This is a genomic window from Mesorhizobium sp. B2-4-14, assembly GCF_006442155.1.
Classification (GTDB): Bacteria; Pseudomonadota; Alphaproteobacteria; order Rhizobiales; family Rhizobiaceae; genus Mesorhizobium.
On the sequence record NZ_VFVA01000003.1, the window covers coordinates 57,410 to 115,080 of the forward strand.

Here is a 57,671-nt window from a genome sequence, read left to right on the forward strand (position 1 = left end):
GAAGATGCCGCGCCTGGGCAGCAGCCGCGCCTGGATCTGCTCGATCAGCAGCGGATCGTCGCGATCGACCATGTCGGACGCCCAGTTGCGGATCTCGAGCACGGCCAGCGCCATGCGGTTGCATTCGCGCCATTCGGCGGTCGGGAACAGCGCCGGGTCGAACTGGCCGTAGACGAAGGGGTAGGACGACTTGATCCAGTTCTCGTGCTTGGCCGGCGGCGGCATGTCGCTGGCCGCGATTTGCCGGCGTGCCTTCCAGTCGATCTCGTTGGCCTGGTCGGGCGCCTTCTGGTGCGGCTTGGCGGGGGTCGCCAGCACGTCGGGATTGACGAAATGGCCGCGCCGCTCGCGCGCCACCAGGAAACCCTGGTCGACGAGCTGCTGGAAGGCCAGCACCACGGTTCCGCGCGCCACGCCGAGTTTCTCGGCCAGGATCCGGCAGGAAGGAAGCGGCATCGAAGCGGCGATCTGACGGTCGAGAATGGCGGCCACGATGGCTTGGCGGATCTGCGCCTGCAGGGTCTGGCCGGATTCAGCCGAAATCCGGAACAAGCCGGACCATATCGCCGTGTCGTTTCTCTGTGGCATGGGAGATGTTCCTCGATGGCCAGCTTTTTTCACTTGGCTGGACCAGTCGAATGTAACGGTGGCACAAGGGGTTGCGCCAATCAATTTTTCTGATCTTTGGGATTTATGCCAGTGATCCTTCGGCCGAAGGAGGTGCTGTCACGTGGCTGGTGACACATTATGTCCTCACCGCGTGACAGAAAGTGTCGTCGCCGCGTATTGACCGGATTGAATTCGGCTCAATAGTTTTGCCGCGACGACACGCGCCGGAAACATCCGGTCTGATATGGTGCGTCGAAAAACGCCAGGAGCCTCCGCCAGTGGATCAGTCAGCCTTCCAGAAACAGCTCGCCGCCTTGCGCGATCATCGCGCCGCGGCGCCTTCCTCGATGCGCCAGGCCTTCGCCTCCGATCCCCAGCGATTCGCGACATTTTCCGCCACCGACGGCGACCTGCTGCTCGACTGGTCGAAATGCGCCGTCGACGCCACCACCATGGATCTGCTGGAAAAACTCGCCGGCGCCGCCGATCTCGAAGGCCGCCGCGCAGCCATGTTCGCCGGCAAGAAGATCAACATCACCGAGGACCGCGCCGTGCTGCATACGGCGCTACGCAACCTCAGCGGCAAGGGCGTTACGGTGGATGGCCAGGACGTCAAGGCGGATGTTATTTCCGTGCTCGATGCGATGGGAGCCTTCGCCGATGCCGTCCGCTCCGGCAAGGCGACCGGCGCCACCGGCAAGAAGATCACCGACATCGTCAACATCGGCATCGGCGGCTCCGACCTCGGCCCGGCCATGGCGACGCTGGCGCTCGCCCCCTATCATGACGGTCCGCGCGCGCATTATGTCTCCAACATCGACGGCGCCCACATTCATGACACGCTGAAGGGTCTGTCAGCCGAAACCACGCTGTTCATCATCGCCTCCAAGACCTTCACCACCGTCGAGACGATGACCAATGCGCAGACGGCGCGCGACTGGGTGCAGAAGGCACTTGGCAAGGAAGCGGTCGGCAAGCATTTCGCCGCCGTTTCGACGGCGCTCGACCTGGTGGCCAAGTTCGGTATCGAATCGGATCGCGTCTTCGGCTTCTGGGATTGGGTCGGCGGCCGCTATTCGGTCTGGGGCGCCATCGGCCTGCCGGTCATGATCGCCATCGGTCCGACAAATTTTCGCGCCTTCCTCGACGGCGCGCACGAGATGGACGAGCACTTCCGCACCGCGCCGCTGGCCAGCAACCTGCCGGCGCTTCTGGGGCTGGTCGGCTGGTGGCATCGCGTGATCTGCGGCTATCCGGCCCGCGCGGTCATCCCCTACGACCAGCGCCTGTCCAGGCTGCCAGCCTATCTGCAGCAACTCGATATGGAATCGAACGGCAAGGGCGTCACCCTTGACGGCACTCCAGTGCCGACGCCGACCGGGCCGCTGGTCTGGGGCGAGCCCGGCACCAATGGCCAGCACGCTTTCTTCCAACTCCTGCATCAGGGCACCGACTTCATCCCGGTCGAGTTCCTCGCCGCGGCCGTCGGTCACGAGCCTGACCTCAAGCATCAGCATGACCTGCTGCTCGCCAATTGCTTGGCGCAGTCGGAGGCTCTGATGAAGGGCCGCACCCTGGAGGAGGCGCGCGCGCAGATGCTGGCCAAGGGCATGAAACCGGCCGATGTCGACAGAATAGCGCCGCATCGCGTCTTCTCCGGCAACCGGCCTTCGGTGACCATTCTCTATCGCAAGCTCGACCCGCGCACTTTCGGCCGGCTGATCGCGCTCTACGAGCACCGGGTCTTCGTCGAGGGCACGCTCTTCAACATCAACTCCTTCGACCAGTGGGGCGTCGAACTCGGCAAGGAACTGGCCACCGGCCTGCTGCCTGTCGTGGAAGGCAAGGAAAGCGCCGCGAATCGGGACGCCTCGACCAGGGGCCTTGTGGAACGCATCCACCAATTGCGTGGTTCGGAGTGACTGACTTGGCAGACATCAAGGGGATATTGTTCGACAAGGACGGGACACTTGTCGACTTCAATGCGACCTGGCTCGGCGTCGCCGATTTCATGGCCATGGATGCATCCGACGGCGATCGCTGGAAGGCCGACAGGCTGCTCGCGGCGGCCGGCTTCGATTTCACCAACCGGCGCTTCAAGCCCGACTCGATCTTTGCCTCCGGCACCAATCTCGACGTCGTCGAACTCTGGTTTCCGCGCCTGTCCAACGAGGACCAGATGCTGGCCGTTGCCCGTTTCAACGAGATCACATCGGTACAGGGTTCGGCGATGGCCGTGGCGCTGCCGGGCATCGTCGAGACGCTCGGCGTTCTGCACGGGAGGTCCTACAGGCTTGGGGTCGCCACCAATGATTCGACCAGCGGCGCGGAAAAGACTCTGGTCACGCTCGGTGTCGCCCAGCTTTTCGACGCCGCCTATGGCTATGACGCTGTGGCCAGTCCCAAGCCCGCGCCCGACACCATCCAGGCTTTTTGCGACCTCACCGGCCTGAAGCCGGCGGAAATCGCCATGGTCGGCGACAACAGGCACGATCTCGAAATGGCACGCGCCGGTGCCTGTGGTCTGGCGGTCGGCGTGCTCTCCGGCACCGGCACACGCGAGTCGCTCGCCGAGATTGCCGACATCATCCTGGATTCGGTTGCCGATCTGCCGGACTTCCTTTCGGCGCGGGTCAGGGAGACTGTTTGATCGGTAGGCGGGGCAAAGCGCAATCAATCTGGGATTTGTCACCAATGGCCGAACGGGTATAAGTATCGCGGCCAGTTTGGTCAATAGATCGAGGCGGATTATTTCGACGGTCTGGTCTGGAAGAACACCTTCGACCGTCAACCGGATATCGTGCCAGCCCTCGACATAGCGCACTGCGACGCCCTCGACACACAGACGATGGACGCCATGCTGGTCCGCGATTTCAGGGATATTCAAGTGTGGAAGCTCGGGCGCGTACAATGTTTCAACCAGGTCTATCCGAGGGTTAGGGCCAAGTTCGCTAAGGCGCTCGGCTAGAAAGCTGCTTCTGTTTTCGCTTTTCCCCCATTTTTGATCCGAAAGAAGGCGGCGAAGCCAATGGAGATGGTTAGGCAAGCCATCAGCCCGAACGAATGAAAATCGCGGCCAGCGCCGCTTGGTGAGGCGTTCCCAGCGGCCCGCAGTGATATCCAGGCGCCAGTCGTCGATGTTCTCGATCACAGCAGGCCACCTTGGCCCGATGAGGAGGCCGCCGCGAACCAGGATCGCACCACCATTTTCAACAAGCTGTGAAGAGTGCTTGTGTATCCATGGCGGAGCCTCGCCCGTGGTTTCGAGGCGGCTGATGCCATAGCTTGTTGTGTCCAACACGAGCACTTGCGCCTTGTCAGCCCGAATATACGGATAGGACAGGTTGCCGATTACAATTATTCGGGCGTCGATGAGATTTGCCGTGTGAAAATCGGTGCGCGGAAAGATCTTATCCGAATAGCCGAAAATCTCGATGCGTCCGTCGGCATCACTCACGATCACATCATTGTAAATGTAGAAATCTGGGTCGTAAGAATCTTCATATTCGCCGCCGATCCTGACAAGGCGGCCGTCTGGCAGCCGTGTTTCGGTGCGTCCGTACCGGCTGAAGCTCCAGCATGGCCCTACATCTTCTGAGCGTGGGCCGAGGAACGCTTTGTTCAGACCGTAACCGGTTAGACGGTGCTCAACGGCCCGTACCCAGACAGGGTTGGTCATAAGCTCCGGATTGCCGGAACCTCGACTGGGCGAGCGAAACTTCGAAAACAGATTGCGGTCGATCGGGGGTGTTTTTATCAAGCTCAAACGGGGCTAGCAAGGCTTCAACATCGAGCCGATACCCCATGATTGGACTATAGCTTGTATAGAATCGTCTGCAAGGGGGTGGAACTTATTCACTCGGGCGATTGTATTCGAGTTGGGGTTTCAGCGACATTCCGCCTCGAACGAAAACACCCCACTCGGCTTGGCGGCAGTGGCCCTCGCGTCACCGAAATCCGGCACTTGATATTCGGCGAGCAATCGCAGCCGGTGCCGCGGCAGGTCGATGCGGCGGGGGTCGCCGACCAGCACATTGATGCCGGCTTCCAGACAGCGGTCGAGAAAAGGCGTCACCCGCAGGGCGACCTCACGGCCGTAAAACACGTCGCCTGCGAGCACGAGGTCGACGGTCGGTGGCGGACCCCTGGTGATATCGTTGTCGACGATGGTGATCTCGACACCGTTCGCCGCGGCATTGAGGCCGATCGCGGCAACGCCGTTGCGGTCGATCTCGGTGGCGATCACCGCGCTGGCACCGGCCTTCGCGGCGGCGATGCCGACAAGGCCCGAGCCGGCACCGAGGTCGAGCACACGGTGTCCGGCCACGCTCTGCGGATGATTGAGTATATGGCGCGCCAGCACCGTGCCGCCGGCCCAGGCATAGGCCCAATAGGGCGCCTGTGATTCCGGCGCGTCCTCATCCAGATCGTCGTGCGGCCCTACGAGCCGCCTAAGCCCGCTGCCTGGATGGGGCGTGTAAAGCCGGATTTCGGGAAGAGCGCGGACAGGGGCGAGGCGCAAATTGGCCTTGATGAACTCTGCCGGATCGAGGGTTGAGGCCGGCGTTGTCTCTTCGGAGGGTTCGTTCCCCACTAGCCGCGCAGCGCCCGTCGCAGGATCTTGCCGACCGGCGTCTTCGGCAATTCGGTCCTGAACTCGATATATTTGGGCCGCTTGTAGCCGGTCAGGTTCTCGCGGCAATAAGCGGTGATGGCTTCGACGGTCAGGGCAGGATCCTTCTTGACGATGAACAGCTTCGGCACTTCGCCGGAATGCTCGTCCGGCACGCCGATCGCCGCCACCTCGAGCACGCCTGGATGCAGCGCAACGACCTCCTCGAGTTCCGTCGGATAGACGTTGAAGCCGGAGACGAGGATCATATCCTTCTTGCGGTCGACGATCTTGGTATAGCCGCGCTCATCCATGAAGCCCATGTCGCCCGACTTGAAGAAACCGTCCTTGGTCATCACTCTGGCGGTCTCGTCCGGCCGGTTCCAGTAGCCGGCCATCACTTGCGGTCCCCGTATGCAGATTTCGCCGACCTCGACCAGCGGCACGTTGTTGCCGTCATCGTCGCGGATGGCGATCTCGGTCGAGGGCAGCGGCAGGCCGATGGTGCCGGTGAAGTCGCCGGAACTGAACTTGTTGGCCGTGGCCACGGGGGAGGTCTCCGAGAGACCATAGCCTTCGCTGACCGGACAGCCGGTCAGCGCCTTCCAGCGTTCGGCGACGCCCTTCTGGACCGCCATGCCGCCGCCCAGCGTCAGGATCAGCGGCTTGAAGTCGAGCTTGCGGAAATCCTCATTGTTGAGCAGCGCGTTGAACAGCGTGTTGAGGCCGGGAAAGATATGCACCGGATATTTCCGGAGTTCCTTGACGAAACCCGGTATGTCGCGCGGGTTGGGAATGAGGATGTTCTGGGCGCCTTGCTGCATGCCCATCAGCGCGTTCACCGTCAGCGCGAAGATATGGTAGAGCGGCAGGGCGCAGACGAAGTTGAGATGCGCGGGCTTCGGCTTGATCGTGTAGGCGTCCTCCACCCACAGCGAATTCTGCGCGACATTAGCCAGCACATTGCTGTGCAGCAGGATCGCGCCTTTCGAGATTCCCGTGGTGCCGCCGGTATATTGCAGGAAGGCAATATCATTGGCGGCCACCGTGGCCGGTTTGAAATTCATGCCGCTGCCAGCCTTGAGGGCGGCGTTGAACTTGACATGGCCAGGCAGCGACCAGGCCGGCACCATTTTCTTGACGCGGCGTACGACCAGATTGACGATCGTGCCTTTCAGCCCGCCGAGCATGTCGCCCATGGCGGCGACGACGACGTGCTTGACCGCCGTCCGCGCGACCACGGCCTGCAAGGTGCCGGCGAAGTTTTCGAGGATGACCATGGCCTGCGCCCCGGAATCCTTGAGCTGATGTTCCAGTTCACGCGGCGTGTAGAGCGGATTGATGTTCACCACCGTGTAACCGGCGCGGGCCACGGCCATCATCGCCACCGGATACTGCAGCACGTTCGGCATCATCAGCGCGACGCGCGCGCCCTTCTGCAGTCCCGTCGACTGCAGATAGGCGCCGAAAGCCGCCGAAAGCCGCTCGAGTTCCGCATAGGTGATGGACTTGCCCATGCAGGTGAAAGCCGGCTGGCCGGCAAACTGCTTGCAGGCGGCGACAAGGAAGTCGCCGATGGAGCTGTAGGGAAGGGGGCCGATCTCGGCCGGCATGTTCTTCGGATAGCTTTTCAGCCACGGTTTGTCCGGCAGGCCGGCGGCGAGCTCGGTGAGTGCCTTTGGCAGCCGCTGGCCGGCTGCCGGCGCCGGGATCGATGCCTCTGCCGGCGGTGCAGCCTTCGACGATCCGGACTTGTTCGCCGCGGTCTTTGCGAGAGAAGCCTTTGTCGAAGAGGTCTTCGCCGGAGCGGGTTTCACCGCCGGTTTGGTGGCGCGCTTGGCCGTCGCCGCCGTTTTCGCCGCTGGTGCCTTCCTGGCAGGCTTTGCTACCGTCTCGGCGGGCGCGGCTTTGGCGGCGGCTTTACCTTGCCCCTCGGCGCCGGTTGGTTTCGCGGCTGCCTTGGCCGACGCTTTCACCGGCGCCTTCGATGCTTTTGCCACCCGTTCCTCCTCGACAGTTCTTGTTCGCCCGTCTCTTGCCAGCTGCGCCGCGCTGGCCTCCGAATTGACAGAGACATCCTCCGCTGCCGCCAGCATATCCATCTATGTATTGCCTCTATCGGCGGCGGTGCAAGTCTTGCCCTTGCGGCAGGGCGCCCGAAAGATTTGCCGCCGAAAATCTTTCCCGCGGGCGACACTCGGACCCGCTACCTTTCCACATCCGGGTCGGGCGAAGGCGCACACGGCGCCGATATCACGGGAGACCGCCGATCAATAAAAAAATGCGGTCGTTAATAATATCGTGAATGGAAAGAACTGCTAATTTTTTCTGCCGTTTAGCGAAATCGCGGATTTTTTTCCTGCTTCCCGCCGGGTAAGCAAGCGGGGTGTTCCAAAGCCGGAAAAACGGTGCTTATATGCGCGCTTCGCGAGCCTGATAGAGGGGCTTGGAAGAACATCTAGGGAGTGCTCAATGAAGAAGAAATTGACTTTTGCAGCCGCGTTGCTGGCTGCAAGCGTCCTGGGGGGCGTGGCCAACGCGAAAACCTTGGTCTATTGCGCTGAAGCTTCGCCGGAAGGTTTTGACCCGGCGCCGTACACCGCTGGACAGACGTTCGATGCGTCCTCGCGTACCGTTTTCAACCGTCTCGTCGAATTCGATCATGGCAAGACCACGATCTCGCCCGGCCTGGCCGAGAGCTGGACGATCTCCGACGACGGCAAGGAATACACCTTCAAGCTGCGCAAGGGCGTCAAGTTCGCCCCCACCGACTATTTCACGCCGACGCGCGACCTGAACGCCGACGATGTGGTGTTCTCCTTCCAGCGTCAGGTCGACAAGAACGGTCCCTGGTTCCAGTACATTCCGGGCATCGCCTACCAGTACTACAATGACCAGTTCGGCGATAACATCTCCAAGGTGGAGAAGGTCGACGACCTGACGGTGAAGTTCAGCCTGAAGGAGCCGGCGATCACCTTCATCCCAACGCTGGGCATGGATTTCGCCTCCATCGTCTCGAAGGAATATGCCGACAAGCTGCAGGCGGACAAGACGCCTGAATTGTTCAACCAGAAGCCCGTCGGCACCGGTCCGTTCATCTTCGTCGACTATCAGACCGATGCGGCCATCCGCTACAAGGCCAATCCGGATTACTGGGGCGGCAAGCAGAAGATCGACGATCTGGTCTTCGCCATCACCACCGATCCGGCGGTGCGCGCGCAGAAGCTCAAGGCCGGCGAATGCAACATCATGTCCTACCCGGCACCGGCGGACATCAAAGGTCTGCAGGCTGATCCGAACCTGACGGTCGCGGAGCAGGAAGGCCTCAACGTTGGCGCGTTGATGTACAACACCCAGCAGAAGCCGTTCGATGATGTGCGCGTCCGCAAGGCGCTCAACATGGCCATCAACAAGAAGGCCATTATCGACGCCGTGTTCCAGGGCGCCGGCCAGGTGGCTATCAACCCGATTCCGCCGACCATGTGGTCCTACAACAAGGAAGTGAAGGACGATCCGTACGATCCGGATGCGGCCAAGAAGCTGCTCGCGGAAGCCGGCGTCAAGGACCTCAAGATGAACGTCTGGGCGATGCCCGTGTCGCGCCCATATATGCCGAACGCGCGCCGCACCGCCGAGCTGATCCAGGCCGACTTCGCCAAGGTCGGCGTCACCGTCAACATCGTCAGCTATGACTGGGGCGAATACCTCAAGCGCGCTTCCGCCGTCGATCACGACGGCGCCGTCATCGTTGGCTGGACCGGCGACAATGGCGATCCGGACAACTTCCTCGGCGTGCTCCTGAGCTGCGCTTCCGTCGGTTCGAACAACCGCGCGGAATGGTGCAACAAGGACTTCGACGCGCTCATCAACAAGGCCAAGACGGTTTCCGACCAGGCCGAGCGCACCAAGCTCTACGAAAAGGCACAAGTCATCTTCAAGGAGCAGGCACCTTGGGCGACGCTCGCCCACTCGAAGGTGTTCATGCCGATGCAGAAGACCGTCACCGGCTTTGCGATGGATCCGCTCGGCATCCATCGCTTTGACGGCGTCGATATCGCCGAATAAGGTTCGCGAAACGGGGCGGCGCCACAGGGTGCCGCCCCACCTCGCCCGCCATGCTGCGTTATATCCTCGGCAAGCTCGCCCTCATCATCCCGACCTTCATCGGGATAACCATCCTCGCCTTCGGCTTCGTGCGCATCCTGCCCGGTGATCCGGTGCTGGTGCTTGCGGGCGAACGTGGCCTGTCGCCCGAACGTCACACGGCGCTGATGCACCAGTTCGGTTTCGACCAGCCGATCTGGCAACAATATCTGACCTATCTGACCAACATCCTCGGCGGTGATTTCGGCACTTCGTTCTCCACCAAGACGCCGGTGCTCAAGGATTTCCTGGTGCGGTTTCCGGCAACGGTCGAACTCGCCATCTTCGCGATGATCTTTGCCGTCGTCTTCGGTGTCGCCTTCGGCATCTTCGCCGCGATCCGCCGTGGCTCCTGGTTCGACCAGCTGACCATGGGCACGGCCCTTGCGGGCTACTCCATGCCGATCTTCTGGTGGGGGTTGCTGCTGATCATCGTCTTCTCCGGCATGCTGCACTGGACGCCGGTCTCCGGCCGCATCGACCTTCTCTACTTCTTCAAGCCGGTGACCGGCTTCATGACCATCGATTCTCTGATTTCCGGACAGAAGGGCGCCTTCCGCTCGGCGCTGTCGCACCTCGTCCTGCCGACCATCGTGCTCGGCACCATACCGCTCGCCGTCATCGCCCGGCAGACGCGCTCGGCGATGCTCGAAGTGCTGGGTGAAGACTATGTGCGCACGGCGCGCGCCAAGGGCCTGGCGCCACGCCGCGTCATCGGCCTGCATGCCTTCCGCAACGCGCTGATCCCGGTCGTCACCACCATCGGCCTCCAAGTCGGCACGCTGCTCACCGGTGCCATCCTGACCGAGAGCATCTTCTCCTGGCCCGGCATCGGCAAATGGATGATCGACGCCATTTCCAAGCGCGACTATTTCACCGTGCAGGGCGGGTTGCTTTTGATCGCGCTGATCGTCATGTCGGTGAATCTCATCGTCGACGTGCTCTACGCCGTCATCAACCCGCGCATACGGGCGAATTGACATGACCAATGAAGGCCCAGCCACCATCGAAGCCGCGACCGTCGTCAAACCGCAGGACGCGCGACTGCAGATGTTCGCCGAGTTCTGGCATTACTTCTCCATCAACAAGGGCGCGGTGATAGGTCTCGTCGTCTTCGCGCTGCTGATCCTGATCGCCATCTTCGCGCCGCTGCTCGCCCCGCATTCGCCGGACGACCAGTTCCGCGATTTCTTCCTGACGCCGCCGGCCTGGCAGGCGGGCGGCAACGCCCAGTTCCTGCTTGGCACCGATGCCGTTGGCCGCGACATCCTCTCGCGCCTGGTCTACGGTTCGCGCTTCTCGCTTGCCATCGGCTTCGTCGTCGTCACCACCGCGCTGATCTCCGGCGTCATCCTCGGTCTGCTTGCCGGCTATTGCCGGGGCTGGGTCGACACGCTGATCATGCGCGTCATGGACATCATCCTGGCCTTCCCGTCACTGCTTCTGGCACTGGTGCTGGTCGCGGTGCTTGGCCCCGGCCTCGTCAATGCCATGATCGCCATCGCCTTCGTGCTGCAGCCGCATTTCGCGCGCCTGACCCGCGCCGCCGTGATGGCGGAGAAGAACCGTGAGTATGTGATCTCGGCCAAGGTCGCCGGCGCCAGCCATCTCAGGCTGATGCTGGTCACCATCCTGCCCAACTGCATTGCGCCGCTGATCGTGCAGGCGACTTTGTCCTTCTCCAATGCCATCCTCGAGGCGGCCGCGCTTGGCTTCCTCGGCATGGGCGCGCAGCCGCCGACTCCGGAATGGGGCACCATGCTTGCCGAAGCGCGCGAGTTCATCCTGCGCGCCTGGTGGGTGGTGACCTTCCCGGGCCTCGCCATCCTCATCACCGTCTTCGCCATCAACCTGATCGGCGACGGCCTGCGCGACGCGCTCGACCCCAAGCTGAAGAGGTCGTGAGCATGCCTTTGCTCGAGATCAAGAACCTCACCGTTTCCTTCGACACCGCTGCCGGCCCGTTCATGGCCGTGCAAGGCATCGACCTTTCGATCGAGCCGCGCGAGGTGCTGGCGATCGTCGGCGAATCCGGTTCGGGCAAGTCGGTGTCGATGCTGGCCGTGATGGGGCTTCTTCCCAACACCGCGACGGTCAAGGCGGACCGCATGGCCTTCGACGGTGTCGACCTCTTGAAGCTCAGCCCGTCCGAGCGGCGCAAGATCATTGGCAAGGACATCTCGATGATCTTCCAGGAGCCGATCGCCAGCCTCAACCCGTGCTTCACCGCCGGTTTCCAGATCGAGGAGGTGCTGCGCTTCCATATGGGCATGGACCGCGCCCAGCGCCGCGCACGCGCCATCGAACTGATGAAGCTGGTCGGCATCGCCGATCCGGAATTGCGGTTGAGTTCCTTCCCGCATCAGATGTCGGGCGGCCAATGCCAGCGCATCATGATCGCGATCGCCATTGCCTGCAATCCGAAGCTTTTGATTGCGGACGAGCCGACCACCGCGCTCGATGTCACCATCCAGAAGCAGATACTGGACCTGCTGGTCTCGCTGCAGGCCAAATACGGCATGGGCCTGATCATGATCACCCACAATATGGGCGTGGTGGCCGAGACAGCCGACCGCGTCATCGTCCAGTACAAGGGCCGCAAGATGGAAGAGGCCGACGTGCTGTCGCTGTTTGAATCGCCGAAGAGCAATTACACGCGCGCGCTGCTGTCGGCGCTGCCGGAGAACGCCGTCGGCGACCGGCTGCCGACCGTCTCCGAGGTGATGTTCGAGCCGGCCCCGTCGGGAGCCAGAGCATGACCAGGGTCGTCGAAGGCAACAACATCGTGCGCGACTACCATGTCGGCGGCGGCCTGTTCACCGGACCACGCACCGTGCATGCGGTCAAGGGCGTCTCCTTCAACGTGGACAAGGGCAAGACGCTGGCCATCGTCGGCGAAAGCGGCAGCGGCAAGTCGACGCTTGCCCGTATCATCACCTTGATCGATCCGGCGACAGCGGGCGAGTTGTTCATCGACGGCAAGAAGGTCGACATCGCCAGGGGCGGTCTGACCAGGGAGATGCGCCGCAAGGTGCAGATCGTCTTCCAGAATCCTTACGGCTCTCTCAATCCGCGCCAGAAGATCGGCGACGTGCTGGGCGAACCGCTGCTGATCAACACCGACAAGTCGGCGGCGGACCGGCGCGACCTCGCCATGAAGATGCTGAAGAAGGTCGGTCTCGGTCACGAGCACTACAACCGCTATCCGCACATGTTCTCGGGCGGCCAGCGCCAGCGCATCGCCATTGCCCGCGCGCTGATGCTCAATCCGAGCCTGCTGGTGCTGGATGAGCCGGTTTCGGCGCTCGATCTTTCAGTGCAGGCGCAGGTGCTCAATCTGCTCGCCGACCTGCAGGACGAATTCCAACTGACCTATGTCTTCATCAGCCACGACCTGTCCGTCGTGCGCTACATCGCCGACGATGTCATGGTGATGTATCTGGGCGAGGCGGTCGAATACGGCTCGCGCGACGAAGTCTTCGCCGACCCCAAGCACAGCTACACCAAGACCCTGTTCGCCGCGACCCCGCGCGCCGACGTCGCCTCGATCAAGGCGAGGTTGGCGAAGAAGAAGGCTGCTTGACGTCTCTTCGTCATCCCAGGGCCGAGCGACGCGCAGACCCTGGGATCCATTCCGTTACCTCAGCCGAAACGTGCAGCGGAGAAGAGTTCTGCACCTTGAGCGGCGCTCGCATGTTACGGCATGGATCCTCGCGTCTGCGCCGCGTCGCTTCGCTCCTTGCTTCGCCCGTGGATGACGACCTCGAGGAGAGCCCGATTTCCCGGGATTACGACAGCTTGGCGATAATGGCGCGCAGCGCCTCGCCGAAACGGTGGATCTCCTCGACCGTGTTGTAATGGACCAGCGAGGCGCGGATCGCGCCGCTGTCCATCGACAGGTTGAGGCGCTTCATCAGCCGTGGCGCGTACATGTGGCCGTCGCGGATGCCGATCTGCATGTCGGCCATTTCCTCGACGATTTTCTGCGGTGACAGCTTGCCGATGTTGAAGCAGAAGGTCGGCACGCGTTCGTTGATGCGGGCCTCGTCGGCAACGCCATAGATGGTTGCGCCGCAGCCCTTGAGCACGGCGAGCATTTCGCGCGCCAACGCCAATTCGTAGTCGCGGATGGCGCCCATGCCGGCAACGATGTTTTCGCGCCGCGAGCGGTTGTTCGAGGGCGCAAGGTTGCGTCCGATCAGTTCCAGATACTGCACGGCCGCGTCCATGCCGGAGACGTTCTCGTAGATGAAGGTGCCGGCCTCGACCTTGTAGGGCGGTTCGTCCGGAATGAAGTCCTCCCGGAAGGTCGGCAACCGCTTCAGCGTCTCGAAGCGACCCCACAGGAAGCCCATATGCGGCGAGAAATTCTTGTAGCCCGAGCAGACGAGATAATCGCAGTCCCAGGCCTGAACGTCGATCAGCCCATGCGGCCCGTAATGCACGCTGTCGAGGAACACCTCGGCGCCGGCGGCGTGGGCGATCTTGGCCGCCGAGGCGACATCGACAATCGAGCCGATCGAATGCGCCGTCACCGTGCAGGCGACAAGGCGGGTGCGATCGGAAACCAGCGGCTTGAGGTCGTCGACATGCAGATTCCCATCCTCGCGCATGCGCCACCACTTGAACTTTGCGCCGGCGGATTCCAGCGCCAGCCAGGTGGCGATGTTGGCGTCATGGTCCATATCGGTGACGACGATCTCGTCGCGCTCCTGCAGCATCTGGCCGATGCCGAGGCTGACGAGGCGGATGAACGAGGTGGCGTTCATGCCGAAGCAGATTTCCGCCGGGCTGTAGGCGTTGATCAGCAGCGCAACGCTTGTCCGAGCATCGGCGACCGACTGGTCGACCGTGACGCTGCGGCCATAGCGGCCGCCGCGCTGCACATTGTGCGAGACGAGATGGTTGGTCACCGCGTCGAGCACGCTTTGCGGGATCTGCGCGCCGGCGGCGTTGTCCAGGAAGATGAAATCGCCGGCTCTTTGCAATGCCGGGAACATCGCTCGGATGGTATCGACGGGAAAGCCGCCGCTGGCGGATTGGGAATTGCTCAAGGTCGTCTCCTGCGAAATGTTTTGCAGAGGGGATTGGGGTGATCAGCGCGTCTTTTCGGTCCTGAAACGGTGTTCGAGCAGGCTGACGAGGCGCACCATCGGCCAGAGGAAAATAAGATAGACGAGCGCCGCGCCGATCAGCGGCGAGGGGTTGGCGTAGAGCGATTGCGCGTTGGTCGCTTCCTTCAAGAGCTCCGGCAGTGCCACGGTCGAGGCGAGCGAAGTGTCCTTGAACATCGAGACGCAGTTGCTGGTCATCGGCGGGATGACTACGCGCACCGCCTGCGGCAGCACCACCTTGCGCAAGGTCAAAAGGAACGGCAGGCCGAGCGCCTGCGACGCCTCGAACTGGCCGCGCGGAATGCTCTCTATGCCGGACCGGAACACTTCCGCCGAATAGGCCGACATGATGATGGCGAACGCCGTCACGGCGGATGCCCAGGACGAAAGCCGGATGCCGAGGAAAGGCAGCGCGTAGTAGATCAGGATCAGCACGACCAGCACCGGCAAGGCGCGGAAGATATCGGTATAGCCGACCGCCAGCCACTGCAGCGGCTTTGGCGCATAGAGCCGCAGCAGGCTGATCACCAGGCCGATCGGGATGCCGATGCCGATGCTGAGCAGGCCGAGCAGCAGCGTGTTCAGGAAGCCGCGCAGCAGCGCCGGCAGGCTGGACGCAATGACATCGGCGTTGAAGAAGGTGTCGATCAGCGACATGGGAGCGTTTCCGAACTGTTTTGCGTCCCGTGACGCCAGCGCAATTCCAGGAAAGGGATGAGACGGTTTTCCGCCTGGAATTGCATCAAAGGGAGATGGCCCGGAACATCAAATCGGTTACTGCACCGAACGCGATCCCGGGGGAGGATCGAATGCAGGAGCCGTGCCGCCTGCGGCCGGCACGGTCCCTTTTTGTCAATCGCCAATCAGGCCTTCGGCAGCGGCATTTCCTTGACCGTCGAAGAGTCCGCCGGCGCGTCGCTGCCGAACCACTTCTTGTGGATCGCCGCCAGCGTGCCGTCCTTCTTCATCGCGCTCAGCGCATCGTTCAGCTTGCCGAGCAGCGGGTGGTCCTTGGTCATCATCAGGCCGTACTGCTCGCCGGTCTTGATGCGCTGCTTGACCGTCAGATCCTTCATCTTGGTGAAGGAGTACTGCATGCCCGGAATGTCGCTGACGGCCGCATCGACGCGGCCGGCGCTGAGGTCGAGCAGAAGGTTCTGCTGCGTGTCATAGCCCTTCACGTCGCTGAAGCCGTCGGCCTCCTGATGTGCCTTGACCCAGGTCTCGCCGGTCGAGCCGGACAGCACGCCGACGATCTTGCCCTTGAGGTCGGCCTCGGCATTGATCGCGCTGTCGGTCTTGGTCGCGATGCCCATGTCTGAATCATAATAGGGCTGCGTGAAGGACTGCGACTTCAACCGCTCCGGCGTGATGGTGATCGACGAAATGGCGACGTCGATGCGCTTCGAGGTGGTGGCGGCGAACAGCGCCTGGAAGCCGAGGTCGGCGATGTCGGTGGTCATGCCGACGCGCTTGGCTGCTTCGTTGACGATGTCGACTTCAAAGCCCTCGAAGGTGCCGCTCTCGTTCTTGTACTCGAAAGGCGGGTTGGTGGGGTAGGCGCCGACATTGAGCACATCTGCGGCATAGGCCGTGGCCGGTCCGGCGGCGATGCCGATGGCGGCGGCGAGCAGGATGAAATTGCGACGGGTGAGCTTCATTGGTGTCCCCTCTGGTTGTTGATCGGGCGGGGCTGGCCCCGCACGGTTTCTTGCCGTCCCACCTCCCAGCGGGGCGTCAATTCATGGCGACGACCATGCGGTCGAGCGCGGTTTCTATCTGATCGCGATCGCGACAGACGCACATGCGCAGGAATGCCGCCGAGGAGCTTCCGAACAACTGGCCGGGCGCCAGCCCGACCCGCGCTGTTTCGAGGATCCTGGCGCAGGCCTGCCGGGCATCGTTTTCGCCCACAAGGGCAAAGAAGGCATACATGCCGCCGCGCGGTTTCGCGGGCAGGATGATGCCCGGAATCCGTGCCAGCCGGTCATAAGCAAGATCGAGGCCGGTCCTGATCCGCTGCCGGATCTCCTCGACCAGCGGCTCGCCCTGGCGGATGGCGGCAACCGCGCCGGCCTGGATCGGCGCGGCGGTGCCGCTGTTGATGTACTGGGTCATGGCGCCAAGCTGGTCGGCGACACCCGATGGATGGGTCAGCCAGCCAATGCGCCAGCCGGTCATTGCCCAGGCTTTCGAAAAGCTGTTGACCGACAGCACGCGGTCGCCGTCCTCGGCGATCTGCAGGATGGAGGGCGCGACGTCGCCGTCGAAATAGAGCCGGCCATAGACCTCGTCTGATATGATCCAGATGCCGGTGCGCCGGCTGAAGTCGAGCAGCGCCTGCATTTCCGCGCGCGATGCGGTCCAGCCGGTCGGGTTGGAGGGCGTCGACAGGAAAATCGCGCGGGTGCGCGCATCGCAGGTGGCGAACAGCCGGTCGAGATCGAGGTGCCAGTCGCCCTTGAAATCGAGCGAAAATGGACGCGGCTCGCCGCCGATCAGGTGGATGGCGTTATGGATGTTGGGCCATTGCGGCGCGACATAGATGACGTTGGTGCCGGTATCGACCAGCAGTTCCAGCGCAAGATACAGCGCCTGCATGCCGCCCGGTGTGACCGTGGTGCGTGGGATCGGGATCGGCCGGCCATGGATGCGCGTCTGGTACTCGGACAGCGCTTCATTCAACGGGCCATGGCCGCGCATGTTGGGAACGTAGAAGGTCAGGCCTTCGTCGAAAGCCGCCTTGGCGGCGTCGCGGATGAAGGACGGCGTCACCATGTCGCCTTCGCCGTACCAGAGCGCGATCACATCACCCAGTTCCCGCGCGCGCACGGCGAGGTTGGCGATGTTTTCAGTATGAAGGTCGCGGATCTGGGCGCGCACGCCATCGAAAGCATAGCGCGCGCTGGACGATGACTGGGGCAGCACGAACGACAAGGACTGAACCCCTCCACCCTAAACGCCATGATGGACTGGCCGGCAACCTCCTCGGCACGGCAGCCACCATCGACTTCGAATGCTTATCCAAAGTGGGGCGCTTTTCAAGGCGAAAGTTTTAAGCTTAAAAAGTTTGACCGGCCTGTTGCCTCGCCGAGACCCCTGTTTGCCTAGCTGCGCCCGTTTTGCGCCAGTTCGGCGCGCGCGGCAGCACAGTTGGCCGCGGCGCCAGCACCAAGAAACATCGTGTCGCTGGCCAGCACGAAGAAACTCGCGCCGATGGCTGCCCATCGGCTGATATTCTGTGGGCTGGCGCAAAATATGCCTGCGGTCCTGCCGTGTGCAATCGTCGCGCCGATGATTGTGCCGATCGCCTCGTTGAGCTTGTCCGTGCCTTTCGATCCCATCGCATCGATCGACACCGAAAGATCGCCGGGACCGACGAAGATCATGTCGACGCCGTCGACGGCCGCGATCGCTTCGATGTTGGTGAGCCCCTCCGATGTCTCGACCTGGACCGCGACGACGATCCGTTCATTGGCGCCGGCAAGATATTCGGGAATGCGATAGCCATAGCCGGCGGCCCGGCCGGGTCCGACGCCGCGTTCGCCCAGCGGCGGATAACGCGAGGCTTTCACCGCCATCGCGGCCTGGGCTGATGTCGAGACACGCGGGATCAGCACGCCCTGTGCGCCGCTGTCGAGCGCTGCCTGGATGGCTTCCGGCGCATGGCCGGGAACGCGCACCATCGCCGGCACGCGATGCACGTCGGCCGCGCGAACCATGGTCTCGATCATGTCGCGCGAAATCTGGGCGTGCTCCCAGTCGATGCAGACGAAGTCGAGGCCGGCGAGCGCCATCACCTCGACCACGACGGGATGCGGAATGGCGGCGAAGGAGCCGACCAGCCTCGTCTTGCCGATGCATTTCTGGCGGAATTCGCTCATGCCGATCCCCTTTTTGTGCTGCCCAATCCATATCCGCAAACGATGGCAAGGCGAAGCTATTTCAGGCTTGAAATATTTTCGCGCGGGCCTAGCGTGTGGTCTCCCGCCGCGAGTTTCCCGAGATGACCAAAGCCCATCCCTTGCACGGCCAAAACAAACTGAAGCTCGGCGTCTTCTCGACCAACGCCGATGGCGGCCTTGCCATCACCGATGTGCCGGAGCGTTGGACGGCAAGCTGGCAGGACAATCTGACCGCGGCCCAGATCGCCGACCGCGCCGGGCTCGAGTTCCTGCTGCCGATCGCGCGCTGGCGCGGTTTTGGCGGCCGCAACAAGGTGCGCGAATGGTCATTCGAAACCTTCACCTGGGCGGCGGCTCTTGCCGCGGCCACCGAGCAGATCGGCCTGTTCATGACCGTGCACGTGCCGCTGGTGCATCCGCTTTATGCCGCCAAGGCGCTGGCGACGGTCGACCATATCAGTGGGGGCCGAGCCGGCCTCAATATCGTCTGCGGCTGGAACCCGAAGGAATTCGGCATGTTCGGCACGCCGCTCGTGGAAAAGGGTTACGAGCAGGCAGCGGAATGGATTGAGATCCTGAAGCGGCTTTATGCATCGAGCGAGCCGCTCGACTATGAAGGCGTCTACTATCGCCTGAAGGAAGCGGTCAGCCGACCGGCCAGCCTGCAGGTTCCGCGCCCGGTGACCATGAATGCCGCTTTCGGCGGCCCGGGCCGCGATTTCGCCGCCGCCCATTGCGACTATTTGTTCACGACCTTTTCCGAGATGGGCGATGCCGGCAAGCATGTCGCCGACATTCGTGAACGGGCCGGCAAGGTCGGCCGTGATGTCGGCGTCTACACCGTGGCGCATGTCGTCTGCCGCCCGACCATGGAGGAGGCGCAGGCCTACTATAACAGCTATGCGGTGACGATGGCCGACCATGACGCGGTCGATGCTCACATGGCTGGCAAGAAGGAATTCTCGCGGTCACATGATGCGCATGCCTATGACCGCTACCGACAGCGCTTCGCCGGCGGCGCCGGCACCTATCCGCTGGTCGGAACCCCGGATTCAATCGCTTCCGAGATGGCCGCCATTGCCGGGCATGGGTACCAGGGCATCGCGCTGTCCTTCGTCAACTACACGCAGGAGCTGCCCTATTTCTGCGATCACGTGCTGCCGCTGCTGAGGCGGGCCGGACTTCGCGAATAGCAGCGATGCTTCCCCAACTTCGTCATCCCTGCGCGGAGCAGGAGCGAAGCTCCGTCGCGGAGACCCTGGGATCCATGCCGCGATCTTGGCCATGGAGTGCAGCGGAGGAGAATTCTGGGCCGCTGCAACGCTTTGATTTCACGGAATGGATCCCGGGGTCTGTGCTGCGTCGCTGCGCTCCTTGCTTCGCCCCAGGATGACGAAGCGATAGGCGGTTACTCCGGGATAACGGCGGTTGCCTGGATTTCTATCTTGGCGCGATCCTCGACCAGAGCCATCACCTGCATGGCGGCCATTGCCGGAAAATGCCGGCCGATCACCGCGCGATAGGCTTCGCCTAGCCCTTTGAGGTTGGCCAGATACTCGGCCTTGTCGGTGAAATACCAAGTCATCGAGGTGATGTGTTGTGGGCCAGCGCCAGCCTCGGCCAGTACCGCCACGACGTTTTCCAGCGTCTGCCGCACCTGGCCGACGAAGTCGTCCGTCTCGAACTGGCATTGCCTGTTCCAACCGACCTGTCCACCGACGAAGACGAGACGCCCGCGCGCGGCCACGCCATTGGCGTAGCCGACCGGTTTTGCCCAGCCTTCCGGCTGCAGGATCTCGTGCATTTCAACTCTCCGTCTATCCAATATCGGTCCGCAATATCAGCGTTCGCAAACAATCCAGTCCGTCGACGCGACCTGTCTCAGGCCGCGCCCATCACTTGCCGCGCGATCACTACTTTCTGTACGTCGGATGCACCCTCGTAGATGCGCAGCGCGCGGATCTCGCGATACAGGCTCTCGACGATATGGCCCTTGCGCACGCCGTCGCCGCCATGCAACTGCACCGCCTTGTCGATCACCTCCTGCGCCTTGTCGGTGGCGAACAGCTTGGCCATCGCCGCCTCGCGCGTTACCCGCGCGGCGCCCATGTCCTTGGTCCAGGCAGCGCGGTAGACCAGAAGCGCCGCGGCATCGACGTCGAGCGCCATGTCGGCGACATGACCTTGCACCATCTGCAGCTCGGCCATCGGCGCACCGAACAGCTTGCGCTCGGCTACCCGTTTGATGCTCTCGTCCAGCGCGCGGCGGGCGAAGCCGAGTGCTGCCGCGCCGACCGTCGAGCGGAACACGTCCAGCACCGACATGGCGATGCGGAACCCATCGCCAGGCTTGCCGATCAGCGACGAAGCAGGCAACTGTACCTGGTCGAAGGAAAGCCGCGCCAGCGGATGCGGCGCGATCACTTCCAGCCGCTCGGCAATGCCAAGCCCCTTGGCGTCGCCCGGCACGAGGAAGGCGGAAAGCCCCTTGGCGCCCGGCGCCTCGCCGGTGCGGGCGAAGACGACGTAGAGATCGGCTATGCCGCCATTGGAGATCCAGGTCTTCTCGCCGGTGAGAACATAATCATCGCCATCGCGGGTCGCCGTCATCTCGGTATTGGCGACATCGGATCCCGAGCGCGGCTCCGACAGGGCGAAGGCGGATATCGCCTTGCCGGCGCGTGTCTTTGCCAGCCATCGCTGCTGTTCCGGGGTGCCGAACAGGCTGAGCGCCCCAGTGCCGAGCCCCTGCATGGCGAAGGCGAAATCGGCGAGCCCGTCATGGCGCGCCAGCGTCTCGCGCGCGATGCACAAGGTGCGGACGTCGAGTGGTGCCGGATTGTCGGTATCGAGTGCCGTCGGCTTCAACCAGCCGTCCTTGCCGAGGCTTGCCACCAATTCGCGGCAGGCCGCATCGATGTCGTGGTGATCGACGGGGAGGTTTTTTGCGCACCAGGTTTCGAGGCGTTCGGCGAGTTCGCGATGGCGGTCTTCGAAGAACGGCCAGTTGAGGAAGGAACGGTCAGGCATAGGGGCCTCCGCGATGTTGCGGGCTTTGCGCCCTATGGCGCCCCCCTCTGTCCTGCCGGACATCTCCCCCACTAGGGGGGAGATTGGCAGCTTCGGCTGCGGCGCCTTCTTTGCAACGCTGGAGATTGGCGAAAGCAGAGATGACGTCCAATCTCCCCCCTAGTGGGGGAGATGTCCGGCAGGACAGAGGGGGGCGCTGTCCCGCCAACGTCTCCTTTGAAACGAGCATCCTCAATTCCCCTCGAACACTGGCTTTCGCTTGTCGACGAAAGCCCGATACGCCCGCTCGAAATCGTGCGTCTGCATGCAGATCGCCTGCGCCTGCGCTTCCGCCTCGATCGCCTGGTCGAGACCCATCGACCATTCCTGGTTCAATTGCGTTTTGGTGATGCCGTGGGCGAAGGTCGGGCCGGAGACGATGCGTGCCGCCATGTCGAGCGCGTCGGCTTCCAGCGCCGCGGCATCGACGAGCCTGTTGTAGAACCCCCAGCGCTCGCCTTCGGCGGCCGTCATGGTGCGGCCGGTGTAGAGCAGTTCGGCGGCACGGCCTTGGCCGATGATGCGCGGCAGGATCGCGCAGGCGCCCATGTCGCAACCGGCAAGGCCGACACGGGTGAACAGGAACGCGGTCTTGGCTTCCGGCGTGGCGATGCGGATGTCGGAGCTCATGGCGATGATGGCGCCGGCGCCGACCGCCACGCCGTCGACCGCCGCGATGATCGGCTTGCCGCAATTCAGCATCGCCTTGACGAAATCGCCGGTCATGCGGGTGAAGGCGAGCAGTTCCTTCATGTCCATCCTGACCAGCGGGCCGATGATGTCGTGGACGTCGCCGCCCGAGCAGAAATTGCCGCCATTGGGCAGGAACACCACGGCGTCGACATCGTCGGCATAGACGAGATCGCGAAACGTGTCGCGCAGTTCGGCATAGCTGTCAAAGGTCAGCGGGTTCTTGCGCTCGGGACGGTCAAGCCTGACCTTCGCGATCCTGCCTTCGACCTGCCATAGGAAATGCTGCGGCTTGAGACCGGCCATCTTTGTCATTCGCGTCCCTCCCAGTTGCTGCGGAACGAGGTCAGCATGCCGGTCAGCCGGCGTGCATCCTCTTCACTGACCTTGCCCAGCAATTCACCGATCCAACCCTCATGCGCCGCGGCGATGGTGGCAAAGGATTTCGAGCCCTCCTCGGTCAGCCGCACCATAGAGGTGCGCCGGTCGCCATTGCGGCGCGCACGCGCCACCAGCCCTTCCGAAACCAGCCGATCGACAATGCCGGTGACATTGCCGTTGGACACCAGCAGGAAACGCGAAAGATCGCTCATCAGCATGCCTTCGGGCGCGCGATAGAGTGCCGCCATCACGTCGAAGCGGGGCAGCGTCGTATCGAACTCCTTCTTCAGCCGCTCGCGCAGTTCGGCCTCGATCGTGCGCGAGGCGCGCAGCAGCCTGATCCACAGCCGCAGCCGGTCCTTGCCGGGTCCCGATGGCGCGGGCAGGGGGCCGGCTACCATGTTTCGCCTCCTGAGATGGAAATGGTCTGTCCGGTGATCGATGCCGCCGCATCGTCGCACAACCACAACACCGAGGCGGCAATCTCCTGCGGCTGGATGAAGCGGCCTTGCGGGTTGGTCGAGACGAGGCTCGATCGTGCCTCGCCGGCCGAGCGGCCGGTCTTTTCGACAATGCGCTGGATGGACTCCTCCAACATCTCCGTTTCGACAAAGCCTGGGCAAACCGCGTTCACGGTGACGCCGGACTTCGCCGCCTCGGCGGCGAGCGCCCGCATCAAACCGACGACGCCATGCTTGGCGGCGACATAAGGCGCGACATAGGCGTAGCCTTTCAGCCCTGCCGTCGAAGCGATGAAGACGATCCGGCCCGCCTTGCGCGCGGCCATGCCGGCCAGCGCCGGTTTCACCGTCAGGAAGGCGCCGGTCAGGTTGACGTCGAGCGTCCGCTGCCAGTCGGCAAGCGTGGTCTTGTGCGCCGGCGTGCTGCCGGCCATGCCGGCATTGGCAACGACGATGTCGAAGGGCCCGCGCGCGGCTTCCGCTGTCTGGTAAAGCGATGCCATCGCCGCCGCATCGGTGACGTCGGCGGCGATGCCGAAAATGCGATCGCTTTCGCTGGCCACCCTGGCAAGTTCGGCTTCGCGCCGGCCGCAGATGGTCACGTCGATGCCCGCACCCGCAAGCGCCAGCGCGATGGCCCGGCCAACGCCGGAGCCGCCACCGGTGACCAGCGCATGCTTGCCGGCGATCATGCGCCCGTCCTCGAAACATCGCGCTGCCACTCACCCTTACCCTCTCCCCGTGAAGAACGGGGAGAGGGGGTCGCCAGCGCCGGAACTTGACCCTTCTCCCCGTTTTCCACGGGGAGAAGGTGCCGGCAGGCGGATGAGGGGCGGCGCCAACTTGGAAAACGTGAAGCACTCATACTTTGAGCCCCGCGGCGGCATCGCGCTCGGCCAGCCGGTAGAGCTGGTCGCGCCCGGGCAGATAGGGATCCGGCCATTTCACGCCACGGTCGCCGAGCGTCACCGCCGCATGCAGCGTCCAATAGGGATCGGCAAGATGCGGCCGGGCCAGCGCCACCAGGTCGGCGCGGCCGGCCATCAGGATCGAGTTGACATGGTCCGGTTCATAGATGTTACCGACCGCCATCGTCGCCATGCCGACCTCGTTGCGGATGCGGTCGGAAAACGGCGTCTGGAACATGCGGCCGTACACCGGCTTCGCCAACACCGAGGTCTGGCCGGCCGAGACGTCGCAGATGTCGACGCCGGCCTCATGCAGCAGCCGCGCGATCTCGACCGCGTCGGCGGGCGTCACGCCTTCGATGCCGACCCAGTCATTGGCCGAAATGCGCATCGAGATCGGCTTTTCCGCTGGCCAGGCGGCGCGCACCGCGTGGAAGATTTCGAGGGGATAGCGCATGCGATTCTCCAGCGAACCGCCATATTCATCCGTGCGCCGGTTGGTGACCGGAGTGATGAAGGATGATAGGAGATAGCCATGCGCGGCATGGATCTCCAGCATGTCGAAGCCGCAACGATGCGCCATCTCGGCGGAGCCCACGAACTGCTCGCGCACCCTGTCCATGTCGGAACGGTCCATCGCCTTCGGCACCTGATTCCCAGGCGACCACGCCACTGCCGAGGCCGCCATCACAGGCCAGTTGCCGGAGGTCAGCGGCACGTCAGTGCCTTCCCAGCCGACACGGGTCGAACCCTTGGCGCCGGAATGGCCGATCTGCGCGCAGATCTTCGCCTCCGTCTCGGTATGGACGAAATCGACCAGCCGCTTCCAGGCTACCTCGTGCTCGGGCGTGTAGAAGCCGGGACAGCCGGGCGTGATGCGCCCTTCCGGACTGACGCAGGTCATCTCAATATAGACGAGGCCAGCGCCGCCCTTGGCCCGCTCGGCATAGTGGGTGAAGTGCCAGTCTGTCGGGCAGCCGTCGACGGCCCTGTACTGCGCCATCGGCGAGACGACGACGCGGTTGTTAAGCCGCATGTCGCGCAGCTTGAATGGCGCGAACATCGGCGCGCGGCGCAGCCTGTTGCCGCCGGCGCCTGCCTGGCGCTGGAACCATTCTTCGGCGCCGCCCAGCCATTCGGCATCGCGCAGCCGCAAATTCTCGTGGCTGATGCGTTGCGAACGGGTCAGCAGCGAATAGTTGAACTGCACCGGATCGAGGCCGAGATAGCGCTCGACCTCCTCGAACCATTCGAGCGAATTGCGCGCCGCCGATTGCAGCTTCAGCACCTCGGTGCGGCGGGCATCCTCATATTTGCGGAACGCGGCATCGAGGTCCGGCTCGGTTTCGACATACTCGGCCAGCGCCACCGCGCTTTCCAGCGCCAGCTTGGTGCCGGAGCCTATCGAGAAATGGGCCGAGGCGGCCGCGTCGCCCATCAGCGCCAGGTTCTTGTAGGACCAGCGCTCGCACAACACACGCGGGAAATTGATCCAGGCCGAACCCCTGATGTGGTTGGCGTTGGTCATCAGCGCATGGCCGCCGAGATGCTTTTCGAAGATGCGCTCGCAGACGGCGATGGACTCCTGCTGCGTCATCGCGCCGAAGCCGAAGGCAGCCCAGGTCTGTTCGCTGCACTCGACGATGAAAGTCGCCGTGTCGCTGTCGAACTGGTAGGCATGCGCCCACACCCAGCCATGCTCGGTCTTCTCGAAGATGAAGGTGAAGGCGTCGTCGAATTTCTGGTTGGTGCCCAGCCAGACGAACTTGCATTTGCGGGTGTCGATGTCGGGCTTGAAGACATCGACGAAAGTGTTGCGTGCCTTGGAATTCAGCCCGTCGGCGGCGACGACCAGATCATGCGTCTCCATATAGGGACGGGGATCGCCGATATCGGTCTCGAACATCAGCTTGACGCCGAGTTCCCGCGCGCGGCGTTGCAGCAGGATGAGCAGCCGCTTGCGGCCGATGCCGCAGAAACCGTGGCCTGACGAGACCGTGCGCACGCCGTCATGGATGACGGCAATGTCGTCCCAATAGGCAAAATGCTTCTTGATCCACACGGCGCTGACCGGATCGTTCTTGGCCAGGTTGTCGAGCGTTTCGGCCGATAGCACCACGCCCCAGCCGAACGTATCGTCCGGCCGGTTGCGCTCGAACACGGTCACATCGTGCCCGGCGTCCCTGAGCTTCATCGAAATGGCAAAGTAGAGGCCGGCTGGTCCGCCGCCGAGAACCGCAACCTTCATCCGTGCGATCTCCTCTTCGCTTTTTTGCTAGCCTGAATATCGCGCTTGAAGCTAGATATTTCAAGCTTAAAATTTCATATCGAAACGACCGGACCTTTGTGCGCCTCGATGCCTTTCATGTCGGAGCCGTGACCGACGGGATGTTCAGCCAATCCAGATCGATTTCCGGCAGCGGAATGGCTGCGATGAGGTCGCGCGTGTAGGCCTGCTGGGGATTGTCGAACAAGGCATCGGTGGCGCTGGCTTCGACGATCCTGCCTTCGCGCATGACGATCACTTGCCGGCACAGCCGCCGGATGACGGAAAGATCGTGGCTGATGAAGGCGATCGTCAGGCCCATCTCCACTGCCAATTTCTCCAGCAAAGTGAGGATCTGCGCCTGCGTCGATACGTCGAGACCGGAGACGATCTCGTCTGCCAGCACGAATTTCGGCGACAGCGCCAGCGCGCGCGCAATGCCGACGCGCTGGCGCTGGCCGCCCGACAGTTCGTGGCGGTAGCGGCTGGCGAAACTCTGCGGCAGGCCGACCCGCTGCAGCGCCTCGGCGACGCGGCTCTTCAGATTATCGCCAAGGCCATTCTGCCTCAACGGCGCGGCGATGATGCTGGCGATGGTGCGGCGCGGGTTGAGCGAGGACATCGGGTCCTGGAAGATCATCTGCAGGTCGCGCCGCAACGGTCGCAGCTCCGCTTCCGACAAATGGGCGATATCGCGGCCGTCGAAGCTGATGCTGCCGGCGTTGGGTTCCAGCAGCCTGACCAGCGCCCGGCCGAGCGTCGACTTGCCGGAACCGGATTCGCCGACGATACCGGTCACCGATCCCCTGGGCAGGTCGAAATCCAGGCCTTTCAGGATCTCGGCCAAAGGCGCGCGGCCGATCAGCGGCTTGCGGGTCATGTCGGGCAGCGCCACCTTCAGCCCGCGCACGGAAAACAGCGGCTCAGCCATTGGGGCGCCTCCAGGTCTGGTCCGCCGCCGCGATTTCGGCGGCAAGTCCTGCCAGCACCGTCTCGTCCACCGGCTTCAACGAAGCGAGCGGGTCGGTGTAGCGCGGCGTCGCCGCCATCAGCGCGCGCGTATAGAGGTGCCGCGGTGCGGCGAAAAGGTCGGCGGTGTCGGTCTCCTCCACCACCTTGCCGGCATAAAGCACCGACACCTTCTGGCTGATCTTGGCGACGACGCCGAGATCATGGGTGACGAACAGGATCGCCGTGCCATGCTCGCGCTGCAATTGGGCGATCAGCCGCAGGATCTGCTTCTGCACGGTGACGTCGAGCGCCGTGGTCGGCTCGTCGGCGACGATCAGCCGTGGCTCGGCGGCGAAGGCGGCGGCGATCAAAACGCGCTGACGCATGCCGCCGGAAAGCTCGTGCGGATAGCTTTTCAGCACGCGCTCGGGGTCGCGGATCTGCACCTCGTCAAGCAATTGCCGGATGCGGGTGTCGGCCCTCTCGCCGCCCCAGCCGAGGATGCGCACCAGCCGGTCGGTCATCTGCGGGCCGATGCGACGCGACGGATTGAGCGCGGTCAGCGGGTCCTGCGGGATCAGCGCCGTGCGCGCGCCGATCAGCGTGCGCCGTGCCTTGGGCCGGAGCCTGCCGAGGTCTTCGCCCTCGAACCTGATATCGCCTTCGACAATGCGCACGCTCGATGGCAAGACGCCAAGCACCGCCTTGCCGATCATCGTCTTGCCGGCGCCGCTTTCGCCAACCAATGCACGCACCTCGCCGGGTTGCACGGCGAGCGACACCGAGCGCAACACGCGCTGGCCGTTCGGCAGCACCGCGCTAAGGTTGGCGATGTCGAGGCAGGCGCTCATCGCAGCACCGGATCGAACCGCGTCTTCAGCGCTTCGCCGAACTGGCTGAACGACAGCACGGTGACGATCAGCGTGATCAGCGGAAACACCAGCACCCACCAGGCCTGATGGATCGACAGCCTGCCCTCGGCGATGATGCCGCCCCAGGTCGGATCGTCGGTCGAGATCGACAAATTGACGAAGGACAGGATCGCTTCGACGATCACGGCAATGCCCATTTCCAGCGACAGCAGCGCGACGATCGACGGCAGGACGTTGGGCAGCACTTCACGCAGCATGATGCCGACGCGGCCATAGCCCGCGATGCGGGCGTTCTCGACATAATCCATGCGCGACTGGCCCATCGCCTCGGCGCGGATCACCCGGCAGAAGCGCGTCCAGTCGATGATGGCGATGGCGAGGATGACGGAACCGAGGCCGGTGCCCAGCACCGCGACCAGCAGGATGGCGAAGAGCACCGGCGGAAACGCCATCCAGACATCGACGATGCGCGAAATGATGCGGTCGGCCCAGCCGCCGAAATAGCCTGCGACCAACCCGAGTGTCGAACCGACCAGGCAAGCGGCGATCGCGGCGGCAAACGCGACGATGAAGGCGATGCGGCCGCCGAAGATCAGCCGGGAGAGCAGGTCGCGGCCGAGGCTGTCGGTGCCCAGCCAATAGCCGGGCTCGGCGCCGTCCAGCCAGAAGGGCGGCAGCCGCTCCAGCATCAGGTCCTGCGCCAGCGGGTCCTGCGGCGCGACCAGCGGCGCGAAGATCGCCGCCAGCAGTGCCAGCAGCAGCCAGCCGCCGGCGAGCCAAAGCCTGGGGCTCAGTCTGCGTCTGGACGTGCGTGCCTTATCCATGGCGCAGCCTCGGATTGAGCAGCGCGTACATCATGTCGACGGCAAGATTGATCAGCACGAACAGCAGTGCGAAGACCAGCACGATGCCCTGGATCAACGGCAGGTCGCGGTTGATGACGGCATCGATCGCCATATTGCCGAGGCCCTCATAGGAGAACAGCCGCTCGACGATGACCGTGCCGCCGATGAGGAAAGTGAACTGCACGCCGACAAGGGTAAGCGTCGGCAGGGCGGCGTTCTTCAAGGCTTCGCGCAGGATGACCTGCATTTCCGAAAACCCCTTGACCCGTGCCAGCACGACATAGTCGAGGTCGAGCACTTCCTTCAGCGACTGTTTCAACAGTTGCGAGATGATCGCCGCCAGCGGCAGCGCCAGCGCAACCGCCGGCATCAGCATGTGTTTCAGGAGATCCCAGGTCAGGTCGAAGCGCAGCCGAAGCAGGCTCTCGAACAGGTAGAACTGGGTGACGAAGGGCAGGTCGAGCTGTGGCGACACGCGGCCGGAAATGTCGAAGATCGGCACCAGAACGCCGAACAGCAGGATCAGCACAAGGCCCCACAGGAAGTCGGGAATGGACAGCGCCGCGCCGCTGGCGATGTCGATGCCGGCCTCGACCGCCGTGCCGCGTTCGCGCGCGCCGAGGATCGCGGTCGTGCCGCCGAGCGCCACCGCCATGACAAGGGCGAGGATGGCCAACTCCAGTGTTGCCGGCAGCCGGTTGAAGACGAGACCGAGCACATCTTGCCTGAGCGAGATCGAGGTGCCGAAATCGCCCCTGACAACACCGGACAGCCAGATGAAGAACTGCTGCACGATCGTCTTGTCGAGCCCGTAGAGCGCGCGCAGCCGGGCGATGTCGGCATCGGTGGCGCCCGGCGGCAGCATCATCGCGATCGGGTCGCCGGGCGCGACACGGATCACGACGAACACGACGACGGCCACGCCGAACAGCGTGATCAGCATCGTTGCAAGACGGATCAGGAATCTTTGCAGGAGCATGTAAATCTTTGCAGGAGCCCGTGGCTCGTATTCCCGATGGAAAATGCGCGCCGTCATTGGTGACGGCGCGCGGTAATTCAGGGCTGATGTCAGGCCGGGGTCATCAGGGCCGGAAGCAGCGCGCCGGAAATATGCTGGACCACCTTGACGCCCTTGGCATGCACGATCGGCTGCGCGTACTGCATCAGCGGCAGCACATAGGCTTGCTCGGCGATGTACTTGTCGACCGCTTTCCAGCCGGCGATGCGCTTGGCCTCGTCCTTTTCGCCCCACAGCGGGTTGATCATGTCGATCAGGTCCTGGCTGTCCCAAACCGAATGCGGGCTCGGGCCATACATGGCAAAGCCGGTCGACGTGGTCGGGTCGCCGATGGCGTTGCCCCAATTGTAGAAGGCGGCCGGCGCCAGCTTGTCGGCGGCGCGCAGTTCGTAGTGCTTGGCGATCTCGTAGACTTCGATCGTCGCCTCGATGCCGACCTTGCGCCACATGCCGACGATCGCCTGGATCATCTCATAGTCCTTGGGTTTGAAGCCCTTGGTGGTCTGGATCGTGAACTTGACCGGCTTGTCCGGCGAGTAACCGGAAGCGGCCAGCAGTTCCTTGGCTTTCTCCGGATTGTGCTCGACCTTGATCGACGGATCGAAGGCTGCGTATTCCGGCGTCTCCAGCGTGGCGAGCGGCTGGCCGTAGCCGCGCAGCAGCCGCTTGACCAGAAGCTCCTTGTCCACCGCCATCACGGCCGCCTGACGGACATTCTTGTCCAGCATCGCCTCGATGTCGTTGAAGAAGATCATGCCGATGTCGGAAACGTTCTTGATAGAGCCGGCGAGCCCATCCTTGGCGATCAACCGGTCGTACTCCTCATAGGGGATTTCGAGCGTCACCTGCGAAGAGCCGGACTCGACTTCGGCGACGCGGCTCGCCGCGTCGGTGACGAACTTGATCGTCACATTCTCGAAGGCCGGCTTGGCGCCCCAATAGTTCGGATTGGCCTTCAGCCGCAGGAAGGCGTTGCGTTCGAACTTGTCGACCATGTAAGGCCCGGTGCCGATCGGCGCCTTCTCGAAGCCTTCCGCGCCGACCTTCTCGTAGTAGGCCTTCGGCATGATGTAGCCGGTGAGGAACGACATCCATTTGAAATACACCGGGTCGAACTGGACGACGTCGCCGGTGATCTTGTTGCCATCAATCTTGAAATTGTTGACATTTTTCCAGACGAACTGGATCGGGTTGCCGGTCTTCTCATCGCCCGCCCGCTGCAGCGACCAGACGACGTCCTCGGGCGTGAACGGTGAGCCGTCGTGCCATTTCACGCCCTCGCGCACCGTCATCATCACCTTGGTGCGGTCCTCGCTCCAGCCCCATTCGGTCAGCAGGCCGGGCGCGAAAGACAGGTCCGGCTTCTGCGGGATGAACTGGTCGAACACCGACTGGTAGAGGCCCTGGATGGTCGGATTGACGGCCGATGGGCCGGTGGTCGGGTCCCAGGAGGGCAGGTTCACGTTGTAGGCGATGGTCAATTCGCCGGCGGCGGCCTTGACGAGGTTTGGCAGGCCGACAGCGGCCACACCGAGTGCCGCGGCACTGTATCCGAGCAATTCGCGTCTGTTGATTGTCATGGTCGTTCCCCTTGTTGGTTATTGTCTTTGCGCGGCACTGTCCGTTCATTGGTTCAGGCTTCGTGGGCAGCAGCGCCTTGCCTCTCGTCACCTCGACAAAATCGTCGGTGCCTACCTCCCGCCAAGCTGTTGCGCGAGCATGAAGCCCGAGGCCGCGCCCGTGCCTGCGCCCGGCCACGTCGCGGCGCCCGTTAGATGCAGATTATTGACCGGCGTGTTCCAGCCGGCATAGCCGCGCGCCGGCCGGAACAGGAAGTTCTGCGCCAGATGATGGCTGCCGCAGACCTGGTCGCCGCCGACCAGGTTCGGGTTCTCGCGCTCGAGGTCGATGGGTGAGAACACAGCCCGGCCAAGGATTTTCGCGCGCAGGCCAGGCGCATAGGTCTCGATGATGTCGAGCACGCGGTCAGCATAGGCTTCCTTGACCTGATCCCAATGCGCGGCCGCGATCGTGGCCGAAGCATCGCCCAGAATTTCGGCGGGCAGCATGCGCACCTGCACCCACAGCACATGCTTGCCCGCGGGCGCGCGCGACGGGTCGATCGCCGTCGGCTGGCCGACGACCAGCACCGGTTCGTCCGGCAGCATGCCCGCGATCGCCTGCTGATAGGTGCGCGACATGGCGTCGAGCGAGGGCGACAGATGCACATAGGCAAACTGCCGAAGCTCCGCCCCGGCGCGCCAGTCCGGCAGGTCGTCGAGCGCCACATGGATCATCATCGTGCCCGGCGCATGGCGGAATTTCTGCATCGCCGTGTCGAAGCCGGCGTCGCCCGAACCATTGGGCAGCAGCTTGCCGGTCAGCGCCCTGGGCGCGACGCCGGCAATAACCGCCTTGGTCGCCCTATGGGTCTCACCGGAAGCCAGCCGCACGCCGATTGCCCTGCCGCCGGAAACCGTGATCTCGGCCACCTCGGCCCTGGTGACGATCTTGCCGCCGGCTGACGTCACCATGCCCGACAAGGCGCGGACGATGGTGTCGGCGCCGCCCTTGCCCAGCACCATGCCGAAGCTCTGGTTGGCCATCGATTCCAGATAGGGGAACACGGCGCCGCCTGCGATGTCGGGCGCGAAGTCGAGATGCATCCCCCAGGTGGCGAGTGTTGCACGCACATGCGGCGACTCGAAATTTTCCTCGAGCCAGGCGCGCGGCGATGACAGCAGCAGGCGACCCGTATCGAGCGCGCCGGACATGCCTTTCCTGCGCCACAGGTTCCAGGCCGTACCGGCAAGCGCGCGGGCACTCATCGGCGAGCCCAGCAGGCGAAACAGATGCTCGGCTTCCGCCGGAAACCCCGCGACCAGCCTGCGCCATGTCGCGGCATCGGCGGCGGAGAAGGCAGCCATGCGCGCGGCTGTTTTCTCCAGGTCGTTGCTGACGCCGAACCAGCGTCCGTCCGGGAAGGCGCTGGCGAAACAGTCGGCGACCGGCGCGAACTCCAACCCTTGCGCTTTCAATTCATTTGCATATTTCCGGTGGAAGGCCGAGCCGGCAAACAGGCTCAGATTCATCGCCCCGAAATCGTGGCGGAAACCGGGAAGGGTGAATTCGCCGGTCTGGACGGCGCCGCCGACCGCCGCGTTGCGTTCGAAAACGCCGGTTTTCCAGCCTTTGAGCGCCAGATGCGCGGCGCATGCCAGACTGTTGTGGCCCGCCCCGACAAAGATGGCGTCGAACTCGCTCACGCCCCGTTCCCATTTCCTTTATGCTTAAAGATAATTGCAGATGCATATGTTTTCGTCTAGTAGGATATTACGGGCCGAGACGAGCCTCCAGCACCGTCAAGAAAGAGGGAACAGAGATCATGGACACGCAAAAACTCCTCGGCGAGGTCGCCGGCCAGCTGCTTTCAGGTGCCATCAAGGTGGTCGACCTTTCGGCGCCGCTCGGACCCGACACGCCGCTGATCAAGCTGCCGCCGGAACTCGCCGTCGACACACCGAAGGTCGAGATCCATTCGATCTCCCGCTACGACAAGAACGGCCCGTGGTGGGCGTGGAACTGGCTGAAGCTCGGCGAGCATTCCGGCACGCATTTCGATGCGCCGCAGCATTGGATCACCGGCAAGGATTATGCCGACGGCGCCACCGACACCATTCCGGCGCAGAATTTCGTCGGCCCGGTCAATGTCATCGATTGCTCCGGGGAAGCCGCCGCCGACCACGATTTCCTGCTCACGGTCGACCATATCAAGGCCTGGGAAGCCAAGCATGGCGCCATCAACCCCGGCGAATGGGTGGTGATGCGCACCGATTGGTACAAGCGCAACGGCTCGGAAGCCGCGTTCCTCAATGCCGACGAGACCGGTCCGCATACGCCCGGCCCGACGGCCGAGGCCATCCAGTATCTGATCAGCAAGGACATCAAGGGCTGGGGCTCGGAGACCATCGGCACCGATGCCGGCAAGGCTGGCGGCATGGAGCCGCCATTCCCGGCGCACACGCTGATGCACAAGGCCAACCGCTATGGGCTCGCCAGCCTCTGCAACCTCGACCAGCTGCCGCCGAAGGGCGCGATCCTGATCGCCGCACCGCTCAAGATCGAGCACGGCACCGGCAGCCCGATCCGCGCCCTGGCGCTGGTGTCGGGAAAATAGAGCGAGGTGGGTCTTCGGGAGAAGATCATGCGCGCGGGTGGTAATGTCATGGCAGCAAGAGGGCGCCAGCCTGGCGAGGCTAGCGGCCTACGGCGCGAAGGAACGCCACGTTGCGCGGTTAGATCTCACCTCCCGCCGCCCGCGAGTGTCCAATGAAAGCGCCCGATCACATCATCGTCGGCAGCGGCATCAACGCGCTGGTCTGCGCAGCGATGCTCGGCGGCAAGGGCGCGAAGGTGCTCGTGCTGGAGCGCAACGACCGCATCGGCGGCTGCATGCGCACCGAGGAGATCACCGCGCCCGGCTTCATTCATGACGTGATGGCGACGACCTTCGTGCTGTTCATTACCTCACCGGCCTTCGCGGCCCTGGGCGCCGACCTTGCGCGGCATGGGCTGGAGTTCTGCCACACCGGCACGCCGACCGGCGTGCTGCGGCCGGACGGCAGCCATGCAGTGCTCAGCACCGACCGCGCCGCCAATGTCGCGGCACTCAACGCAATCGCCGCGGGTGATGGTGACCGGCATGCGGAGGACGTCGGCGGCATCGAGCGCAATGTCGGCCTGCTGTTCGGGCTGCTCGGCGGCAGCCTGTGGTCCTATCCGACGGCAAAGCTGCTGGCGAGCGATACCTGGCGACGCGGTCCGCGCGGCCTTGCAGCCTTTCTCGGCGAAGCGCTGGTGCCGGCGCGCGGCTGGCTGGAAAGCACCTACCGGTCCGAAACCATCCGTGCGCTCTGGGCGCCCTGGGTGCTGCATGCCGGGCTCGGCCCGGAAGATGCCTTTTCCGGCCAGATCGCCAAGGTGATCGCCTTCGCGCTGGAGGCGGCAGGCGCGCCGATCGTCAAGGGTGGGGCGAAGTACCTGCTGTCGGCTTTCGAGGCGCTCATCATCGAGCGCGGCGGCGTCATTTCCACGGAATCCGACGTTGCCTCCATCATCCTGGCCGGCGGCCGCGCCACCGGCGTGCGGCTGGCCTCGGGCGAGACGGTCCATGCGAAAAAGAGCGTTATCTGCTCGGTCACGCCGACGCAGCTTTACGGCCGGCTGCTTGGGAGCGAGGCACCCAAGGGCGATGTCGAGGCGACGAAGAAATACCGCTACGGCAAAGGCAATTTCCAGATCCATTACGCCCTCGACAAGCCGCCGGCGTGGCGCGGCGAAGGGCTGGACAAGGTGGCGCTGCTGCACCTGACGCCGGGCCTAGATGGCGTCTCGAAAGCCTGCAACGAGGCGGCGCGCGGCATGCTTCCCGAGGTGCCGACCATCTGTGTCGGCCAGCCGCACGCGCTCGACCCGTCGCGCTGCCCCGAGGGCAAGGCGATCCTGTGGCTACAACTGCCCGAGGCGCCGCGCCACATCAAGGGCGATGCCGCCGGCAAGCTGCAGACGCCGGCCGACGGGCAGTGGACCGCCGAGTTGCGCGAGGCCTATGCCGACCGCACCGAGGCGATTCTCGCCAACCATATTGACGGCTTCAGGGACGGCGTCATCGCGCGCCGTGCCTATTCGCCGGCCGATCTCGAAGCCATGAACATCAATCTGGTCGGCGGTGACCCCTATGGCGGTTCGTCCACCATCGACCAATCGTTCCTGTGGCGGCCGTTCAAGACCAGCCGCAACAATCAGACCGGTATCAAAAACCTTTACCATATCGGCGCCTCGACCCATCCGGGCGCCGGCCTTGGCGGCGGCTCCGGCTTTCTCCTGGCGGGGAGGCTGTGATGGAACAGAAGCTTGGGGAAAAGCGCCAGCGCATTTCCACCCTGGGCCAGATCGGCCTGCAGCAATTCGCGCCCTATCTGATGAACCGCATCATGGGCCGCTACAACGCCACTTTGCGCGACGATTTCCGCAAGCAGGGCCTGACCATTCCGCAGGTGCGGACGCTTGCTGTGCTGTCGGTCGCCGACGGTGTCACCGTCAACGACCTCTCTGTCTACACTGTCATCGAGCAGTCGACCTTGAGCCGCACGCTAGACACGCTGGAGGGCCAGGGGTTCGTCCGGCGCGAGCAAGGGGTCACCGACAGCCGTATTCGCCACGTGTTCCTGACCGACGAGGGCCGGGCCGAGTTCACCCGCGCCTGGCCGGCCATGCATGATGCGTTCGAGGCGATGTTCGACGATGTCGACGATGCCGAATACGCCGCATTGATCGCGACGCTGCAGAAGATGCTGAAGAACATTCGCAAGCACGACATCTGATGCATGTCGCCCAAAAGTGGACCCGGTTTTGGGGAAACGACATGCATAAATAGGGACTCTAGATTACCCGCCGCTGGCTGTCGGCGGCAACGGAAGGAGGCAGAAATGGCCGAACGGTCTTTTGCCAAGGAAGTCGAAAAACTCAGGCTCGGCGCCGGCGAGGAATTTGCCGGCGAGGGCATCCTCGCCATCACCAAGGCGCTGCTGCAATGCGGCGTCGGTTATGTCGGCGGCTACCAGGGCGCGCCGATCAGCCATCTGATGGACGTGCTGGCCGATGCGCAGGACATTCTGGGCGAGCTCGGCGTGCATTTCGAGGCCAGCGCTTCGGAAGCGACCGCCACCGCCATGCTGGCCGCCTCGGTGCATTACCCGATCCGGGGAGCCGCGACTTTCAAGTCGACGGTCGGCACCAATGTCGCCTCCGATGCACTCGCCAATCTCGCGTCCGGCGGCGTCACCGGCGGCGCGTTGATCATCGTCGGCGAGGATTATGGCGAGGGCTCCTCGATCATGCAGGAGCGCAGCCATGCCTTTGCCATGAAGAGCCAGGTCTGGCTGCTCGACCCGCGCCCGAACCTGCCCTCGATCGTCAAGGCGGTGGAGGACGGCTTCGACCTGTCCGAGGTCTCCAACACGCCGGTCATGCTGCAGGTGCGCATCCGCTGCTGCCATGTCCATGGCCATTTCATCGCCAAGGACAACAAGCGCCCGCCGATGAGCGTGGCCGACGCGCTTTCGGCCCCGCGCCGCGACACCGGCCGCATCGTTCTGCCGCCCGCCTCGTTCCTGCACGAGAAGGAAAAGGTGGCGAAGCGCTGGCCGGCGGCGGTGGAGTTCATCGTCAAGAACAGGATCAACGAATTCTTCGGCTCGGACTACGGTTCGGTCGGCATCGTCATGCAGGGCGGCATGTACAATTCCGTCGTCCGCGCCCTGCAGCGTCTCGGCCTCGCGGACACCTATGGCGAGACGGACGTACCGCTCTATGTGCTCAACGCCGTCTATCCGCTGATCGACGATGAGTTCCTGTCCTTCTGCGAAGGCAAGCAGGCCGTGCTGGTCGTCGAGGAAGGCCAGCCCAATTACATCGAACAGGCCTTTGCCGCGATGCTGCACAAGTCCGGGCGCGGCACCAGGCTGGTCGGCAAGGAATATCTACCGATGGCCGGCGAGTATACCGGCCAGGTCATGCTCGACGGCCTCGGCGCCTTCCTGCGCGCCGAGGCGCCGCATCTGTTGCCGGGTGAGGTGCGTGCGCCCAACAAGGTCGGCGAGGGCGTCGACACCGCCGATCTGATCAACGTCGTGCCGGGTCGTCCGCCGGGCTTCTGCATCGGCTGCCCGGAGCGGCCGATCTTTGCCGCCACCAAGCTGGTCGAGCAGGAACTCGGCAAGCATCACATCGCGTCCGACATCGGCTGCCATTTGTTCTCGATCATGCCGCCCTTCGAACTCGGTGCCACCACCATGGGCTATGGGCTGGGGCCGGCCTCGGCCTCGGCATTCAATTCGCCCGATGCCAAGCGCCGCTCGATCTCCTTCGTCGGCGACGGCGGCTTCTGGCACAACGGCCTGACCTCCTCGATCGGCAATGCGGTCTTCAACAAGAACGATGGCGTGATCGTCATCGTCGACAATTTCTATTCCGCCGCGACCGGCGGGCAGGACATTCTGTCGTCGCGCGCCGGCAACAAGACCAAGTCGACCAAGCATCCGATCACCGAGGCGGTGAAGGGGATGGGCGTCAAATGGCTGCGCCACGTCGACCGCACCTACGATGTCGGCAAGATGCAGGACACGTTGCGCGAAGCGTTGACGACGGAGGAGAAGGGGCCGAAGGTCATCGTCGCTTCCTCCGAATGCATGCTCAACCGCCAGCGCCGCGAGAAGCCGCTGGTCGACAAGGCGATCAAGGGCGGCGAGCGCGTGGTGAAGCCGAAGTTCGGTGTCGACGAGGATATCTGCACCGGCGACCATGCCTGCATGCGGCTGTCCGGCTGCCCGTCCCTGTCGGTGAAGTCGCTCGACGATCCGCTGCGTGACGATCCCGTCGCCAGCATCGACCAGAACTGCGTCGGCTGCGGCAATTGCGGCGAGGTCGCCGACGCCGCGGTGCTCTGCCCATCCTTCTACCGTGCCGATGTCGTGCACAATCCGGGCCGCTGGGACCGTTTCCTGGAAAGCGCGCGCCGCGCCGTGATCAGCTTCTTGCAGCGCCGCCGCGAAAACCGGCGCCTGACCTTCGCCGATGCTTGACCAGGCCTCACCCATGCGCCCGAAGGCGGGCGCCACCGAAGACGAACGCGTGATAAAACTCGCGGTACTGGCGGTCGGCGGCCAGGGCGGCGGCGTGCTTGCCGACTGGATCACCGATGTTGCCGAACGCAATGGCTACGTCGCGCAATCGACTTCGGTCGCCGGCGTCGCCCAGCGCACCGGCGCCACGATCTATTATATCGAAATGGCGCGCGACACCGGGCGGTTGCCGGTCTTCGCGCTGTCGCCCTCGCAGGGCGATGTCGACATCCTGATCGCCGCCGAACTGATGGAAGCCGGCCGCGCCATCATCAGGGGCTTCGTCACGCCCGAGCGCACCACGCTGATCGCCTCGTCGCACCGCATCGCCGCCGTGTCGGAAAAGATCGAACCGGGCGACGGCCGGGCCTCTTCGTCCAAGGTGCACGCGACGGCCGAGGCCGCGTCCAAACGCTTCATCGCCTTCGACATGGAAAAGATTGCCGCCGAGAACGGTTCGATGATCTCGGCCAGCCTGCTTGGCGCGCTGGCCGGGTCCGACGCGCTGCCGTTCACGCGCGAAAGCTATGAGCAGGCGATTGGCGCCGGGGGCCGTGGCGTCAAGGCGAGCCTTGCCGCCTTTGGCGCCGCGTTTGATCGTGCGCGCGGCACGGCGGCGCCGGCGCCAAAGCCGGCTGAGCCGGCGATTGTCGAATCCGCTTTGGGGGTTGGGCGGGTCAGTGGCCCGCGAAACCTGCTGCGGGGCTGGCAGGCGCTCGCCGCCCATATCGACCTGATGCCCCTGGCGGTGCGCGACATGGCGCTCAGGGGACTGAGGAAGGTCGTCGACTATCAGGACATCGCCTATGGGCGCGACTATCTCGATCGGCTCGACAAGGCCGTCGCGCTGGATAGCGCCGACCATGCCCACGCGCTGTCCATCGCCGCCGCCAAGCATCTGGCCAATGCAATGTGCTACGATGACATGATCCGTGTCGCCGACCTGAAAACGCGCTCGACGCGGGACAGGCGTGTGCGCCGCGAGGCCGGCGTCAAGGATGGCTCGATCCTGCAGGTGACCGAATATTTCCATCCGCGTATCGAGGAGTTCTGCGGTACTTTGCCGGCAAGATTGGGCAGCTACATCGAGAGCCGGCCGAAACTCGCCGCCTTCCTCGACCGCCGCATCAATCATGGCCGACGAATCCGCACCGACAGCTTTGCCGGTTTTGCCGCTCTCTGGTTCATCGGCGGCCTGCGCCGCTGGCGCCGCAGCCTGCTGCGCCACAGGGTAGAAGCCGCGCATCTGGAACGCTGGTACGCGCTGGCGCTCGGTTACTTGCCGGCGAACTACGCGTTAGCCGTCGAGATCCTCAATTGCCGCCGGCTGATCAAGGGCTATAGCGATACCCATGTCCGCGCCCAGTCGAAATTCGATCGGGTGCTGTCGGCGCTCGATCTGGTCAAGGGCCGTAGCGATGCCGCCGACTGGATCCGCCGCCTGCGCGAGGCGGCATTGAAAGACGAGAAGGGCGACATGCTCGACGGTGCGCTGAAGACGGTGGCGACCTTGGATCAAAATCCCGTTGATTGAGGCGTGCCAACCGTGCCATGCCGACGTCACTGGGCGAATTCACTGATGTAACAGCAACTTGCGTCAGAATTCCGCCCTGGCGGCGCTCAATCCTTCAAGCGGCAGGACTTTGCAATCCAACCATCGACCCTCTTCGGAGTCGTGAACGCCGTTCATTTTCGCTTGAACGATGTTCAAAACGTGATATGTTGCCCTCTGTGAACACTGTTCATAAACGGGAGGTCGACATGCGGAAACAGCTTTGCATTTGTGCAGCGGGCAAGTCGCTTATCAGTCGCTTCAAACACCGGCTGCCGAAGCCACGCATGAGCATCATGCGCAATAAGAAAGTTTAACCAGCTCACTGATATCGCTGGGATTGAAACACACCTGCAACCCGCAGGGCCTGTCGGCGGACAGCCGTAGGGTTCCGCCAAATGGAAACCGCCATGAACACTGATCTCATGTTGTCGCGGCGCTTTGCGCCTCTGTTCTGGACGCAGTTCCTGTCCGCGTTCAACGACAATTTCCTCAAGAACACACTGGTTTTTCTGATCCTCTTCACCTTGGCCGCTGACCAGGCGGCCTCGCTGGTCACGCTTGCTGGAGCCGTGTTCATGGCTCCTTTCCTGCTCCTGTCGGCCTTGGGCGGCGAGATCGCCGACCGGTTCGACAAGGCGTTGATCGCCCGCCGGCTGAAATTCGCCGAGATTGCCGCCGCTGCAGTCGCAGTCATTGGTATCGCGCTGTCGTCGATCCCGGTGCTGATGACGGCGTTGCTCATGTTCGGCATCATCTCGGCGCTGTTCGGACCAATCAAGTATGGCATCCTGCCGGATCATCTCGAGCGCAAGGAATTGCCGCGCGCCAATGCCTGGATCGAGTCGGCGACCTTCGCCGCCATCCTCGGCGGCACCATCGCCGGCGGCGTCGTCTCTGCCGATGGCATCGGCGTCTGGGTCTTCGGGCCGATCATGATGATCCTGGCAGTCGGCTGCTGGTTCGTCAGCTGCTACATTCCTTCAACGGGTTCGGCTGCTCCCAGCCTCGTCATCGACAGGAACATCTTTCGTTCGACCTGGCGTCAGGTCAGCGAATTGCGCACCGACACACGCATCTGGCGCGCCGGCCTGATGACCTCCTGGTTCTGGCTGATTGGGGCCATCATCCTTTCGATCCTGCCGACGCTGGTCAAGAATTCGCTCGGCGGCGGAGAGATCGCCGTCACCGCCTACCTCGCGGTGTTCGCCGTCTCGATCGCTATCGGGTCGGCAATCGCCGCATGGATGTCGCAGGGGCGTGTCGTGCTCTTGCCGGCCCCGGTCGGCACGGCGCTGCTTGCACTGTTCGGCCTCGACCTGGCCCGGGTCATCTGGAGCATACAGCCTTCGCCCAGGGCCGAGACTCTTGCCGCATTCTTTGCCGGGCCAAACACCATCCATGTCGCCATCGATCTCGCCGGCATGGCCGTCTCAGCAGCCTTTCTCGTGGTGCCGACCTTCGCCGCCGTGCAAGCCTGGGCGCCCGAGGCGCGCCGCGCCCGCGTCGTTGCCGCCGTCAGCATCGTCAATGCCGGCTTCATGACCGTGGGCGGCATACTCGTCGCCGCGATCCAGGCAGCGGGTGTTTCCGTTGGAGGCATTCTGTTCGGCCTCGTCGCGGCCAACGCGGTCGCTGCCTGGCTGATGCTGAAATACCTGCCGACGAATCCGTTCCGCGACTTCGTCTCCATTCTCTTCCGTGCGTTCCATCGCCTGGAGGTCGAGGGGATCGAAAACCTCAAGGCGGCCGGCAAGGCACCCATCCTGGCGCTCAACCATGTCAGTTTCCTTGACGGTCCGCTGGCGCTGACGCTGACCGACGAAGAGCCGGTCTTCGCCATCGACTACACCATCGCGCAGGCCTGGTGGATGAAGCCTTTCCTGAAACTGACCCGCGCGCTGCCGCTCAATCCTGCCAAGCCGATGTCGACGCGCACGCTGATCAAGATCGTGCAGAACGGTGATCCGCTGGTCATCTTCCCCGAAGGCCGCATCACCGTCACCGGCGGCCTGATGAAGGTCTATGACGGCGCTGCCATGGTGGCCGACAAGACCGGCTCGATGGTGGTGCCGATCCGCATCGACGGGCTGGAGAAAAGCCCGTTCTCGCGGCTGACGTCGCAGCACGTGCGCCGTCGCCTGTTCCCGAAGGTCAAGGTGACCATACTGGAGCCGGTCAAGCTTGAAGTGCCGCCGGAACTGAAAGGCCGCCAGCGCCGCGCCGCGGCCGGTGCGGCACTTTATCAGGTCATGTCGGATCTCGTCTTCCGTACCCAGGATATCGACAGGACGGTGCTGGAAAAGATCATTTTGACGGCGAACGAACGCGGCATGAAACGGCTCGCCGTGCAGGACCCCGTCACCGGCTCCCTGAGCTATGGCAAGCTGCTGACGGCGGCGGCCGTGCTTGGCGAGAAATTCGAGACGCTCTATGCCGGCCAGCGGACGCTCGGCATCATGCTGCCCAACGCCAACGGCTCTTGCGCCACGCTGCTTGGCGTGATGTCGGCGGGCAAGGTGGCGGCGATGATCAACTTCACCGCCGGTGCGGCCAACATCCTGTCGGCCTGCAAGGCGGCCGAGGTGCGCACGGTGCTGACCTCGCGTGCCTTCGTCGAACAGGCCAAGCTTGGCGCCGTGGTCGAGGAGATGGGCCGGTCGGTCGACATTGTCTGGCTGGATGACCTGCGCGCCACCATCGGTCTCAAGGACAAACTGCTCGGCCTGTTGCGCAAGAGCACGCCGCGCGTTGCCCGCAAGGCCACCGACCCGGCGGTGATCCTGTTCACCTCCGGGTCGGAAGGCACGCCAAAGGGCGTGGTGCTCACCCACCGCAACATCCTGGCCAATGCCGCGCAGGCCGCATCCCGTATCGATTTCCACTCGGGCGACAAGGTGTTCAACGTGCTGCCGATCTTCCATTCCTTCGGCATGACGGCCGGTACGGTGCTGCCGCTGATCTCGGGCGTGCCGATCTTTTTCTATCCGTCGCCGCTGCACTACCGCATCGTGCCGGAACTGATTTACGCATCGAACGCAACGATCATCTTCGGCACCGATACGTTCCTCAGCGGCTATGCCCGCACCGCGCACCCGTACGATTTCCGTTCGATACGCTATTGCTTTGCCGGCGCAGAACCGGTCAAGGCATCGACGCGCATGACCTATATGGAAAAGTTCGGCTTGCGCATCCTTGAAGGCTATGGCGTTACCGAGACCGCGCCGGTGATCTCCATCAACACGCCGATGTACAACCGTTCCGGCACCGTCGGCAAAATCATGCCTGGTATGGAGTATCGTCTTGATCCGGTGCCTGGAGTCGACGATGGCGGGCGGCTCTATGTACGTGGACCAAACGTCATGGCGGGCTATCTGCGCGCCGAGAAGCCGGGCGTGCTGGAACCGCTGCCGGACGGCTGGCATGACACCGGCGACGTCGTCTCCATCGACGAGGGGGGCTTCATCACCATTCGCGGCCGCGCCAAGCGTTTCGCCAAGATCGGCGGCGAGATGATCTCGCTCGCCGCCGTCGAGGCGCTGGCGGGCGAGTTGTGGAAAGGCTCGCTATCGGCCGTCGCTTCCGTGCCGGATGTGCGCAAGGGCGAGAAGCTCATTCTCATCACCGAGGTGCCAGATGCCACGCGCGCCGAGTTCCTGAACTTCGCCAAGGCGAATGGCGCCATGGACCTGATGGTGCCCGCCGAGGTGCGCGTGGTCCAGAAAGTGCCGGTACTCGGCTCCGGCAAGCTCGACTTCGCCGGCGTGACCAAAATGGTGCGTGGAGAAGATACACCTATCGTCGACGTCGAGGCCGCCTGACCGCCAGTGACGCGAGACTACGCCGCGCGGGATCGCGGCGTCGCTCGACGCCGATCGTTGACGAAAATGTGATCGGCCATGCTGCGAACCGCTCCGGGAGCGGAGCGGGATTTTATGCAGCGATCACGTAACGAGATCCCGCATTGGCTTCACTGCCGACGACTCCGGAAACACCTTGTCAGAAAGCACGGCGGCGGAAAGACCGAATTGGTCGGCGAGCAGGCCCTTCAGGACCCCTCTGACATCGCTAGTCGGTGCAAGATCGCGTTGCTCATAGAGCTGAGCCGGCTTCAATCCCGGCCAGTCGGCGATGACGCGACCGCCCTTGATCGCGCCGCCCGCGAGCAGCACCACCGTGCCGGTGCCGTGATCGGTGCCGACCGTGCCGTTAATCTGCGCCGTGCGCCCGAACTCGGTGATGGCGACGATCGCAGTGTCCTTCCAGCGCTCGCCAAGCCCCTTCTCGAATTCCTCGAACGCGCCGTCGAGGCCACCGAGCAAGGTGGCAAGCCGGCCGGTCGCGCCGCCCTCATTGACATGCGTGTCCCAGCCGTCGAAGGCCAGGGCGGCGACCCGCGGTCCGTCATCGGCCGCGATCAGCTTGGCGGCACCTTGTGCGGCCTGCCGCATGCCGGCGGCGCTGTCGAGGCCGCCCTTCGGGTTTATCGCCTTGGCACCCATCTGGTCGTCGAGCGCCATGCGGTCGGCATCAAGACCTTTTTGCAAGGCCACCGCCAGCGCGGGATCGCGATGATGATAGAGGTCGAGCACCCGTGCCGCTAGGTCACGGGCCGGAGCCGGCAAGGATTGCGGCGCCCAACCGAGCACCGGAGCCGCACCGCGGATCACCAGCGGTGTCGAAGGCCCGACGGCCAACCCGCCGAGCGTCGCGACGCGGTCGCCGGCCGGCAGGCTCTCGAGCGCCCGGTTGAGCCATCCGGTGGCGACATGGCCTGGACCGGCATAGCCGCTTTCCAGCACATCCTGCCCGTCGAAATGCGAGCGTTCGCGGTAGCCTGTCGCGGCCGCATGCACCACCGCAGCCTGCTTATCCCTGAACAGCCGCGCGAACACCGGCATCGCCGGATTGACCGCGAAGAAACCATCGAGCGGCAGCGCCGCGTGCGGGCCGGTGAGCGACAGCGCGATGTCGCCGTGCAGGCCGGCATAGTCTGGATCGCCGACCGGGCCGACGGCCGACAGGCCGTCGAGCGCGCCGCACAGCACGATGACGATCAGGCGCGGGTCGCGGTTGTCGGCGGCACGGGCGAAGCGGGGCAGATAGGCCCAGGCGAACAGCGCGCCGCCGGTCATCAGCACGGCGCGGCGGGAAGGATGAGGTGTTTCACACAGCAGGCTCATGACTTTGTCTCCATGGGAGTTGTCCGCGCTGGCGCTATCGTCGCTGGAATTCGGGCGCCATCAGCAGCAGCGCCAGGCCCTGTTGCCTGGATTCGGCGCGGGCGACCGCTTGCCGCGTCTCCGGCGAGGCGGAGGGCCCGATGATGGCGTCGAGCATGTCGTTGGGATTGCCGATGTCGTTGACCTGGCCGGCCGCCTGCCAGGCGATGTCGAGGCGGATCTTCATGCCTTCGGCCGACGCCCAGCTGTCTGTCTGGTCGGAGAAGCCGTTCGGTCCCGGCGGCTGCCAGAGCGGCTCGCCCAGCGCGCTCAGCCATCTGAGCGACTGGCCGGGAGCGTTCGCCGGACCGCGGCCGGCTGCTCTGCGGATAGCGGCGACGTAGTCGAAGGGCGAACGCATCTTGGTCAAGGGCATCGACCACGCCTCGGGCATGTCGATGAGCGTCGCCGCCAATGCCCTGAGATTGCCGTCGCTCCTGGTGAACACCTTGGCGAGACGCGCGACCGCCGCCGGTGGCGGCTCGTCCGATATGAAGTGTCGGGCGAGGTTGGTGGCGATGTGCTGCGCCGTCGCCGGATGGCGGGCGATGTCGCTGAGCGCGGCCTCGGCCTGGCCCATGCCGGCGGCCGGATAGGTCTTGCCCAACAGCACCGCGTCGCCAGGCTCATGTGCGTTGGCGTTGAAGACCGAACTGCCGGGCTCGCCAAGCCGTCCTTCCCGTCCGGCCATCATCCAGCCGGTCAGGATGCGGGCGAAGCTGGTGACATCGGCTTGCGTGTAACCGCTGCCGACACCCAGCGTGTGCAGTTCCAGGATTTCGCGGGCGAGGTTCTCGTTGAGACCGCGCTGGCGCTTCCTGCCGGCGCGGGAGTCCGGGCCGATCGACTGCTGGTTGTCGAGATAGAACAGCATCGCCGGATGCCGCTCGACCGCCATCAGCATATCGGCGAAACGGCCGAGCACGAAGGGACGGATCGCTTCCCGCTCGAAGGCGCCGGCGCTGGCCCGCACGATCGGCCCCTTTGCCGCCGAGACACAGAAATGGTTAGACCAGAAATAGACAAGACGTTCGACGAAGCCGACCTCGGCTTGCAGAGCTTTGTCGAGTCGCGCCTTGGCCTCGGCCCGGAACAGTTCAGCCTCGACCCTCGGCACCGCCGGCTTTGCGGAGGGCTGTGCTGGTGGCATCTGCGATGCATCGGTCATCTGCGATGCATCGGCTTTGGCCGTCCGCTCTGCCATGAGATTGCGCTCGAGCTTGCGCTGCATCGTTGCCGCCATGCTGGCCTGGATGGCTGAGGTGCTTCCCTTCAGTCCCGCATGGGCAGGATCGTCGAGCGATATCAGGGCAATGTCGGGCGCCTTGAGTTCAGCCCTCAAGGCGGCGCGGGGATCGCCGGCAAGTTTGTCACGGCCTCCCGGTCGCGCGCCCAGTCCAAAACGATTGAACGCAACCAGGATCTCGTCTTGCGTGGTTTCTGGGCCCGGAACAGCCAAGCTGAACCCTCCATTTTTCGGAGCGCATGTGGCCATGCGGGCTCCGGTCAAACCCATCCGGCGTCACCGGTGGAGGGGGCCAGGCATTTGCGCCTGGCCCAGAACCGCCTACCAGCGGTGCCAGCGATGCCAGTGGCGATGCGGGTGCCAGACGTAGAATGGGCCATGCACATAGTGCGGCCGCACCACGACACGGTTCGGAACGCAACGGCCCCAGCGGTTCGGGTGCCAGCCGATCCCGCAGCCCCAGCGGACACGCTCCACCAGTGCGGGCGTCCCCGGTTGGGTGACGGATACGATCGGCATGGCGTTGGAGGTGGCGGCGGTAGCGAATGTCCCGCTAACGGCAAGGCCGGCGGCGGCGGCATATTTTATCAGACGGTTCATCATTGAACTCCGAGTGCTTCGAGTTGAAGATGTCCGGCCCGCAACAAGCGGTCGGACAGGCTTGACCCTTCAATTCGTTAAACGGCGCCGGAGGCTTTTTCCGTCGGTCTTCATGGCGATTTTTTTGGCGCGATGGCCGCCCGGCGTTGCACGTGGTGCAGCAGCGCTGCCGCCAAGAGGCTTCGATTTTGCGGCGATGTATTCGCCGCAAAATCGACGATGGCCTGTTCAAGTCGCGTACGTACCGTCAAGTCGGCGTTGCGCGCCCGTTCCAGGGCGGCGGACAAAGCCGCCGTATTCACGACGGGCTGCTGCAACAGGTCGGCCGCCTCCTGCCTGGCCTGCTGACCGTCCAGAATGACCTGGCGGGATTCCATGCGGACCTGGCGCAGCGCCTTGCGGAATGCCTTGCGGTCCTGCTCCGGAAGCCTTCCGCCGGCCGTTTCCAAGGAATAGCCCGCGCCCGCCCTGACATTTCTCAGCCACACCGCGCCGCTGATAAATGCGCCTGCAAGAAAGACGTTCAGCACAACCGAGACGATGACAAGGCGGCGGACCCAACGCGTACTCATAGATTTTCCTCGCCATTGTCGGCATCAGCCCCCGCATCGCCGAAGGCCGTCGCATTGGCATCGAGCACGTAGTGGTCGGGCTGGGCTTCGGGCGTGACGACGGTCACCAGGGCCAATCCGGCCACCGCACCGGCCAGGCCGACGCCGGCAAGTCCCAACCCCAGCCACCAGAACCGCTGACGCCGGCGCTGGACGAGGTACCGGTCGGCGACGCGCAGGATGCTGCCGTGCAGCGCCTTGCCGGGGGGCTGGACGCTGTAGCTGTCGAGCAGGGTGTCGAGGGTGCCGGCATGTCGCGAAATGGCTTGGCCCGCCTCGCTTGAGGCGAAGCCTGTTGCGGCCTCGCGCTCCGCGTCCGGCCAGCGACGCAAATCGCCGCCATAGGCTTCGGCGAGCGCCGCGAAACGCTTGGCATCCATTGCCGGGCCGTCTTCGATGTCTTCAGTCATTTGCTTTCCCCTTGCCCCTTGGCGCCATGTGCCCACGCGGGTTGGAAACGACAGCGACCGGCCCCCACCGGACGCCCGCAAAGCGCGATGAATGTTCCGCATCCATGGTCGCGCCCTTGTCAGTCATGGACGCTATCCTTGGCCAGAATCGCCTGCAGGGCCCGCCGGCCGCGCGAAAGCAGGCTCTCCAGGGCATCGATGCTGATCTCCAGGGTCGCGGCCGCTTCGATATTGGACATCTCCTGATAGTAGACCAGGATAATCGCTTCGCGCTGGCGTGGCGCGATCGCCTGCAAGGCGCGCTCGACCCGATGCGTCTCTTCCCGGGAATCGGGAAGCGGAGCCGGATCCGCCACCTCCGGCAAATCGTTGGTCACCCATTCGCGGCGCCGGCGCAGCCGGTCGTAGCAAAGGTTGAGCGTCACCCGGTGGATCCAGGTGTCGAAGCGTGCACCGCCGCGCCGCCAGTTCGAGGCATGACGCCAGATCCGCACGAAGGTTTCCTGGGCGACATCCTCGGCCTCCGCCGTGTCGCCCAGCATGCGGGCGGCCAGCGACAGGATGCGCGGCAGCTTGCGCGCGACAAGCGTCCGCACCGCCGCGGGATCGCCGGCCCCGACCCGACGGACCAACTCCTCGTCCGGATCGGCGCTCATCTGCCGGCGTACTCCCGATGTTCATCACGCGTCATGGCCTCTTGGTCATTGCTCCGGCTTGGGAGCGGATTTGTGGCCTGGCATCTCGTCGGCCTTGAGGACGCCGTCGCCATTCTTGTCCAGTCTGGCGAAGCGCTTGGCGAAGAACGCGTCGAGCTCGGCGCGATCGATGAAGCCGTCATGGTTCGAATCGATGCGCGAGAAGGATTTGGCGGGGTCGCCCTTGGTGTTTCGCTTGGCCTGGATGGCCTCCCACTCCAGCAGGCTGATCTTGCCGTCACCATCCGTGTCGGCGGCCATGATCGCCTTCTCCCGCCGCTTCTGGAACTTGGCCAGCGTAAGGCCGGACTTGGCCTTGGACGCGGCAGCCGGCGGTGTGGCAGGGACAGGGGCAGGGGCAGGAGCGGGAGCAGGAGCAGGAGCAGGAGCAGGGGGCTGCGTCGCCGTCTGGGCAAAAGCTGCCACGGTTGACAGGCTCAAGGCAGCGGCAAGGATCGAACGGCGTATCATGCTCTGGCGTCTCCGGTTGGGGCGTTGGCCACGGCCCGTGCCACGGTCACGCTTCAACCGTTAAACGCCGCGGCGGGAGAAATCCGTCGGTCGCCTGTGCCGCCTGTTCCGATTTGTCGGCGGTGGCGGTCGGTGCTGGTCCTTGGAGCGGTCGCCGTAACACGGCGCCTGGCGATCTGAATCCACGCCCGGCAGGCCACTATTGTTGGCGGTCGGGCTGGGATTATGTGGATTGGTCGGCGGCCACCAGCTGGTCCGCTTTGAAGCCCGCATGTTGCGGGGTCCAGACATCGCCCTCACGGTTGAACCAATGGCACATATACATGCCGGAAGCCGCGCCGTCGCTGACCGTCATCTTCGGACCTCCCGACTTCAGCCTGACGACGTCTCCGGTCTTGAAAGTGTTGGACATTTTGGGCCTCCATGCTGACGCCGGGAGTTTCACATCAAACATGAGTCTCGACAATGGCGGATATGCGTGGCGGGGCGTCGCGATCCTTCGCGCTCGATCCTGATCCTCAGGGGGTAGCCGGCCCCGCTCGCAGGCCCTTCGTCATTATCGTCGTATCGCGCTCAGTTGAGTTCTTGGGCGAGTCCGATGAGAAGCCCTTCGGGCCCACGAATGTAGCAGAGCCGATAGACGTCTTTGTACTGGACGACTTCGCCTACGAGCTGCGCGCCGCGATTGCGGAGCCTTTCAAGCGTGTCGTCGATGTCATCCACGGCGAACATGACGCGGAGGTAGCCGAGAGCGTTGACCGGGGCGTTGCGATGATCCGCGACGGCAGGCGGCGTGAGGAAGCGGGAGAGCTCAAGCCGGCCGTGGCCGTCCGGCGTGCGCATCATGGCAACCTCGACGTGCTGATCGCTCAGCCCAGTGACACGTCCGGACCATTCTCCTTCGATCGTGGCCCGCCCTTCGAGCTCAAGGCCGAGCTCGAGAAAGAAAGCAATCGTCTCTTCGAGGTCATCGACGACGATGCCTATGTTGTCCATACGTCGGAGCGCCATGTGTTCAATCTACAAGGCGTGGTCTGGGCCGTAAACTCATAAAACCGCTTGCCAGATGAGCAAATGGTGATTCATGGCTCCGGCGGGCAGCCTTTTGATGCGTCGCCGGTTTGAGCCGACGGAATTTTGAGTGGTCGCTAATCGAGCCATTGCCGCCGCAAAGGAGCCGGGCATGTATTCGCGGCTCTTCGCGGCTCGATGGCTATGCGCTCCTCAGCGGACAGGTCCGCGCGGTCCGGTGTGCGAGTGTCGTCGTCGATGAGGTTGGAAAACTCGGTCTCTTGGGCAGAAGGCGCAGGCTGGAGTCTTTTCCGTTGCGGTACAAATCCGGCGAGGCGATCAGCCAAGGTGAGTTTTGGTGCCGCTTAGGTGACTCGAACACCTGACCCCATCATTACGAATGATGTGCTCTACCAACTGAGCTAAAGCGGCCCGGGAGGCCAAGGCCTCCAAGATGGGCTGGGTGATAGCCTCAACCGGCTGCGAATTCAAGATGCGACTTGGCAATTCTGCACGGGCTTCCGCCAGGATCGAAAGCCGGCCTTGGATCGGTCTTGCGGCACGGTTTGCCCGTCCTTGCGCGTGAAAATCGCCGACAGGGTCCGATTTTGTTTGCCGGAACATCGCCAAGATGGACTTTGGACACGCTGTCGAGGCAGAATGCGGCCGTCCGCCCGTTGATTGATTGGTCGCCTGCGGCTAACCATCACGCAGGGTTGGACAAATTGCAGAGGGATCTCGCTTGGACGCGATCGAAAAAGCGATCCGGAACGCCTTGGAAAAGGGTAATGCCGAGGACCGCGCGTTCCGCGAGAGGGTCTATCGGTCGGCCTTTGCCGCGCTCGACCGCGCGCTCCAGGCCAATCCCGGCGTGACCGTGGAAGCCGCCATCAAGCGCCGCAAGGCGATCCAGGCGAAGATCACCGAAATCGAATCCGAATTCCTGCCGGCGGTGCCGGACGTCGCCCCGCAGATCGACGCACCGGTGGCCGGGCCTACGGCCGGCGTAGCGCCGGCGGTCGAGACGGGACAGAAAGCCCCATCGCTCGCCTTCACAGTGGACGAGCCTGTGCACCCGGCATCCGACGCGGCGCGCTCGCGCGTGCTGCCGGTCGTTCCCGACATCATGCCGGATGCTATCGACATCGCAGCCTCCGCCGCGCCGGGAGCCGCGACCGAAGTGGCGCCGGACCGCGATGAAAGGCGCATTCGCGGACGACGCCTGCCGCTGACCGCGATCTTCTTCACGGTGACCCTGCTTGCGGCAATCGGCATCGGCCTGTTTTTCGCCATGCAGACCGGCGTGTTCAAGACGGCGGCGCAGCTCAATACAGCGCCGCCGGAGGCGCCGCCGACCGTCGAGGGCGACGATTTCACGCCGGCCGACGGCGCCAACGCGCCGGCAAAGCCGGGCGCGCCGGACCAGTCGCGTGACTGGATCGATGTGTTCTCACCGAACGACCCGACACATGTCGCCGCCCCCTCGGACGCCAAGGCAGAGGTTATGAAGGACGACACCGGCTCATTCCTGCGCATCCAGTCCGGCGCCTCTGGCTCGGCGATCGCCTTCGACGTCGGGCAGGGCGTGCTGGAGAGGCTCGCCGGCAAGCATGCCGTGTTCGACATCATCGCCCGTGCCGAGGACGGTAAGGACACGCAGATCTCCGTCGACTGCAATTTCGGCGAGCTCGGCGACTGCGGCCGCAAGCGCTACGCGGTCGGCCAGCAGCGCAACGAATATCTGTTCGACGTGCAGTTCCCCAACAAGCATCCGGGCTCGGCCGGAACCATCGCCGTCAATTCCGATTTCGACAAACAAGGCAAGGCGGTCAACATCTACGAGATCCGCGTGTCGATCGAACCGTAGTTGCGAGCAGTTAGAGCGGTTCAGCGTTTGATGGAATCGTTGACCCGCTCTAACTCGTTGCTTTGGGTAATTCCGGGTGGGAAGCGGCTGCACGCTGGAATTGCTTAGCGGTCGAGCAGCGCCTGCAGCGTCTCGATGCGGTCGGCCTCGTTGGTCGGCTTGTCCCATCGCAGCCGTGAAATGCGGGGAAAGCGCATGGCGACGCCCGATTTGTGCCGGGTCGAGCGGTTGAGTCCCTCGAACGCCACCTCTAGCACCAGCCCATTGTCGCGGTCGGCCCGCACCGACCGCACCGGCCCAAAACGCTCGACCGTGTTGTCGCGGACATATTTGTCGATCTGCCTGAGTTCCTCGTCGGTGAAGCCGAAATAGGCCTTGCCAACCGGCACCAGTTCCTCCTCGCCCTCGGCTCCCGACCAGACGCCGAACGTATAGTCCGAGTAGAAGCTCGACCGCTTGCCGTGGCCGCGCTGGGCATACATCAGCACGGCGTCGACCGTGTGCGGATCGCGCTTCCATTTGAACCACGGGCCTTTGGGCCTCCCGGCGACATAGGGCGAATCCCAGCGCTTCAGCATCACGCCCTCGATGATCGGATGCGGCGGCGCCCGGCGCAGATCCTCCAGCACCTGCCAATCCGTGAACTCAACGAAGGGCGACAGATCGAATCGGGCCGGATCGAGCGTCTTTACGAAAGCCTCAAGGCGTCCGCGCCGCTCGCGGAAGGGCAGTGCGCGCAAATCCTCGGCGCCGATCTGCAGCACGTCGTAGCAGCGCATGAAGGCCGGATATTGCTGCTGCATCTTCGGCGTCACCGTCTTGCGGTTCAGCCGCTGCTGCAGATCCGAGAAGGTTCCTGTCGCCTCTCGGGGATCGCCGACCAGCAATTCGCCATCGAGCGCTGCGGAAAAATTCATGGCGTCGGCAAGGTCGGGAAAAGCGCCGGAGACATCGTCGCCCGTACGCGAATAAAGCCGGCGGCTGCCGCCTTCCGCTACCGCCTGCACACGGATGCCGTCCCATTTCCATTCGGCCGCATAGTCTGCGGGGTCGAGCTTTTCGAGATCGCCGTCGCCGACCGGGTTCGACAGCATGACCGGGCGGAACAGCGCCATTGCCGTGTTCCGCGGCTTGTCGGCCTTGCCTTCCAGCCAGGCGAACAGCGCGGTGTAGGGCGGCGACAGGCCGTGCCACAACTCCTCGATCTCGGCGACATCGACCTCGCCGAAATCCGCCAGCGCCTGTTTGGCGAGCCGCGCCGAAACGCCGATGCGTAATCCCCCCGTGACCAGCTTGATGATGGCGAAGCGCGCCGAGATGCCGGCGCTGTCGAGCAGCCCGGCCAGGACCTTGGGTCCGTCGGATCGGCTCGCCGCCTGCAGCCTGGCCACGACCTCGCCGAGCGTCGGCTCGCGGTTCGGGATTTTGCCAGGGGCCTGCGGCCAGACCAGCGACACTGTCTCGGCGAGATCTCCGACATAGTCGTAGGAATAGCCGAACAGCACAGGGTCCATGCGTTCTGTGACCAGCATGCGCAGCATCGCCGGTTTAACCGCGGCGATGTTGAGATCGCCGGTGATGGCGGCCAGCGCCAGGCCGCGATCGGGATCCTCGACGCTGCGGAAATAGTCGGTGAGCAAAGTGAGCTTGCCGTTGCGCGACGGGGTCAGCACCAGGCGGTCGAGGAGTTCGGCGAAGCGGTTCATGCCGTCAATCGCCCTCGTCCTCATAGCCCACCAGATGCAGCGGCCGGGCGGCGATGCCTTCGAGTTCGCACCAGCGCACCAGCGCTTCCTCGCGGCCATGCGTGACCCAGACCTCGTCGGCGCCGGTCTCCTTGATGGTCGCGGTCAGCTCGTCCCAGTCGGCATGGTCCGATATGATCAGCGGCAGTTCGACGCCGCCTTGCTTGGCGCGCTGGCGGATGCGCATCCAGCCCGACGCGAAGCACGAGATCGGATCGGGGAAGCGCCGCGCCCAGCGGTCGGCGAAGGCCGCTGGCGGGCCGACCACGATGGCGCCGGCGAAATCCTCCTTGCTGCTTTCCACCGTCGCCGGTTCCAGCGTTCCCAGGTCGATGCCCTGGCTCCGGTAGTAGTCGCTGAGCCTGGCCAGCGCGCCATGGATGTAGAGCGGCCTGTCGTAGCCGGCATCGCGCAGCAGCCGCATCACGCGCTGCGCCTTGCCCAGCGCATAGGCGCCGACCAGATGCGAGCGTTCGGGAAACTGCGCCGCCGATTTCAAAAGGCGGGCGATCTCTTCGGTGTCAGGTGGATGGCGAAACACCGGCAGGCCGAAGGTCGCCTCGGTGATGAACACGTCGCAGCGGATCGGCTCGAACGGCGCGCAGGTCGCATCCTTCTGACGCTTGTAGTCGCCGGAAGCGACGATGCGCATGCCTTGATGTTCCACGGAGATCTGCGCCGAGCCCAGCACATGGCCGGCCGGATGGAAACTGACGCTCACGCCGCCAAGGACGACCGTCTCGCCGAGCCGCGCTGCCTGGCGGGTTCCCGCAAAATCCTCGCCATAGCGCAGGCCCATTATGTCGAGCGTCTGCTGCGTGGCCAGCACCGAGCGGTGGCCCGAGCGCGCATGGTCGGAATGGCCGTGCGTGATCAGCGCGCGGTTCACCGGCCGCACCGGATCGATGAAGAAATCGCCCGGCGGGCAGTACAGGCCCTCTGGCCGGGGGCAAAGCAGGTCGCTGGCGCGCATCGTCCCAAGATAGGATATAATTCCGCTTCGGGAAGCCCGCTGCCGGAGACTGCTGACTCCCAGGCATGCTTTGCTTTACAGAGGTGGCGGCCCGGCTGCCTCGGCCGGCGGAACCCGCTATCACTATGAAGCCACTCCAGACCTCGTCGGGCGATTTGAACGCCGATCGTCGTGCCGACTATGCCGAGATGCTCTTTGCCTCGGGCGATCAGGCCGCGGCGGCCGAACTGCTGCTTGGTGCGCTGGAACTGGCGCCGCAATGGGCCATGGGCTGGTTTCGCCTTGGCGAGATGCAGGAAGCCGCCGGGAGGGCTGACCTCGCGGCGCAGGCCTGGATGACATCGCTGAAACTGGATCCCGCCGATCGCCAGGGCGCGGCCCTCAAATTGCAGTTGATCGGCAGAAGGCCGGCTGCCACCGCGCCGCCCAGTGCCTTTGTCGAAACGCTTTTCGATCATTATGCCGAGACATTCGAGGAGATGCTGGTCGGCAAACTCGACTACCGGCTGCCCGACGTGCTCGACGCCATCATCCGGCAGGCAGAGCCGGGGCGCTTCCGCCTGGCGCTCGACTTGGGCTGCGGCACCGGACTGATGGGCGAGAGGCTGAGGCCGATCGTCGACCGGCTGGAAGGAGTTGACATCTCCGCCAGCATGTTGAGGAAAGCGCGGGCAAAAGGCATTTATGACGCGCTGACCAAAGCGGATCTGCAGCGATTTTCCTATCCAGGCGAGAAGGCCGATCTGGTGACGTCAGCCGATGTTCTGATCTACATCGGCGCGCTGGAGGGCATGGTGGGGACAGTCGCCGGCCTGCTCGCCGACGGTGGCCTGTTTGTCTTCTCGGTCGAGAGCCTGGTGGATGGCGGCGATTTCGCTCTGCAACCCTCCCGGCGCTATGCACACTCGGATAGCTATGTCAGGCGCATACTCGAGGCCAATGGGTTTTCGATCCTGACGCTAAAACCGACAACCATCCGGCAGGATCGCCGCCAGCCCGTCAACGGGCTGGCTGTCGTGGCCCGAAAAGGTCACACCGCATGACGTGCGGATGGTCGTCATGCGGCGACGCCGCTGCGAAAAAGTTGGATTTGCGTGCGCGACTGATATTTGCGATCTGGTCGCATCAGGGCGGGATATCTGGAGGAGCATATCAGATGCGCTGGAACATGATGGTCTTGGCATCTTGCCTGGCGACGGCCGGCTGCGTGGGCAATTCGATGTCGGCGCGCCAGGACGCCAACATCCAGTCCTCGCTGCAGTATGACAGCGTGCCATGCGATCAACTGCTGGCGCAGCGCAATGGGTTGGCGCAGCAACACAACCTTCCGACGACCGCGAAGCCGACCTTCTCCAATCCCGCCATGGGCTTCGGCCCGTTCACGCCCGATATACGCTCCAAGGCCCAGCGCGACAGCGACAAGGCGTCAGGCGAGATCGACGCCATGAACCGGTCCATCGATCGCCGCGACTGCGGCAAGCCGGACAAGCAGAAGAAGCTCGCGCTGCCAGGCTAACCTGGCCAGGCGAGGGCAAAGTCCAGCTAATATCCCGCCTTTCGGTCCACCAGATTCTCCAGCTTTTCGCCGCGCTCGAAGGCGTCCATCTGGCGCAGCATGATCGGCGCCAGGTGGACCGGATCGGAGGTCGCCGCGGCGTGCGGCGTGACGAACACTTTCGGATGCTTCCACAGTGGGCTGGTCTTCGGCAGCGGCTCGACCTCGAAGACGTCGAGGCTCGCCTCCTTCAGCGTGCCGTCGTCCAGCGCCCGCACGATGTCGGTGTCCTTCTGCAAGCGGCCGCGTCCGGCGTTGATCAGCACCGAGCCGCCGAGGCCGTTGCGTTTCCTCAGTTCCTTCAGCAGGCTGTAGTCGATGATACCCTGCGTGTCCGGCGTCAGCGGCAGAAGCACGACCAGTATATCGGTCGCCTTGAGGAACGGGACCAATCCGGCCTCGCCGCAATAGGTCGCGACCCCTTGCATGGGCCGGTCGGTGCGCGACCAGCCATTGACCGCGAAGCCGAGCGACAGAAGCACCGAGGCCGCGGCGCGGCCGAGATTGCCCAGCCCCATAATGCCGACGGAAATGTCCTCGGCCGGCCGTTGCTGCGCCTCGTGCCAGATCTTCTTCGGCTGCTGCGATCGGTAGAGCAGGCCCTGACGATGATGGTCGAGCACCCGCCAGACGACATATTCGGTCATGTATTGGGTGAGGTTGTCGGCGACGACCCTGACGATCGGCACATCGGGCAGGCCGGGATCGGCGAAGATATGGTCGACGCCGGCGCCGATCGAGAAAATGGCGCGCAGATTGGGCAGCGACGCCAGGATATTCGGCTTCTGCTTCCACACAACCGCATAGGTGATCGATGGATCCTTGGCGCCATCCGGCTCCAGCACCACCTCGCGCTCGGCCGACAACAGGTCGCGCCAGCGCTGCGGATGAAAGCCGGTGACGGCAAGCAGGATGCGGCCTTTTTCCATCGTGGTTCGTCTAGTCCCTTTTGTGCCAATCACTCGCTGACGATGCCGGTTGGCGCCGTCTCTATCTTGAAAGCGGCCGAGATGAGCGCCCGAGTATAGTCCGTTTGCGGCTTTCCAAAAATCTGTTCGGAAGGACCGGCTTCGACGATCTGGCCGTTGCGCATGACGATGACGTCGTTGGCCAGCGCCCGGATGACCTTAAGGTCATGGCTTATGAAGAGATAGGCGAGGTCGTGCTTGGCCTGCAGGCTGCGCAAGA

50 protein-coding genes and 1 tRNA gene (2 of these 51 running past the window's edge) are annotated in these 57,671 nt (G+C 64.0%); 17 read left to right on the plus strand and 34 right to left on the minus strand.

Going from position 1 to position 57,671, the window contains the following annotated elements:
- A protein-coding gene (locus tag FJ938_RS03540) for a PLP-dependent aminotransferase family protein (RefSeq protein ID WP_140691141.1) crosses the window boundary here: on the minus strand, nt 1-588 show its start. The gene continues 906 nt to the left of window position 1, outside the view; the window shows 588 of its 1,494 coding nt (coding positions 1-588); its start codon is at nt 586-588; the stop codon falls past the left edge of the window.
- 299 nt (nt 589-887) lie between these two features.
- Between FJ938_RS03540 and pgi the strand changes: the two genes are divergently transcribed.
- Nucleotides 888-2,531: a glucose-6-phosphate isomerase gene (gene pgi / locus FJ938_RS03545; RefSeq protein WP_140612744.1), complete on the plus strand. Its 1,644-nt coding sequence runs from the start codon at nt 888-890 to the stop codon at nt 2,529-2,531.
- A gap of 5 nt (nt 2,532-2,536) precedes the next feature.
- A complete protein-coding gene (locus FJ938_RS03550) occupies nt 2,537-3,259 on the plus strand; it encodes an HAD family hydrolase (RefSeq protein WP_140612745.1) in 723 nt (240 codons plus the stop codon).
- A gap of 1,236 nt (nt 3,260-4,495) precedes the next feature.
- On the opposite strand, the gene FJ938_RS03560 is transcribed toward FJ938_RS03550, so the two are convergent.
- Nucleotides 4,496-5,203 (minus strand): methyltransferase, encoded by a 708-nt coding sequence (locus FJ938_RS03560; protein ID WP_140691148.1) that lies wholly within the window; start codon nt 5,201-5,203, stop codon nt 4,496-4,498.
- Nucleotides 5,203-7,221, minus strand: a complete 2,019-nt coding sequence (locus FJ938_RS03565) for a long-chain fatty acid--CoA ligase (RefSeq protein ID WP_140691151.1) — start codon at nt 7,219-7,221, stop codon at nt 5,203-5,205. The genes FJ938_RS03560 and FJ938_RS03565 overlap by 1 nt, the downstream gene beginning before the upstream one ends.
- Before the next feature lie 472 nt (nt 7,222-7,693).
- On the opposite strand from FJ938_RS03565, the gene FJ938_RS03570 reads away from it, so the two are divergent.
- From FJ938_RS03570 to FJ938_RS03590, 5 genes are all read left to right on the plus strand, one after another.
- Entirely contained in the window at nt 7,694-9,286 is a 1,593-nt protein-coding gene (locus tag FJ938_RS03570) for an ABC transporter substrate-binding protein (RefSeq protein ID WP_140612747.1), read from the plus strand.
- 50 nt (nt 9,287-9,336) lie between these two features.
- On the plus strand, nt 9,337-10,344 hold the full coding sequence (locus tag FJ938_RS03575) for an ABC transporter permease subunit (protein WP_140612748.1): 1,008 nt from the start codon (nt 9,337-9,339) through the stop codon (nt 10,342-10,344).
- Nucleotides 10,345-10,414: 70 nt separating this feature from the next.
- Complete coding sequence (locus FJ938_RS03580; RefSeq protein WP_210240615.1) at nt 10,415-11,269, plus strand: ABC transporter permease subunit; 855 nt, start codon at nt 10,415-10,417, stop codon at nt 11,267-11,269.
- Between the two features lie 2 nt (nt 11,270-11,271).
- The gene (locus FJ938_RS03585; RefSeq protein WP_140612760.1) at nt 11,272-12,123 is read left to right on the plus strand and encodes an ABC transporter ATP-binding protein; all 852 of its coding nucleotides are present in this window, start codon (nt 11,272-11,274) and stop codon (nt 12,121-12,123) included.
- Nucleotides 12,120-12,947 carry a dipeptide ABC transporter ATP-binding protein gene (locus FJ938_RS03590; RefSeq protein ID WP_140612750.1) on the plus strand — a complete coding sequence of 276 codons (828 nt, stop codon included), beginning with the start codon at nt 12,120-12,122 and terminating at the stop codon, nt 12,945-12,947. Before FJ938_RS03585 ends, FJ938_RS03590 begins: the two co-directional genes overlap by 4 nt.
- Nucleotides 12,948-13,152: 205 nt before the next feature.
- On the opposite strand, the gene FJ938_RS03595 is transcribed toward FJ938_RS03590, so the two are convergent.
- The 5 genes from FJ938_RS03595 to FJ938_RS03615 form a co-directional block, all read right to left on the minus strand.
- Nucleotides 13,153-14,418: a cysteine desulfurase-like protein gene (locus FJ938_RS03595; protein WP_140691154.1), complete on the minus strand. Its 1,266-nt coding sequence runs from the start codon at nt 14,416-14,418 to the stop codon at nt 13,153-13,155.
- 42 nt (nt 14,419-14,460) lie between these two features.
- Nucleotides 14,461-15,135 (minus strand): amino acid ABC transporter permease, encoded by a 675-nt coding sequence (locus FJ938_RS03600; RefSeq protein ID WP_140691157.1) that lies wholly within the window; start codon nt 15,133-15,135, stop codon nt 14,461-14,463.
- 206 nt (nt 15,136-15,341) lie between these two features.
- Nucleotides 15,342-16,139 (minus strand): ABC transporter substrate-binding protein, encoded by a 798-nt coding sequence (locus tag FJ938_RS03605; protein ID WP_140691160.1) that lies wholly within the window; start codon nt 16,137-16,139, stop codon nt 15,342-15,344.
- A 76-nt stretch (nt 16,140-16,215) separates the two neighbouring features.
- On the minus strand, nt 16,216-17,406 hold the full coding sequence (locus FJ938_RS03610; protein ID WP_226890719.1) for a pyridoxal phosphate-dependent aminotransferase: 1,191 nt from the start codon (nt 17,404-17,406) through the stop codon (nt 16,216-16,218).
- A gap of 179 nt (nt 17,407-17,585) precedes the next feature.
- On the minus strand, nt 17,586-18,362 hold the full coding sequence (locus FJ938_RS03615; protein ID WP_140691166.1) for an HpcH/HpaI aldolase/citrate lyase family protein: 777 nt from the start codon (nt 18,360-18,362) through the stop codon (nt 17,586-17,588).
- Between the two features lie 122 nt (nt 18,363-18,484).
- Between FJ938_RS03615 and FJ938_RS03620 the strand changes: the two genes are divergently transcribed.
- A complete protein-coding gene (locus FJ938_RS03620; RefSeq protein WP_140691169.1) occupies nt 18,485-19,576 on the plus strand; it encodes an LLM class flavin-dependent oxidoreductase in 1,092 nt (363 codons plus the stop codon).
- A 215-nt stretch (nt 19,577-19,791) separates the two neighbouring features.
- Here FJ938_RS03620 and FJ938_RS03625 read toward each other — a convergent pair whose 3' ends face one another.
- The 12 genes from FJ938_RS03625 to FJ938_RS03685 all read right to left on the minus strand — a co-directional run bounded on the left by FJ938_RS03625 (nt 19,792) and on the right by FJ938_RS03685 (nt 33,110).
- Nucleotides 19,792-20,187 carry a RidA family protein gene (locus FJ938_RS03625; RefSeq protein ID WP_140691172.1) on the minus strand — a complete coding sequence of 132 codons (396 nt, stop codon included), beginning with the start codon at nt 20,185-20,187 and terminating at the stop codon, nt 19,792-19,794.
- 77 nt (nt 20,188-20,264) lie between these two features.
- Nucleotides 20,265-21,413 (minus strand): acyl-CoA dehydrogenase family protein, encoded by a 1,149-nt coding sequence (locus tag FJ938_RS03630; protein ID WP_140691174.1) that lies wholly within the window; start codon nt 21,411-21,413, stop codon nt 20,265-20,267.
- A gap of 231 nt (nt 21,414-21,644) precedes the next feature.
- Complete coding sequence (locus FJ938_RS03640; RefSeq protein WP_140691177.1) at nt 21,645-22,457, minus strand: enoyl-CoA hydratase family protein; 813 nt, start codon at nt 22,455-22,457, stop codon at nt 21,645-21,647.
- Nucleotides 22,454-22,924 carry a MarR family transcriptional regulator gene (locus tag FJ938_RS03645; RefSeq protein WP_140691180.1) on the minus strand — a complete coding sequence of 157 codons (471 nt, stop codon included), beginning with the start codon at nt 22,922-22,924 and terminating at the stop codon, nt 22,454-22,456. The genes FJ938_RS03640 and FJ938_RS03645 overlap by 4 nt, the downstream gene beginning before the upstream one ends.
- A complete protein-coding gene (locus tag FJ938_RS03650; protein WP_140691183.1) occupies nt 22,918-23,676 on the minus strand; it encodes an SDR family NAD(P)-dependent oxidoreductase in 759 nt (252 codons plus the stop codon). The genes FJ938_RS03645 and FJ938_RS03650 overlap by 7 nt, the downstream gene beginning before the upstream one ends.
- Nucleotides 23,677-23,845: 169 nt before the next feature.
- Entirely contained in the window at nt 23,846-26,140 is a 2,295-nt protein-coding gene (locus FJ938_RS03655; RefSeq protein WP_140691186.1) for a bifunctional salicylyl-CoA 5-hydroxylase/oxidoreductase, read from the minus strand.
- A gap of 115 nt (nt 26,141-26,255) precedes the next feature.
- On the minus strand, nt 26,256-27,089 hold the full coding sequence (locus tag FJ938_RS03660; protein WP_140691188.1) for an ATP-binding cassette domain-containing protein: 834 nt from the start codon (nt 27,087-27,089) through the stop codon (nt 26,256-26,258).
- Nucleotides 27,082-27,960 (minus strand): ABC transporter ATP-binding protein, encoded by an 879-nt coding sequence (locus FJ938_RS03665; RefSeq protein ID WP_140691190.1) that lies wholly within the window; start codon nt 27,958-27,960, stop codon nt 27,082-27,084. Before FJ938_RS03665 ends, FJ938_RS03660 begins: the two co-directional genes overlap by 8 nt.
- A complete protein-coding gene (locus tag FJ938_RS03670; RefSeq protein WP_140691192.1) occupies nt 27,957-28,805 on the minus strand; it encodes an ABC transporter permease in 849 nt (282 codons plus the stop codon). The genes FJ938_RS03665 and FJ938_RS03670 overlap by 4 nt, the downstream gene beginning before the upstream one ends.
- Nucleotides 28,798-29,805 carry an ABC transporter permease gene (locus FJ938_RS03675; RefSeq protein ID WP_140691195.1) on the minus strand — a complete coding sequence of 336 codons (1,008 nt, stop codon included), beginning with the start codon at nt 29,803-29,805 and terminating at the stop codon, nt 28,798-28,800. Before FJ938_RS03675 ends, FJ938_RS03670 begins: the two co-directional genes overlap by 8 nt.
- An 89-nt stretch (nt 29,806-29,894) precedes the next feature.
- Complete coding sequence (locus tag FJ938_RS03680; RefSeq protein WP_140691198.1) at nt 29,895-31,424, minus strand: ABC transporter substrate-binding protein; 1,530 nt, start codon at nt 31,422-31,424, stop codon at nt 29,895-29,897.
- Nucleotides 31,425-31,535: 111 nt separating this feature from the next.
- A complete protein-coding gene (locus FJ938_RS03685; RefSeq protein ID WP_140691201.1) occupies nt 31,536-33,110 on the minus strand; it encodes an NAD(P)/FAD-dependent oxidoreductase in 1,575 nt (524 codons plus the stop codon).
- A gap of 119 nt (nt 33,111-33,229) precedes the next feature.
- Here FJ938_RS03685 and FJ938_RS03690 point away from each other — a divergent pair, with 119 nt between their 5' ends.
- From FJ938_RS03690 to FJ938_RS03715, 6 genes are all read left to right on the plus strand, one after another.
- Nucleotides 33,230-34,021, plus strand: coding sequence for a cyclase family protein (locus FJ938_RS03690; protein ID WP_140691204.1), 792 nt, complete (start codon nt 33,230-33,232; stop codon nt 34,019-34,021).
- A 152-nt stretch (nt 34,022-34,173) separates the two neighbouring features.
- Nucleotides 34,174-35,745, plus strand: a complete 1,572-nt coding sequence (locus tag FJ938_RS03695; protein ID WP_140691207.1) for an NAD(P)/FAD-dependent oxidoreductase — start codon at nt 34,174-34,176, stop codon at nt 35,743-35,745.
- A complete protein-coding gene (locus FJ938_RS03700; protein ID WP_140691209.1) occupies nt 35,745-36,227 on the plus strand; it encodes a MarR family transcriptional regulator in 483 nt (160 codons plus the stop codon). Before FJ938_RS03695 ends, FJ938_RS03700 begins: the two co-directional genes overlap by 1 nt.
- A gap of 105 nt (nt 36,228-36,332) precedes the next feature.
- A complete protein-coding gene (locus FJ938_RS03705) occupies nt 36,333-38,486 on the plus strand; it encodes an indolepyruvate ferredoxin oxidoreductase subunit alpha (protein ID WP_140691212.1) in 2,154 nt (717 codons plus the stop codon).
- The gene (locus FJ938_RS03710) at nt 38,479-40,059 is read left to right on the plus strand and encodes an indolepyruvate oxidoreductase subunit beta family protein (RefSeq protein WP_140691215.1); all 1,581 of its coding nucleotides are present in this window, start codon (nt 38,479-38,481) and stop codon (nt 40,057-40,059) included. Before FJ938_RS03705 ends, FJ938_RS03710 begins: the two co-directional genes overlap by 8 nt.
- 428 nt (nt 40,060-40,487) lie before the next feature.
- Complete coding sequence (locus tag FJ938_RS03715) at nt 40,488-43,898, plus strand: acyl-[ACP]--phospholipid O-acyltransferase (RefSeq protein WP_140691218.1); 3,411 nt, start codon at nt 40,488-40,490, stop codon at nt 43,896-43,898.
- A 123-nt stretch (nt 43,899-44,021) separates the two neighbouring features.
- Here the strand turns inward: FJ938_RS03715 and FJ938_RS03720 are convergent, their stop codons facing one another.
- The 10 genes from FJ938_RS03720 to FJ938_RS03765 all read right to left on the minus strand — a co-directional run bounded on the left by FJ938_RS03720 (nt 44,022) and on the right by FJ938_RS03765 (nt 50,775).
- The gene (locus FJ938_RS03720) at nt 44,022-45,260 is read right to left on the minus strand and encodes a DUF1501 domain-containing protein (RefSeq protein ID WP_140691220.1); all 1,239 of its coding nucleotides are present in this window, start codon (nt 45,258-45,260) and stop codon (nt 44,022-44,024) included.
- Nucleotides 45,261-45,294: 34 nt separating this feature from the next.
- Entirely contained in the window at nt 45,295-46,794 is a 1,500-nt protein-coding gene (locus FJ938_RS03725; RefSeq protein WP_140691223.1) for a DUF1800 family protein, read from the minus strand.
- Nucleotides 46,795-46,866: 72 nt separating this feature from the next.
- Nucleotides 46,867-47,145 carry a hypothetical protein gene (locus FJ938_RS03730; protein ID WP_140691227.1) on the minus strand — a complete coding sequence of 93 codons (279 nt, stop codon included), beginning with the start codon at nt 47,143-47,145 and terminating at the stop codon, nt 46,867-46,869.
- Nucleotides 47,146-47,255: 110 nt separating this feature from the next.
- Nucleotides 47,256-47,717 carry a periplasmic heavy metal sensor gene (locus FJ938_RS03735; RefSeq protein ID WP_140691230.1) on the minus strand — a complete coding sequence of 154 codons (462 nt, stop codon included), beginning with the start codon at nt 47,715-47,717 and terminating at the stop codon, nt 47,256-47,258.
- Complete coding sequence (locus FJ938_RS03740) at nt 47,714-48,166, minus strand: hypothetical protein (protein ID WP_140691232.1); 453 nt, start codon at nt 48,164-48,166, stop codon at nt 47,714-47,716. Before FJ938_RS03740 ends, FJ938_RS03735 begins: the two co-directional genes overlap by 4 nt.
- Nucleotides 48,167-48,285: 119 nt before the next feature.
- Entirely contained in the window at nt 48,286-48,822 is a 537-nt protein-coding gene (locus tag FJ938_RS03745) for an RNA polymerase sigma factor (protein ID WP_140691234.1), read from the minus strand.
- A gap of 45 nt (nt 48,823-48,867) precedes the next feature.
- Nucleotides 48,868-49,332, minus strand: a complete 465-nt coding sequence (locus tag FJ938_RS03750) for an acid-shock protein (RefSeq protein WP_140691237.1) — start codon at nt 49,330-49,332, stop codon at nt 48,868-48,870.
- Between the two features lie 223 nt (nt 49,333-49,555).
- Complete coding sequence (locus tag FJ938_RS03755; protein WP_140691240.1) at nt 49,556-49,744, minus strand: DUF2158 domain-containing protein; 189 nt, start codon at nt 49,742-49,744, stop codon at nt 49,556-49,558.
- 161 nt (nt 49,745-49,905) lie between these two features.
- A complete protein-coding gene (locus FJ938_RS03760) occupies nt 49,906-50,343 on the minus strand; it encodes a VOC family protein (protein WP_140691242.1) in 438 nt (145 codons plus the stop codon).
- Between the two features lie 356 nt (nt 50,344-50,699).
- Nucleotides 50,700-50,775 (minus strand) — tRNA-Thr (locus FJ938_RS03765).
- A gap of 310 nt (nt 50,776-51,085) precedes the next feature.
- Between FJ938_RS03765 and FJ938_RS03770 the strand changes: the two genes are divergently transcribed.
- A complete protein-coding gene (locus tag FJ938_RS03770; RefSeq protein WP_140613250.1) occupies nt 51,086-52,210 on the plus strand; it encodes a hypothetical protein in 1,125 nt (374 codons plus the stop codon).
- Nucleotides 52,211-52,314: 104 nt separating this feature from the next.
- On the opposite strand, the gene FJ938_RS03775 is transcribed toward FJ938_RS03770, so the two are convergent.
- Together FJ938_RS03775 and FJ938_RS03780 are read right to left on the minus strand one after the other, a co-directional pair.
- Complete coding sequence (locus FJ938_RS03775) at nt 52,315-53,916, minus strand: cisplatin damage response ATP-dependent DNA ligase (protein ID WP_140613251.1); 1,602 nt, start codon at nt 53,914-53,916, stop codon at nt 52,315-52,317.
- Nucleotides 53,917-53,920: 4 nt separating this feature from the next.
- The gene (locus FJ938_RS03780) at nt 53,921-54,928 is read right to left on the minus strand and encodes a ligase-associated DNA damage response exonuclease (protein ID WP_140691245.1); all 1,008 of its coding nucleotides are present in this window, start codon (nt 54,926-54,928) and stop codon (nt 53,921-53,923) included.
- A gap of 125 nt (nt 54,929-55,053) precedes the next feature.
- Here FJ938_RS03780 and FJ938_RS03785 point away from each other — a divergent pair, with 125 nt between their 5' ends.
- Both FJ938_RS03785 and FJ938_RS03790 read left to right on the plus strand, forming a co-directional pair.
- Nucleotides 55,054-55,971, plus strand: coding sequence for a methyltransferase domain-containing protein (locus tag FJ938_RS03785; protein WP_140691248.1), 918 nt, complete (start codon nt 55,054-55,056; stop codon nt 55,969-55,971).
- A gap of 113 nt (nt 55,972-56,084) precedes the next feature.
- Nucleotides 56,085-56,444, plus strand: a complete 360-nt coding sequence (locus FJ938_RS03790) for a hypothetical protein (RefSeq protein WP_140691250.1) — start codon at nt 56,085-56,087, stop codon at nt 56,442-56,444.
- A 26-nt stretch (nt 56,445-56,470) separates the two neighbouring features.
- Here the strand turns inward: FJ938_RS03790 and FJ938_RS03795 are convergent, their stop codons facing one another.
- Both FJ938_RS03795 and FJ938_RS03800 read right to left on the minus strand, forming a co-directional pair.
- Entirely contained in the window at nt 56,471-57,412 is a 942-nt protein-coding gene (locus tag FJ938_RS03795) for a glyoxylate/hydroxypyruvate reductase A (protein ID WP_140691253.1), read from the minus strand.
- A gap of 29 nt (nt 57,413-57,441) precedes the next feature.
- Nucleotides 57,442-57,671, minus strand: the final stretch of a protein-coding gene (locus FJ938_RS03800) for an ABC transporter ATP-binding protein (RefSeq protein ID WP_140691255.1). The gene runs 1,399 nt beyond the window's last position; only the last 230 of its 1,629 coding nucleotides appear in the window; the start codon falls outside the window, past its right edge; the stop codon is at nt 57,442-57,444.

Excerpts from the sequence above, each read along its gene's own strand:
- FJ938_RS03570 (WP_140612747.1), top strand. The coding sequence starts at position 7,694 with ATGAAGAAGAAATTGACTTTTGCAGCCGCGTTGCTGGCTGCAAGCGTC.
- FJ938_RS03575 (WP_140612748.1), top strand. The coding sequence starts at position 9,337 with ATGCTGCGTTATATCCTCGGCAAGCTCGCCCTCATCATCCCGACCTTC.
- FJ938_RS03580 (WP_210240615.1), top strand. The coding sequence starts at position 10,415 with ATGTTCGCCGAGTTCTGGCATTACTTCTCCATCAACAAGGGCGCGGTG.
- FJ938_RS03585 (WP_140612760.1), top strand. The coding sequence starts at position 11,272 with ATGCCTTTGCTCGAGATCAAGAACCTCACCGTTTCCTTCGACACCGCT.
- FJ938_RS03590 (WP_140612750.1), top strand. The coding sequence starts at position 12,120 with ATGACCAGGGTCGTCGAAGGCAACAACATCGTGCGCGACTACCATGTC.
- FJ938_RS03600 (WP_140691157.1), bottom strand. The coding sequence starts at position 15,135 with ATGTCGCTGATCGACACCTTCTTCAACGCCGATGTCATTGCGTCCAGC.
- FJ938_RS03605 (WP_140691160.1), bottom strand. The coding sequence starts at position 16,139 with ATGAAGCTCACCCGTCGCAATTTCATCCTGCTCGCCGCCGCCATCGGC.
- FJ938_RS03615 (WP_140691166.1), bottom strand. The coding sequence starts at position 18,362 with ATGAGCGAATTCCGCCAGAAATGCATCGGCAAGACGAGGCTGGTCGGC.
- FJ938_RS03620 (WP_140691169.1), top strand. The coding sequence starts at position 18,485 with ATGACCAAAGCCCATCCCTTGCACGGCCAAAACAAACTGAAGCTCGGC.
- FJ938_RS03625 (WP_140691172.1), bottom strand. The coding sequence starts at position 20,187 with ATGCACGAGATCCTGCAGCCGGAAGGCTGGGCAAAACCGGTCGGCTAC.
- FJ938_RS03630 (WP_140691174.1), bottom strand. The coding sequence starts at position 21,413 with ATGCCTGACCGTTCCTTCCTCAACTGGCCGTTCTTCGAAGACCGCCAT.
- FJ938_RS03640 (WP_140691177.1), bottom strand. The coding sequence starts at position 22,457 with ATGACAAAGATGGCCGGTCTCAAGCCGCAGCATTTCCTATGGCAGGTC.
- FJ938_RS03645 (WP_140691180.1), bottom strand. The coding sequence starts at position 22,924 with ATGGTAGCCGGCCCCCTGCCCGCGCCATCGGGACCCGGCAAGGACCGG.
- FJ938_RS03650 (WP_140691183.1), bottom strand. The coding sequence starts at position 23,676 with ATGATCGCCGGCAAGCATGCGCTGGTCACCGGTGGCGGCTCCGGCGTT.
- FJ938_RS03655 (WP_140691186.1), bottom strand. The coding sequence starts at position 26,140 with ATGAAGGTTGCGGTTCTCGGCGGCGGACCAGCCGGCCTCTACTTTGCC.
- FJ938_RS03660 (WP_140691188.1), bottom strand. The coding sequence starts at position 27,089 with ATGGCTGAGCCGCTGTTTTCCGTGCGCGGGCTGAAGGTGGCGCTGCCC.
- FJ938_RS03665 (WP_140691190.1), bottom strand. The coding sequence starts at position 27,960 with ATGAGCGCCTGCCTCGACATCGCCAACCTTAGCGCGGTGCTGCCGAAC.
- FJ938_RS03670 (WP_140691192.1), bottom strand. The coding sequence starts at position 28,805 with ATGGATAAGGCACGCACGTCCAGACGCAGACTGAGCCCCAGGCTTTGG.
- FJ938_RS03675 (WP_140691195.1), bottom strand. The coding sequence starts at position 29,805 with ATGCTCCTGCAAAGATTCCTGATCCGTCTTGCAACGATGCTGATCACG.
- FJ938_RS03680 (WP_140691198.1), bottom strand. The coding sequence starts at position 31,424 with ATGACAATCAACAGACGCGAATTGCTCGGATACAGTGCCGCGGCACTC.
- FJ938_RS03690 (WP_140691204.1), top strand. The coding sequence starts at position 33,230 with ATGGACACGCAAAAACTCCTCGGCGAGGTCGCCGGCCAGCTGCTTTCA.
- FJ938_RS03695 (WP_140691207.1), top strand. The coding sequence starts at position 34,174 with ATGAAAGCGCCCGATCACATCATCGTCGGCAGCGGCATCAACGCGCTG.
- FJ938_RS03700 (WP_140691209.1), top strand. The coding sequence starts at position 35,745 with ATGGAACAGAAGCTTGGGGAAAAGCGCCAGCGCATTTCCACCCTGGGC.
- FJ938_RS03705 (WP_140691212.1), top strand. The coding sequence starts at position 36,333 with ATGGCCGAACGGTCTTTTGCCAAGGAAGTCGAAAAACTCAGGCTCGGC.
- FJ938_RS03710 (WP_140691215.1), top strand. The coding sequence starts at position 38,479 with ATGCTTGACCAGGCCTCACCCATGCGCCCGAAGGCGGGCGCCACCGAA.
- FJ938_RS03715 (WP_140691218.1), top strand. The coding sequence starts at position 40,488 with ATGAACACTGATCTCATGTTGTCGCGGCGCTTTGCGCCTCTGTTCTGG.
- FJ938_RS03720 (WP_140691220.1), bottom strand. The coding sequence starts at position 45,260 with ATGAGCCTGCTGTGTGAAACACCTCATCCTTCCCGCCGCGCCGTGCTG.
- FJ938_RS03725 (WP_140691223.1), bottom strand. The coding sequence starts at position 46,794 with ATGGCCACATGCGCTCCGAAAAATGGAGGGTTCAGCTTGGCTGTTCCG.
- FJ938_RS03730 (WP_140691227.1), bottom strand. The coding sequence starts at position 47,145 with ATGAACCGTCTGATAAAATATGCCGCCGCCGCCGGCCTTGCCGTTAGC.
- FJ938_RS03735 (WP_140691230.1), bottom strand. The coding sequence starts at position 47,717 with ATGAGTACGCGTTGGGTCCGCCGCCTTGTCATCGTCTCGGTTGTGCTG.
- FJ938_RS03740 (WP_140691232.1), bottom strand. The coding sequence starts at position 48,166 with ATGACTGAAGACATCGAAGACGGCCCGGCAATGGATGCCAAGCGTTTC.
- FJ938_RS03745 (WP_140691234.1), bottom strand. The coding sequence starts at position 48,822 with ATGAGCGCCGATCCGGACGAGGAGTTGGTCCGTCGGGTCGGGGCCGGC.
- FJ938_RS03750 (WP_140691237.1), bottom strand. The coding sequence starts at position 49,332 with ATGATACGCCGTTCGATCCTTGCCGCTGCCTTGAGCCTGTCAACCGTG.
- FJ938_RS03755 (WP_140691240.1), bottom strand. The coding sequence starts at position 49,744 with ATGTCCAACACTTTCAAGACCGGAGACGTCGTCAGGCTGAAGTCGGGA.
- FJ938_RS03760 (WP_140691242.1), bottom strand. The coding sequence starts at position 50,343 with ATGGCGCTCCGACGTATGGACAACATAGGCATCGTCGTCGATGACCTC.
- FJ938_RS03775 (WP_140613251.1), bottom strand. The coding sequence starts at position 53,916 with ATGAACCGCTTCGCCGAACTCCTCGACCGCCTGGTGCTGACCCCGTCG.
- FJ938_RS03780 (WP_140691245.1), bottom strand. The coding sequence starts at position 54,928 with ATGCGCGCCAGCGACCTGCTTTGCCCCCGGCCAGAGGGCCTGTACTGC.
- FJ938_RS03785 (WP_140691248.1), top strand. The coding sequence starts at position 55,054 with ATGAAGCCACTCCAGACCTCGTCGGGCGATTTGAACGCCGATCGTCGT.
- FJ938_RS03790 (WP_140691250.1), top strand. The coding sequence starts at position 56,085 with ATGCGCTGGAACATGATGGTCTTGGCATCTTGCCTGGCGACGGCCGGC.
- FJ938_RS03795 (WP_140691253.1), bottom strand. The coding sequence starts at position 57,412 with ATGGAAAAAGGCCGCATCCTGCTTGCCGTCACCGGCTTTCATCCGCAG.